This window comes from Actinomadura rupiterrae (assembly GCF_024172125.1).
In the GTDB taxonomy this organism is placed as follows: domain Bacteria; phylum Actinomycetota; class Actinomycetes; order Streptosporangiales; family Streptosporangiaceae; genus Spirillospora; species Spirillospora rupiterrae.
In genome coordinates, this window is record NZ_JAMZEA010000014.1 from 170,621 (window position 1) to 223,951 (window position 53,331).

Consider the following 53,331-nt stretch of genomic DNA (forward strand, 5'->3'; position numbering starts at 1 on the left):
CGCGTCCATGACGTCCTCGACGGTGGTGCCGACGTACTGCGCGACCGGCTCGAACCCGGCCGGGAAGTCGATCGCCACGCCGTCGCGGTCAGCGCCGAACGCGTAGAACCGCAGCACCCGCTTGGCCTGCGCGGCGGCCTCCGGGTCCTTCAGGACGAGCGTTCCGGCGGCGCCGGAGCGGGGGTTGGTCAGCGTCTTGTCGGGGTGCGCCTCGTTGTAGGCCTCCCACACCGAGCGGAGCATCACGGCCTCGCCGCGCACCTCGATACGGCCGGGCACGTCGATCTCGGTCGGCAGGCCCGGGATGACGTGCCGGACCTTCTCGGTCACCAGCTCGCCGACCGCGCCGGTGCCGCGGGTGGCCACGTAGTCGAGCCGTCCGTCCTGGTAGACGACGCTGAGCGAAAGCCCGTCGAGCTTCTCCGACACGCGGAAGACCTGGCCGGAGAACCGCTCGCAGAACGTACGGACCTGGTCCTCGCTGGTCGCCTTGGCCAGCGACAGCATCGGGCGCGCGTGCCGGACGGTCGGCCCGGCCAGCTCCTCGGGCGCGTTGACCTTGCCGAGCGGGCTGTCGGCCGGCTCCAGCTCCGGATGCTCGGCGACCAGGGCGGCCAGCTCGTCCTTCAACGCGTCGTAGTCCGCGTCGGGCAGGGGGCTGTCGCCGCTGCCGTAGTACAGGTCGTTCAGCCGCCTGACCTCGGCGGTCAGCTCCGCGATGCGCTTCTCAACGTCCACCCCTCGATTAACCGCGATGCCACCGACATCGCCGATCCCCGGACGCCCTCCCGATCAGCGGGGGGCGGGCGCGTCTCCGGCGTGGTGCTCACGGATGGCATCCAGCACCTCGGGGAGCTGGCCGCGGGCGGCGGCCGAGCGCAGGTGGTCCAGGTAGTCGCGGGACTCGACGATCTTCCCGTCCCGGACGCGCATGACGAACACGCCCGGGATGGTGAAGGGCGCGCCGGTCTCCACCACCGTGCCCTCGTACTGGAACTCCGCGACGATCACCTCGGGGTCGGTGGTCTCGTGGACGTTGATCTTCGTCGGCTGCCGCCGGAGCGTCGGGCCCTGCGCGGGACCGCCGCCGAAGTGCGCGCGCAGCGCGTCGCGCGAGCGCATCGGCTCGGCGTCCAGCGGGAAGAAGGGGTGCGAGACGTCGGTCTGCTCGGCGTACAGCTCCACCACGTCCGCCCAGCGCTCTTCGCAGACGCCGTGGACGAGCTTCAGGAAGACTTCGCGAGGGGTGTCGGTCACAAGATCACCCTAGCCGCGCCGGCCGGGCGGCCGTCATCGCTTGGGGAAGGCCGCCTTCAGCGGGCCGGTCCGGGTGAGGGCGGCGACGCCTACCAGGGCCAGCGCGGAGAGGCCCTGGAGGACGGCGTACCAGGGCGGGCACAGCCCGGGCACCAGGTCCACGCCGATGATCGCGATCGGCAGGACGGTGGACAGGGTGCGGACGCGGTCGAACGCCTTGGCCGAGCCCGCCGAGCCCGCCGAGCCCGCCGAGCCCGCCGAGCCCGCTGAGCCCGCCGAGCCGTTCGAGGCGCGGACGGCCGTCCGGTGGATCAGCGGCGCCGCCGCGAGCAGGACACCGGCCCGGATCCACATGAACAGGGTCGTCTCGTGGCCGGTGACCGCCATCGCGCCGACCGTCCCGAGGACGACGCCGCTGACCGCGCCGTAGAGCACGACGCACTTGCGCACGGTCGCGAAAGCCTCGCCGATGGCCGTCGTGTCGTCGGTGGTGGACGTGGTGGTGGCGCTGGTGTTCGTCATGGTTCTTCTCTCCGTGTCGTGGTGTGTTCACGACGCTACGGAGATGCCGGACGGGCCGGTATGCGCCTGGCCCCACGGCCGGGTGGGGCTGGCCCCACCCGGCTGGAGGTCAGGACTGGGACGGGCGGTAATAGGTATCGATCGGGATGCGGGCCTCGTCGAACAGGGCCGGGCCGTCCTGGGGGACGGTGGGCCAGGACGAGCCCGGGTTGAGCTCGATGAGCTGCTCGGTGGACAGCGCGTAGACGACGCGTCCGAGGCCCGACCGGACGATGCCGCCCGTGCACATCCCGCAGGGCTGACAGCTGGTGTACATGGTGGTGCGCGCGGCGGTCTCCGGGTCGAGTTCGCGAGCCGCCCAGCGTGCGAGCTTCAGTTCCGGGTGGGCCGTGATGTCGTCGTCGCGGCGGACGGTGTTGTGCGCCTCGGCGAGGATCTCGCCGTCCGGGCCGGCCAGTAGGGAGCCGTAGGGCGCGTCGCCGAGGGTGACGGCGCGGGCGGCGAGGGCGAGGGCGCGCCGCAGCAGCTCCTCGTCGGCGGGGGTGATCACGATGCGTCCTTCCAGCGGGTCGCGACGGCGGTGAGGGCCTGCCAGGCCGCCTCGGGACGGCGGGTCTCCTCGGGGTCGCCGTGGTACGGGTCGAGGACGACGGTCTCGGCGCCGAGGCCGCGGAGCTGGTGGAGGTCGTCGAGGATCTGGTCGAGGTCGCCCATGCCGGCGGGGCGGTCCGGGTCGTCCACCGGGGTGGTGGTCAGGCGCAGGGCGATGCGCGGGGCGAACCCGGGCAGCGTGTGCTCGGCGAGGGTCTCGCGCATCCAGGGGAGGGTGCCGCGCAGCGGGTGCCAGGCGTCGCCGTACTGGACGGACCGCCGGAGCGCCGCCGCGCTGTTGCCGCCGATCCAGATGGGCGGCGGGGATTCGTCGCCGCTCCAGGCCGTCCGCAGGGTCTCCAGGCATTCGTCGGTCAGCCTGCCGCGCTCCTCGAACGGCACGCCCAGCGCGTCGAACTCCTGGCGCGACCAGCCGACACCGACGCCGAGCACGAGCCGTCCGCCGCTGAGCTGCTGCAGGTTCGTGGCCATCCGCGCCACCAGCAGCGGGTGCCGGTAGGGCGCCACGAGGACGGTCGTGCCGAGGCGCAGCCGCGTCGTCGCGCCCGCGAGCCAGGACAGCGTGGTGAATGGCTCGTAGAACGGTTCGGGGTACCGGTCGGACATGTCCGGTGTGATGACCACGTGGTCGGAGACCATCAGCAGGTCGAAGCCGAGCCCTTCGGTGATCCGCCCCCACTCGCGGAGCACGCCCGGATCGGTTCCGGGCCCGAAGTTCGGGACGTTGACGCCTAGTCGCATAACCCGAGGCTATCCCGGAGATCATGGCCGGCTGAACCCATTCCTCCCCGTCATCGCGGCATTTTGCCGGGAATCTGCCGGTAGAATCGCCGGGTGACCGTGAATCTCGACGCCGTCGACTGGGCCATCATCGAGCAGCTCCAGCAGGACGCGCGGATCTCGCTCAGCGAGCTGGGACGGCGTGTCAAGCTCAGCGCGTCCGCCACCACCGAGCGGGTGCGCAACCTGGAGTCGCTCGGCGTCATCTCCGGTTACCGCGCCGTCGTCGATCTGGCGAAGGTCGGCTACCCGGTGCTCGCGGTCGTCCGGCTCAAGTATCCCGGCAACCGCCACCAGCCGCTGCGCCGCCTGCTGGACGAGCGCCGCGAGATCCTGGAGTGCCTGCGCACCACGGGCGACGACTGCTACACGCTGAAGGTCGCCGCCGCGTCCATGGAGCACCTGGAGACCCTCGTGGACGAGCTGGCCGGGTTCGGCAGCACGACCACCAGCGTCGTCTACAGCCAGACCCTCCCCTACCGCGGCCCGGTCCGTCCCTGACCCGCGGTCACGACTCCTGGACGGCCGGCCGGTACCAGCGCGCCTGGCAGCAGGAGAACAGCCCGAACGCGATCAGGCCGGCCGCCACGAGCACCAGCACCCAGGACCCGTGGGACGCGGCCGCCAGCTTGCGCAGGCTCCCGTCCAGGCCCTGGGCTTTCCGAGGATCGAAGGTCACCGCAGCTGCGACGAGCAGGAAGGCGACGGCTCCGAACACGGCGGTCCGGCCGATCTCGCCCACCACCCCCAGCGCCATGACGGCCCGCCGCGTGCGCGGACGCAACTGGTCGAGGTCCAGGTCACCGGTCGTGTTCCCCCGCGCCGCGCGGACGAGGTTGACGACGGCCGCCGTCCCGATCGCGATCCCGACCGCACCGACGAGGAACCGTCCGCCGGGGTGCGTCATGACCCGCGTGGTGACGTCCTGCGACTTGGCGTTGTCGTTCCCGCGGCTCCCGCCCAGCACGAACGCGACGGTCGCGACGCTCGTCGCGATGTAGATCAACGCCCCGACCAGCGCCGTGGCCCGCTCCCCCAAGGCCCGTCCGTCCGAGCGCGGCACCACGACCTGCACCAGACGCCCGATGGCCAGCGCCGCGAACCCGGCGGCCAGCAGCCACAGCACGACCGCGCCGCCGGTATGCCGCGACACCGCCCGCAGCGCTCCCGCCCGGTCGGCCTCCTGCCGCGCATCCCCCATCCCGACCTGCACCGCGAGCACCCCGACCAGCACGTAGTTGATCCCGCGAGCCACCAGCCCGGCCCGCGTCAGCTGCTCCAGCCATCGCCCGACCCGCTCGGCATCCCGCCACAAAGGCCGTCCCCTCCACGCAAAACACACCCACCCCCTCTGCCCGCCCCCCGCCCACCTATGCCGCCAAGCCCCCGACGCTGGGACGCGGTCGTTCGGGGCTGGTTACTTCAGGACGGCGTAGGAGTCGGACGTGTTGTTGTGCAGGTGCCAGAGGTGGTCGGCGACTGTGGCTGGGGCGTGTTGGAGGCCGGGGCCTACTGGGCCGACGACCACTAGGTGGGCGACGTGGAGTGGGGTGTCGGCCAGGGCTTGGGAGAGCAGGGCGGCGTAGGTCTGCTGGGCGGCTCCGACGACGGCGCTGGACGCGCGGTCGGGGTCCGGGCGTTCTACGGCCCCGCCGGTGACGAACAGGAGGGTGCCGCGTCCGGACGCCTGCATCGCCGGGACGACGGCCTGGACGGCTGCGGCGGCGCCGACCACGTTGAGGGCGAGGGCCTGGTCCAGGTCGTCCGGGCCGGTTTCGAGGACGGGTTTGATCAGCGCGACGTCCGGGAGCGGGCTGAAGCAGAGGACCTCGGCGGGGCCCTGGCGTTCGGCGAGGACGGCGAGGGCTCGTCCGATATCGGTGGGGTCGGTGGCGTCGGCGGGGCTCCACTCCGCCTGGACGCCGTCCGCCTCAAGGTTCTTGGCGAGGGCTTCGAGGCGGTCGGGGTTGCGGGAGATGAGGCCGACGGGGTGGCCGGCGCGGGCGAAGCGGCGCGCTACCGAGGCGCCCACTCCGGGGCCGGCGCCGACGATGTGGACCGGACCGGGCATCTTCGTTCTCCGTTCGGTCAGGCCTTGGTGGCGAGCGGCTTCCAGGCGTTCCAGGTGTCGAGTCGCTGCCGGTAGGCGGCCTCGACGACAGGGTAGGGATAGGCGCCGAGGAAGAGCCGGAGGGGCGGTTCGTCCGTGTCGGCCAGTTCGAGGACGACATCGGCGGTGACCTGCGGGTCCTGGGGTGCGCGGGCGGCGGCGCCGGCCCTGCGCGCCTCGCGGACCGGCTCGTAGGCGTCCAGCGGCTCGGCGTGCACGGCGGACGCGCCGGACCAGTCGGTGCCGTACGGGCCGGGCTCGATGATCGTGACGTGGATGCCGAGCGGCCCGACCTCCTGGGCGAGCGCCTCGCTCATCCCCTCCAGCCCCCACTTGGACGCGTTGTACAGGCCGAGGGTCGGGAACGCGGCGAGTCCGCCGAGGCTGGACACCTGCATGATGTGGCCGCTGCCCTGGGCGCGCAGGTACGGAAGGGCGGCCTGCGTCACCCAGAGCGGTCCGAGCAGGTTGGTGTCGATCTGGGCGCGGGCCTGCTCCTCGGTGGTCTCCTCGACCATCCCGAACAGGCCGTAGCCCGCGTTGTTGACGATCACGTCCAGGCGGCCGAAGGTCTCGGCGGCGTTCCGGACGGCCTCCATGACGGCATTCCGGTCGGTGACGTCCAGGCGCAGCGGCAGGACGGCGTCGCCGTACTCGTCGGCCAGGGGCTTCAGGTTCTCGGGGTTGCGGGCGGTGGCGGCGACGCGGTCGCCTCGGGCGAGGGCGGCTTCGGCCCAGATGCGGCCGAAACCGCGGGACGCGCCGGTGATGAACCATGGCTTCATGCCGTCCAGCCTGCGCGGACGGCCGGTGCGCAACCAGCACCCCGCCAGGGTTACCCTGCGGGTATGGCGTCCGGCAGCCCTCTCGGGGAGTTCCTGAAAGCCCGGCGGGGACGGGTCTCGCCGTCGCGCGCGGACCTGTCCGTTTCCGGGCGCCGCCGCGTCCCGGGACTGCGCCGGGACGAGCTGGCCCGACTCGCCGGGATCAGCGAGCCGTACCTGGTCCGGCTGGAGCAGGGCGTCGACCGGCATCCGTCGCCGCAGGTGCTGCGGGCGCTCGCGCAGGCCCTGGAGCTGGACGCCGACGCGTCCGCGCACCTGTTCTCGCTGGCCGCCGAGCCCGTCCGTCCCGGGGACGAGCAGGTGCCCGAGCACGAGCCCGAGGTCAGCGCGGAGGTGCACCAGCTGCTCGACGGCTGGAGCGGCAGCCCGGCGTACGTGCGCAACCGGCGGTTCGACGTGCTCGCCGCGAACAAGTGGGCCCGCGCGCTCGGCCCGATGTACGAACCCGGCCGCAACCTGGCGCGGGACGTGTTCCTGTCCCCCGAGGCGCGGCGGCTCTTCCCGGACTGGCCGGAGATCGCCGCGCAGACCGCCGCCGCCCTGCGCGCCGAGGCCGACCCGCACGATCCCCGGACCGCCGCCCTGATCGGCGACCTGGAAGCGGACGAGGACTTCCGGCGGTCGTGGGCCCGGCACGACGCGCGCCCGTCCCGCGACGAGCTCAAGCGGTTCCACCACCCGGACGTCGGGGACCTCGCGCTGCGGCGGCAGGCGCTCACCGTCGGCGGCGCGGAACACCAGGTGATCATCGTTTACCAGGCCGCGCCGGGAAGCCCTTCCGAGGCGGCCCTCGCCCGGTTGCTCTGACGACCGAATGCGCTCTCCCCGCTACCGCGCCATTACAGCGGGATACCGAAACGCTCCGCCACAGATCCGAACCCATACCACTTCCGAGAGTAATTCCGCAGGTAGTGCGATCGGAAGGCAAATAGGGTCGGCCCCTGGCGGCCCTAAATGACCAGGGCGCCATTGCCCGTTCGGAGACCTTGTGTCTAGATGAGCGCGTACGCCTCCCGCGCGGGCGGGGTGGCACGACCGAAAGGCAGGTGGGCCATGGCGAGGCTGGTCAAGCGTGCGCTCGGCATGCACAAGGCACAGATGAAGGGCCGTTACGTCATCTACCGCCTCCGCTAGCGGAGGCAGGGGCGCAGTGCCGGGCCGGCGCGCTCGCCGGGCCGGCACCGCGCCTTTTCGTGCGTGTTGCCAGCGGGCGGTGGAAGGGTGGCGTTTCAGGTGTCCCAGCGTTCGAAAGAGGCGATTCCCGGGCCGCGCGGCGGTATTCTCGCGCGCCATCTGACGGCCTACGAAGCCGATCCGGTCGGCTTTCTGGAGGACTGCCGGCGCCGTTACGGCGACGTGTTCCGGTTCGACACCGACGTGGTCGTGGTGACCGATCCCGACCTGGTCACCGAGGTCCTGGCGCGCACCAACCGCGACTCGGTCCCGAACGCCAACCCGCTGCACGGCGGCCGGTTCCCCACCCCCGAGCAGACGCGGCGCTGGATGGACGCCCGCCAGCTCGCCGCCCCGATCTTCCGCTCGGCATCGCTGCCGTCCCGGCTCCCGGTCGTCCAGGCCGCGCTCGCCTCCGACCTGGACGCCCTCGATGGCACCTGGTTCGACCCGTCCGACGCATGCTGGGCGATCTGCGTCCGCGCGCTCCTCCCGCTCTACCTCCCCTCCGAATCACCGGCCCTGGTGGATGCCGTCCTCGCCTCGTTCGACGCCGCCCGCGGCGCCGCCGAGGCCGCCGTCCGCGTCCCGTCCTGGATGCCGTCCCGCCTGCGCCGCCGCGTCCGCAACGCCGACCAGCACGTCCGCGACACCATCACCCCCATGCTCGGCTGCCCGCACGCCGACGCGTCCGCCACGATGCTCGGCCACATCCAGGCCCAGCCCGAAACCGTCCCCAGCGACATCGCGATGGGCGCGATGGGCTTCACGCTGCTCGGCGCGATCGGCACGATGGGCGCCGCCTGGTGCTGGATCCTCTACTACCTCGCCGCCCACCCCGAAGCCGCCGACCGCATCCGCGAAGAGGCGACCACCGCGACCGGCATCACCAAAGACCCGGCCCGCGCCCTCCCCTACACCTGGGCCTTCGCCCAAGAAGTCTTGCGGCTCCGTCCGCCGGCCTGGCTCCTGGGCCGCGACGCCATTACCGACGTCAACCTCGGCGACGCCGAGGTCCCGGCCGGAACCGCCATCATGTTCAGCCCCTACCTGCTGCACCACGACGAGCGCTGGTGGACGACCGACCCGCACAAGTTCTCCCCCGAACGCTGGCTCGACACCGCTCGTCCCCACACCCCCGGCGCCTACCTCCCCTTCGCGTCCGGCCCCCGAGGCTGCCTAGGCACCCACCTGGGCCTAGCAATCCTCGCCCTCACCGCCGTCCACATCACCACCCAAAAACGCCTGGACGTCCCCAACCTCGAAACCATCACCACCTACTTCGGCCCCTCCACCCTCACCCCCGCCACCATGAAAGCCCGCCTCACCCCGAAGTAGAACCAGCCAGAGTTTCGGCCCGACCGGACCCGCCTGCGCGTGCGGACCACATCGCGAGAATGCCGACGACGAGACGGGGGCTTGCTGGTGGGATGACTGGAGTTGACTCGGATCGCGGAGTTACGGCATGATCACTCGCCGACTCCCCGCGCCCGTGCGAACCCTCCATGTGAAGGTCCCCCTCAATGGGCTCTCCTGTCCCGCCGTCCAGCCCGCCTTCAACCGGTGGACCTCCCGCCACGACCGGTCCACCATCACAACCCCCGGCGACGAACCCGCCCGCCCCGCATCCGTCACCATCGGGTTCGGGCGGGCCACCCGCGACACGGCCACCGCAGACTCCTGCCACGACCGGGCCGAGCGGCCAGCCCGCTCCGTCCTCTCCTGCGAAGCCGAAGTCGCCCTACGCCGAGCCAGGACAGATCGGCGGGCACACCGGCGTGGTGGACGTCGACCCGCCGAAGGTCTACGCCGCCGCCGACGCCACGCATCGTGCGAGTGACGTGTTCGGCACGGCGATGCTGAACATCTCCCGCAACCTGCACGGCATCGACGACATGGCGGGCAAGGACTTCGGCGGCGAGTTCCTCGGGGCCCTCTACGACCCGCTCGCCCAGCAGATGGTGATCACGTGGGAAAGACTGGTCATCGCGCTCGGCGGGGTCTGCGAAGGGCTCACCACCACCGCGAACAACTTCGTCACCGCCGACTGGCACTCCAAACACGGCGCCGGCCCGGTGGCGGGGACCAAGCCCGTCCCGCAGTTCCACGACTTCACTTACAAGCGTCCGGCCTCGGCATCGGGCAGCGGCTACCTCGACGCGTCGTCGTTCGGCGGGCAGCTGATGAGCGACGCGGCCTTCGGGGCGCTCCTGAAGGACTTCCCGCGTGGCCATCCAGACCGCCTGTACCGCGCCGCGGGACAATGGAGGAATGCAGCCACCGCGGTCCAGTCGCTCTCGGCCGAGGTCAACCGGATCCTCGACACGATCACCATCGACTCCCAGGCAACAGGCAGACGCGGCATCACCGGCCAAACGGTCGACACCTGGCAGAAGCAGATGCGGACCTTCTGCAGTCGCATCTGGGGCAAGGCGCCTTGGGACGGGACGAACAGCAGCGATGCGCCATTGCACATCCTGGGCCAGGCCTCCATCGCCCTCGCCACCATGTGCGAGCACCACGCCGCAGCCACCACTCAGACCCGCAACGCACTCAGGCAGCGGGCCGGCTCGGAGGTCTACGACCTGCTGGAGAAGGTCGCGACCAGCGAGGGAGCCGTCGTCATCACGGCTGCGGTCGAGGCCATGTTCAATCCGGCCCTCCTCGCCGACTGCGCCTACATCATCGCCACGAAGTACTTCCAGCCGCTCAACTCCTTCAAGCAGTCCTGGGCCGCGGCCGGCCTGCTCAAGGCCCTTGAGGACGCGGCAAAGCGAGTCCCGACCCTCCAGGCCATGGAGGCCCAGGCCGAATCCGTCGGCGACCGCGCCATGCACGACTTCAAATACCCCGGGCTACGGGGCAGCGATCCTGGCGGAAAGGGCGCAGACGGACGCTTCAAACCACCCGATCAGATAAAATTTCCGATCGATCTCGCAGGCCAGGAAGGCGGACCCGACTCAACGCACGTCATCGACAAACATGTAGGCAAGTCGGATGACCAGCTAAAACAGCGCCTGGCCGCCCAACCCGGACTTCAAAACGCCTCCTCATTCAATTCCCTCAGCGAGGCCCAAAGATACGTCCAGGAAGCCATCAACAGCCCGGAAGGTGAGCGGAAGATCAAGAATATGATCGACAACCACCGCCAGGGCACCGAGTTCACGATCGATACCCACACTCCGGTGGGTCGAGCCGTCGATCGCAACGGGAACGTACACTACCCAACAAAAGTAAGGGTACTGATCCATGCCGCCAAACACGGAGAAGTGCCCCCATTCTATGTCAACACCGCTCATCCTGACCTGTAGCCGAATTGCATTTGCACAGAATTCCCAGGTGGCCCGCCCGGCCAGGAAAGGAGATGAACTTTGAGCGACACCGGTCTCCGATCCGAAAGCTTCGTGGCGCTTGATAACGTACTTTCCTCCTGCCGCCTGGGCATCGACGGATCCCCGTCCCCTAATTTTCAGATCACGGACCTTCCCCTGCACCTCGGCCGGATCGTCCAACATCCGGGCGGCAGTGCGATCCTTCACGATCGGGAAGAAATACGACTCGCCATTCGCGGCCTCGATTACACGGATGAGTCATGGGCCGAACTCAGCTACGGCTACGGAGATCACCCGACCTTCGATGAAAGCCTGGAGCGGGAGTTGAGAGAGCGCTTCGGCGACTCCGTCCCCGCGGCTTTCGCCGGCCTCAGAGAATTGCTGATCCAGGCGGAGACCTGCACACTGGTCGATGCTACACATCTTCCGTACGCCGGCGAGTTCGGACGCCTGTTCCCAGCCTTCAGAGACCTGGCATCCGCATGGCTCCTCCATGCACACCGCCAGAACTCCGCCGACGAGACCGAACCCTCCTCTTCGGAAATCATTCAAGCAACCGTGCTAACGGAGGACATACCCTACGGGCATCGCCGTGATCGCGACTGGCTGACCACCGCCGTCGGCACTTTTTACGAGATGCGGGCGACCTTTAAGAACGACCAGGAGCTGGGGTTGCCCATGGAAAAGGCACCCAGTATCGGCTGGCTGAGGTGGTTCGAAGTCGCAGCCGAGGGAATGACGGCCAAACTTCGTTCTGATCATGATATCGCCGGGCAGCTGGTGATGCCGGCGCATGGATCTCCCACGCTGCCCCATCAAGGGGCAGATCATCGGTTCGGCAATGTGACGGCGCTTGCAGCAGCACTCGATGGACGTCTCTTTATTGACGGTTCCGAGGGACCTACGACCGATGCCCTACGGCGCTTCAAGCGCGCTCTCGCGCACTCTCGGTTCTACTACGAACCGGAGACCGTGATCAAAGAGCTGCAAACATTGGCCGCCGATTCGGTGAGCAACCCGCGACTCATCAATGACGTTCTGGGTGATGTCGCCATACCTTCTGGTGTCGAACGATCCGACGCGCTGCTCAGTCTGGCCACTCAGCTTTCCGAGCCCTATCCGGCGCCTAGGCGACCGTCACTCACCGAACTGCCGATGAGTGGTTGGGAGCTGCGCTTCAGGTTTCCGGTGTTGGTGGAATTCGCGAAGGCACGGCCCGAGGCCCCGGACGGAATCCAGGTGCGGGAGGTGGCTGCGGCGTATGAGCCTTGTCGGGTTGGGTTGCCGCCGCTGGTCGGGGAGATCGCGGAGTTGGTGGCCTTGCTGCCTGACGATGAGGATGTGGATCGGGCTATGGCGCACCTGGGGGCCACGGGGACAGGGTGGCGGCCGATACTGGAACGGATGGTCGCTGAGCTGACCGCGCATATCTGGGCGCATGAGGAGGAGCGGAACGGATGAGGGGTGCTTCGACGTTCGTCGACACGCCGACCGCGCAGCGGTTCGTCCAGGCGGTGGTCGACGCCAACACGATCACGATCCGCGACTGGCTGGCGCACGGGCATGCCGAACGGCTGCGCCTGGACGGCTACTTCGCCGGTGAGGCGACCGGGCGGTTCCTGCTGCGCGGCATGCTGTACGCCGGACGTGGCCCGGTCGATGCCCACGGTGTCCGTGTGGTGCTCAAACGTTCTGCCCAGCAGCCCAACGGTTTCGTCGTGCTGACCGCCTATCCGACCCTGGTGTGATTCTGTGACCGAGCCTTCCCACAGCCGCGTCGACCCGCGACCGAGTGTGCAACTGGCCGAGTTCGGGGCCGTAGCCGAGTTGCTTGCCGCCTATGCCGGTCAGGCCGCCGATGACGTGCCGGGGCGTCCTGGCGCGGCGTTGTCGGGCTATCTCAGGTGGTCGGCCGCCTGGCCCGCGCAGGCTGCGAGCGCCGCCGGCCAGCTGCGCCGGTTGATGGCGCGGCTGTTGAACGAGCCCGACACCGTTCCGGCGATGCTGACTGCGGCGCTACCGGTCAGCCGCACGGGCGAGCCGGTGGACGCTCAGTGGGCGGACGCCGTCGCCGAGATCCTGGAGCATGCCGTCGACGCCGGCTTCCCGCCTCCCGGGACGCCGGTCACCTTCTGGGAGTGGAACCGCCGGTTCCTCGCTCTGGCACAGTTCCTCGGCTGCTATTTCACCCAGGACTTCGGCGACGAGTTCACCGACCACGACGCCGCCATCGCAGCCTGGGCCCGGACCGCCACCCCAGTGGACCGCGCGCGGTTGAGCGGCGAGATCGGTGAGCTTCTCGCACTCGGGCTGAGCGACAACGACCTGAACGAAGCGCTGGCCACTCTGGGCATGGACGTCGAGCCACCGCTACCCGCCCCGGCATGGTTGGCCCATCTCGACAAGACCCTCAACGGGAGCAGCGGATGACCACTCGCCCGATCCGCGTCGACCTTGGCGAGATGGGACGAGCCGTCGAGGCGTTCGAAGCCGTCCGCAAGGAGTTCGTCCACCTTCTGGACGTCCTGGACGGCGATCTCAAGGCTCACCTGAACCAGTGGGAAGGCGACGCCCGCACCGCCTACGACACCGCGCACCGCGAGTGGACCGACGCTGCCGCCGACATGGCCGACCAGATCGCGTTCCTCCGCCACTGGCTCACCACCGGCCACCGCAACTACAGCGGAGCCCTCGATGCCACCCTCAAGACCTGGCACACCGCCTGACGCCGCGCCCCCCCTGACCCGGTAGCGGGTGTGAGAGCCCCCACGAGTTGTTTGAAGATCTCGTGGGGGCGGCGCGTTGGCTAGGGGGTTGGTAGGTCTAGGTCGGTGGCGGCGCGGGTGAGGGCTTCGGGGTCGGCGTCGGCTAGGGCTCTGATCAGGCCCTCGCAGGACGATACGGAGATGAGCATCGGGCCCTCCGCGCGCCAGATGCCGTGACTGGTGACCGACAGGGTCCAGCCGGGGAAGAGACGCCGGAGCATGGCCAGGACGAGGGTCTGCGCGGGGATGGGGTGGCGTTCACCCACTCTTGAGGCCTGCCCAGACCGTCTTTCCTGAGCCTTCGCGAAGCACCCAGCCCCAGCAGGCGGCGTTCTCGGCGATGATCGCCAGGCCGCGGCCGGTGAGGGCGTCCAGGGTGATCGGACGGATCTGGGGGCGCGCGTCGCTCTCGTCGTCCACCTCGACCACGGCGAGGCCGTCCTGCGCGATGTAAGTCCTGACCAGGATCGAGGCGCTCTCGGTGTGCTTGATCGCATTCGTCACCAGCTCCGAAACGATCACTTTGGCCGTGAACGCGGTCTCCGCATCCACGCCCAAGCCGATCAGCGCGTCACCCACGAAATCCCGCGCACTTTTGACCTCCTCCATGTCGGTCGGCATGATCTTCAGTTGAGGCGTCGGGCTTCGCGGCGGGGTCTTCACGTTCATCGGCCACCCTCCCTCTCGGAACGTTTTTTCGTTGTCACCACGTTGATAGGCCCTGACGAACTAAACTGGCAATCAACAAGCACGAAGTGTCCAAAAATGCACAGGATGGAAAGATCACGGTCGTCCTTGTTAAGGTGAGTGATCATGCCCCCTCGGCGACAACGCCCCACGTCAGAGCCCGCACTCAAGGCGTTCGGCAGCCAGATGAAGCGCTACCGGAGCCGGGCGAATGTCACACAGGAGGCCATAGCGACGAAAACGCTCGTGACAGGATCGTTCGTCTCCCAGGTCGAAACCGGAAAGCGTCCCTGTAAACGGGAGTTCGCCGCGACGGTCGATCAGATGACCGGAGCGAACGGTGCGCTCCTGGAGTTGTGGGACGACCTGTACCGCAACGGAAGCCCCGTCCCGTCATGGTTCCAGGACTGGTCCGCAGTGGAGGCCGAGGCGACCTCGCTGATCGTCTGGGAGCCGATGATCTTGCCGGGCCTCCTCCAGACCGAGGCGTACATGCGCGAGTTCCTCTCGTCCGAGGAGGCAATCACGAAACGCCTCCAACGGCAGGAGATCCTCACGCGCCCCGAGAGCCCCGTCCCCTACACGTTGCTGCTGACCAGAGCAGCACTCAGTTACCCGGTAGGGACGCGGGAGACCTTGCGAGAGCAGTTGCAACATGTCGTCGCCATGGCGCAGCGTCCGAACATCGCCGTCCAGATCGTGACGCTCTTCGGCCAGCCTGCGGGTACGGGAGGGGCGTTCGGCCTCGCGACCATGGAGGACCGCAGCCAGGTAGCATATTTGGAAACTGCGATCCGAGGCATAACGACTGACGCTCGCGAAGACCTCGCAAATCTGTCGGAGGCACTGAGGAAGCTCCAGGCCAAGGCACTCCCGGAAAACCAGTCACTCGACGTAATCCAGAAAGAGATCGAGGCGCTATGAAGCCCAGCGAAGTAATGTGGCGGAAGAGCAGCCACAGCGGCGAGAACGGCGGAGCCTGCATCGAACTCGCAGACCTCGCTCCCGCGGTCGGCGTGCGTGACAGCAAGGATCCCCAAGGGCCCCACCTGACCGTCACACGCAAGAATCTCGCGACTCTCACCGAGATCATCAAGAACATCTGAACCACAGCAAGGCCAACGCCCCTCGCTCGCAGAACGAGGGGCGTTTCGCATCCTGACCATGGAGGACCCGGCCAGGTAGCATATTTGGAAGCTACGATCTGCGGCTTTCTAATCCAGAAAGAGATCGAGGTGCCATGAAGCCCAGCGAAATAATGTGGCGGAAGAGCAGCTACAGCGCGGACAACAACGGTAACTGCATCGAACTCGCAGACCTTGCGACTGCGGTCGGCGTGCGTGACAGCAAGGACCCCCACGGACCCCAGCTGACCGTGACACGCGAGAACCTCGGAGTAATCACCGGGATCATCAAGGACTTCTGAAGCACTGAGGAACGCCCCTCGCGCGCCGGCTCCTCCGGCTCTTCGGTTTTCCGGGCCTTCCCAGGTCGCCGGTATCATGGCCGGGCGTCCAGCGAGCGGGCGTCCGGCCACTCTTGGGTCGGTAGGGCGGGCTAGGGAGGCGCGGGCGTGCCCACAGGGACCGCGATCCCCGACGCACGCGAGCAGCTGTTCGGCGCGGCCGAGCGCATCCTGCTCCGGGACGGGCCGAACGCCCTGACCAGCCGGGCGCTCACCGCCGAGGCCGGCGTCGCCAAGGGCGTCCTGCACCGGCACTTCGCCAACTTCGACGCGTTCCTCGCCGCGTTCGTCCTGGACCGCGTCGAGCGGATGGACGCCCAGACCGCCGCGCTCCGCAACGCGGCCGGAACCGGCGCGATCGCCGACAACCTCACCCGGGCGCTCACAGCGCTGTACGGATCGGTCGCGGTCTCCGTGGTCGCGCTGGTCACCTTCCGCGACGAGCTGCGCGACCGGCTGCGGGACACCTGGCCTGCCGGCGTCCCCGTCCTCACCGAGGCGGCCACGATGTTCGCCGACTACCTCACCGCCGAACGCGAGCTGGGCCGCCTCGCCCCCGAGACGGACGTCGAGACCGTGGCGTTCACGCTGATCGGGGCCGGGCACCTGCTGTACGCCGACCGCAAGAGCGCCCCGCCCGAACCCGCCGCCGTCCGCCGGCTGGTCACCACGACGCTCGGCGACTCCGTCCGCGACGCCTCTCGCTGACTCGCGCCTGGGTGTCCACCTGATCCCGCACCGCTCGTCCGGCTGGACGGTGGGTCAGGCGGTGAAGTCGGTCGGGGTGATCACCGACTATCGTGCACCTCAGCGGCTCAGGCTCAGCATCCCGCCGCATCGATGTGCACGACGGCCTGGCGCGGCTGCGCGAGCCGTGGCCTCCAAAGGCGGCACAGGGATTTCCCGGACGACCCGAAGGGGCTGACGTGATGACCGCGAGCGACGGCGCGCCGCCGGAGGACTACCCCGCCGTGCTGGCCCGGCTGACCGAGGTGCCGGAAGGCTCGTTCCGGACCGTCCGGTACGGGTCCTTGCCCGAGCAGTTCGGCGAGTACTGGCCCGGCGGGGACGGGGCGGCCGTGGTCCTGATCCATGGCGGCTACTGGCGGCGGCGCTACCGGCTGGACCTGATGCGCCTGCTCTCCGCCGACCTCAACGCCCGCGGGTACGCGGTGTGGAACATCGAGTACCGGCGGATGGACATGCCCGGCGGCGGATGGCCCGGCACCTTCGACGACGTCTCCGCCGCCGTGGACGCGGTGACCGACCTCGACGACGGGGCCATCGACCCTGCGCGCGTGGCTCTGGTCGGCCACTCGGCGGGCGGGCATCTGGCGCTGTGGGCGGCACACGCGGCAGCCGCCTCGGGGCGGCGCCTGTCGCCCGCCGTCGTGGTGTCGCTCGCGGGGGTGTGCGACCTGGTGACCGGCGCGCGGCTGGACCTGAGCAACGGCGCGGTGCGGGAGCTGCTCGGGGGCGGGCCGGACGAGCTGCCCGAGGTGTACCGGCAGGCCGACCCGATGGCGCTGGTCCCGCTCGGCGTCCCGCAACTGGTCGTGCACGGCACCGCCGACGAGGACGTCCCGATCGAGCTGAGCCGCCGCTACGCCGAGGCCGCGGGCCCCGAAGCCGCGCTGCTCACCCTGCCGGACGCGGACCACATGGACATGATCTCCCCGGACTCGGCGGCCTGGCCGCAGATCGCTGCGGAGCTGACCCGGCTCCTACCGCCCGTCCGCTAGGACGAGGTGGCGCGGCGGCTGAGCCGGGATGTCCGCGCGCTCGACCGAGTTCGTCCTGGGGCGGCGGCGCTGACTTCGGGGAGCGGGCGAGCGCAAGGGTAGAGGTGGCCGTATTCGGTCAGGGGCGGTCGGTGCGGGCAATTGCTCGGCAAAAGCGCTGATGGTCGCGGCGGGGCGTGCGGGTGGCCACTTTCGCCCATGCCGCCGGGGTGTGCCCTTCTGGTAACTCTTGATCATCAGGGCCGCCGGTCGGCCGTTTCATGAACTGATCTCCGACAGAGCGCTCGCCCTCGTCATCCGACCCCCAACCCCTCGGAGAGAGCCTTCATGTCACTCACCAAGAGCCTCGCTCCCCGCACGTGCTTAACGCGTCTGGCTCGTCCCGCGCTTTTCAGCGCGCCTCTGGCGTGCGCGCTCGCGCTCGGCACTTCGGGTGCCGCTTCGGCCTCGTCCTCGTCTCTGGCCGATCGGCTCGCCGCCGGGGTCTCGGGCCGCGCGGTCACCCGGCATCTGGACGCCTTCCAGCGCATCGCCGACGCGAACGGCGGCAACCGCGCGGTCGGCACCCCGGGTGTCGCCGCGTCCGAGGACTACGTCGTGCGGAAGCTGAAGGCCGCCGGCTACCGCCCGGTCAAGCAGCCCGTCCCGTACACCCGCTTCGACGTCCAGGCCGAGCGGACGGACGTCCTCGACCCCGCGACGTCGCTGCGCACGCTCCTGATGGACGCCTCGCCGCCGCTTCCCGACGGCGGGATCACGACGCGGCTTGCACTGGGACCGTCGTCCGGTTGCAAGCCCGAGGACTACCACGGGATGGACGTCCGGGGCGCCGTCGTCCTCGTCGCGCGCGCGACCTGCAGCCACACGCTGCTGGTCGCTGCGGCCGCCAGTGCCGGAGCCCGCGCCGTCCTGGCGTACATCCCGTCCACGACGCCGCAGGCCGTCTGGCGGCTGCACTGGTTCGGGGCCTCGGCACCGGCGATCCCGTTGGCGTCCATCTCCCAGCAGCAGGCGGACTGGCTGCGCGCCCAGGCGAACCAGCGTCCGCTCACCCTGCATCTGGACTGGCGCGGACGGGCCGTCTCCGGCATCACCCACAACGTGATCGCCGAGACCAGGAACGGCGACCGGAACCACGTCGTGGTAGCGGGCGGTCACCTCGACAGCGTCGGTGAAGGACCGGGCATCAACGACAACGGCTCGGTCGCGGCGGCGGTGCTCCAGTCCGCGCTCAGGCTCGCGCCGATGCAGCACGCCCTCACCAACCGCGTCCGCTTCATCTGGTGGGGCGCCGAGGAGCTGGTGGACGTCGGGTCGGACTACTACGTCGAGCACCTCACCGCCGCGCAGAAGCAGGCCATCACGCTGTACCTGAACGGGGAGATGATCGGCTCGCCGAACTACGCGACCTTCGTCATGACCGGGCAGGGCGCGACGTCCGTCCCGTTCGCCGACTACTTCACCGCGCACCACCTGCCGTTCGAGCAGGTCCCGACGACCGCGGTCGGCTCGGACCACGAGCCGTTCATGAAGGCGGGCATCCCGGTCGGCGGCATCTTCGGAGGCGGCGTCGGGTCCAAGACCGCGGACGAGGTGCGGCTCTTCGGCGGCGTCCAGGGGCAGGCGTACGACCCCTGCTACCACCAGGCGTGCGACCGCACCGCCGACATCAACCCGATCGCGCTGGACCGCCACAGCCGGGCCTTCGCCTATGCGATCGGCTGGGCGGCGACCACTACCGACCCCGGGACGCAGGCACACTGACCCCTACGCACGGCGTCCCCGGCGGCTTCCGGGGACGCCGCCGTCAGTGTGAAGGCATTGCGCAAGTGGTGAAGCGGTCAGGGTTTTCCTCGATACCGTCGCGGCGGTTCCGGTCGGCACAATCCCAGGGAACACGATGCCACCTCTGGCACGTCGGGCCCGCAACCGACACCACGACACCGTAGGAGCCGGTATGAGACCGCCCGACCTTCACCTGACCCATGCCCGAAAAGCCCATGCCTGGCTGAGCGCCCTGGCCGCGCTGATCCTCGCCTCGTCCCTGGTGGGCGGCCCTGCCTGGGCTGAGGGGACGCGTCCGCCCGCCCTTCAGGTACCCAAGTGCTCGCCGAGCATGGAGACCCGCACAACCGGGTGCGAAACCTTCAAGGGCGCGGCGTTCGTGACCCTGCGGGGAGCATCCGTGGGGTACGTGCAGTTCGTGGGGACGATGACGTGGCGCATGTCCACCACGAGCCGCGACTTCACGGCCGAGGTGGACGCGATGCCGGTCGCCGTGGTGGACGAGGCCGCAGGAGCGGTCGTGGGCATCACGCCGGTGTGCAACGGCACCTGCTCGTCCACCGGCTCGGTCGTCGGAGTCGCGGTGCCGGGCGTGCCGCTGCGCGGGACGCTTCACTTCACCGACACCACCCGCACCCAGCACGACGTCAAGGCGCATCTGGTGCTGACGCCGGTCAAGCGGGGCCTCATCGGGATGCCCGGCATCGCCGTCGCCAAGACCAAGATCCGGTGCGACGACATGTTCAACGGGCAGCGGCCGGGATGCGTCAACCTCGACTACATCCCGACCATCACCAGCCTGAGCCGGCTGCGGTTCGTCAGCGCCGGGATCCGCGCGCTGCAGAGCAAGGGCGCGCGGAGGCTCCTGCACCGCAACACCTACCTCACCGACACGAACCGCTATGCGATCTGCGGGAAGGCGAAGCTGCCGCCGCGCTGGAAGCCGCCCGCGGGCTGGCCGAAGCCGCTGTCGAACAGGCTGAACAAGCCGAGCTGCGACGAGTACGCCTTCGCGACGACGTTCGAGGGCGGCAAAGCGCCCGGCAATGGCTACACGTGGGTTCCCCAGCGGGAGAACAGCAGCCAGGGCGGACTGCTGAAGGGCTTCTACTACGAGAACCGCGTCCTGGACGCCCCGTCGATCGTGCAACCGGGGGACGCCTTCTACGTCCGCCCCTGACGGCGAACGCCGCACGGTTCTGAGCAACCCGCACGGTTCTGAGCGGACGCCGCACGGTTCTGAGCGAACTCCTCAAGTTCTGAGGAATCCCGCGCGGTTCTTAGCAGCTCCGCATAGTTCTGAGCAGCTGCAAAGGCCGGACTCTGCGGGGCTTCCGAGATTTCTCCGGAAGTTCCCAGGGTTCGGCCAGTGCTTTCCCAGCGGGCGCTAGAAGCGTTGGGGCCTGTTCCTGCCGTCTGCGGAAGAGGCTTCTGATGAAGAGACCGATGCGTCTGCTCGCTCCGGTGGTGTGCGTGTCGCTGGCGTTGACGTCCTGCGGCGGATCGTCCGCGCCGGGGCACCGCGCCGCGGCCGCCGGGGCGGTCACGTCGGCCGTCAAGAAACCGAACGTCATCTTCGTGCTGACCGACGACCTGGCGACGAACCTGCTGCGCTACATGCCGCACGTGCAGCAGTTGCAGCAGCACGGCATGACGTTCGACAACTACTTCGTGACCGACTCGCTGTGCTGCCCGTCCCGCTCGACCACCTTCACCGGGAAGGTGCCGCACAACACCGGCGTGTTCACCAACGGCGGCAGCGACGGCGGTTACGCGACGTTCAACGCCAAGGGCAACCAGAACCAGACCTACGCGACCGCGTTGAGCAAGGCCGGATACCGCACCGCGATGATGGGCAAGTACCTCAACGGCTACCAGCCGTCCGATCCGGTGCCGCCCGGCTGGAACGAGTGGGACGTCGCCGGGAACGGCTATCCCGAGTTCAACTACGCGCTGAACGAGAACGGGACGACCGTCCAGTACGGGCACCGCCCGAAGGACTACCTGACCGACGTGCTGTCGGGTAAGGGCGACGACTTCATCACCAAGTCCACCAAGGCCGGCAAGCCGTTCGCGATGGAGATCGCGACGTTCGCGCCGCACGCGCCGTCCACCCCGGCGCCGCGCGACGCCGCGTCCTTCCCGGGGTTGAAGGCGCCGCGCGGCCCGGCGTTCAACGAGGCCGACATGTCCGACAAGCCCGCGTGGCTGAAGGACCGTCCGCCGCTCGGCGCGAAGCAGCTCAACGAGATCGACACCAAGTTCCGCAAGCGCGTGCAGTCGGTGCAGGCCGTCGACCGGATGATCGGACGGCTCCAGGACAGCCTCAAGCGCAACGGCGCCGACCGCGACACCTACCTGTTCTTCACCTCCGACAACGGCTTCCACATGGGCGAGCACCGGCTCCAGCCGGGCAAGCAGACCATCTTCGACACCGACATCCACGTTCCGCTGGTCGTGTCCGGGCCGGGCGTGCGGCCCGGGTCCACCCATCACGGGCTCGCGCAGAACACCGACCTGTGCCCGACCTTCGAGAGTCTCGGCGGCGTCCCGGTCCCGCCGTCGGTGGACGGCACGTCGCTCCTCCCGGCGCTGAGGGGCAACGACTCGTCCCCGCGGCGGGACGCGGTCCTGATCGAGCACCACGGCCCCAACAACCTGCCGGACGACCCGGACCTGCAGACCAAGGCGTCCGGAAACCCGCCGAGCTACGAGGCCATCCGCACCGCCCATGAGGTGTACGCGGAGTACGCCGACGGGGAGCGCGAGTACTACGACCTGCGGACGGACCCCAACGAGCTGAACAACACCGTCCAGCAGCTGACGCCTCAACGCCTCGCCCAGCTGCGCGCCACGCTCAACAAGCTGAAGCGCTGCAAGGGCGCGAACTGCCACGCCTGACCGTCGTCCACGAACGCCGGGGCGGCCGCCTTCGATCGTCCACGGACGCGGGGACGGCCGCCCTTGGTCGTCCGTAGACGCGGGGACGGCCGCCCTCGGCCGTCCCCGCTGCGGTCAGGTCAGGGTAGCGGCTCGTTCCCGGGCCGCCTTCAGGAGTTTCCGGCTGACGTCGAAGGCCGCGTCCAGCCTGTGGTCGAGGCTGTCACCGTCGCGGCCCTGGCGGAGCACCACGCCGAGGACCAGCCGCGTCCGGCCGCCGGATCCCACGTGCGCGGCCCACATCAGCGCGCCGCCCGCCGGGGTGCTCGAACCGGTCTTGAGGCCGACCACGTCCGGGTCGTCGAGCAGACGGTTGGTGTTCCGGACGACCCCGACCCCCGGAACGGTCACCTGCCTGGCGCCGACGATCGCGCGGAACGCCGGGTCCGCCATCGCGGCCTTCGCAAGAGCGAGCTGGTCCGCGGCGGTGCTGACGGTGCTGGGCTGGTAGCCGCTCGCGCCGGTGTACTCGGTGTCCTTCATGCCCAGCTCGGCGGCGGCCCGGTTCATCTTGCGGACGAACGCGTCCTCGGAACCGGCGTCCCAGCGGGCCAGCAGCCGCGCGACGTTGTTGGCCGAGGGCAGCAGCATGAGCTGGAGCAGCCGCCGCTCGCCGAACCGCTGCCCCTCCCCCAGGAAGGCCGTCGACTCGTCCTTGTTGCCCGACTCGCGGGAGGCCGTCCCGTCGATCGCGATGGACGGCCCGTCCTCGCCCGGCCGCAGCGGATGGTCGCGCAGCACGACCAGCGCCGTCATCACCTTCGTCAGGCTCGCGATCGGCACCGGTCCGCGCTTTCCGCTGACCCGCGCCCCGCCCGCGCCCTCGATCTCGACGGCCGCCTGGCCGCGCTCGGGCCACGGCCCGCCGTCCGGACCGTCCGCGCGGGCGCCCGGATCCGTGCCGCCCTGGCCGAGGACGAACGAGAGCCCGGCCGCCACCAGCCCGACGACGAGCAGGGCGACCAGCGCGGCCGGGGTGAGCGCGCGCAACCGACCGCGCAAGAGGGACGACTTGGCCACGGGCTTCCTCCAGGGGGACGAGTGCGCGCCTTTCGCGCACACCGGTCACCCTGGACGCGGCATTTGTCAGCCCTGTCCGAGCCATGTCGCGACCACCACTTGATCGCGTATCAACCGTGTATCAGGCCCTGCCGGGCAGGCGGCCGGTCACGCCCCACCAGGCAAGCGGACCGTCACACCCGGTCGGCAGGCGGACGGGCAAGCCCCACCAGCCAAGCGGACGGTCACACCCGGTCGGGCGGACGGACGGTCAGGGCCGGTTGGGGAGGTGGATGGTTACGGCGGCGCCGCCGTCGGGGGCGGTGGCGAACTCCAGGCGGGCGCCGATCACTCTCGCCTGGCCGGCGGCGATGGTCAGGCCGAGGCCGTGGCCCCGTCCGCGCTCGGGCGTCCCGGTGCGGAAGCGGCGCGGGCCGGTCGCGCGCAGCTCGGCGAGCAGGTCGTCCGGCAGGCCCGGGCCGTGGTCGCGGACGACCACCAGGACTCCCCCGGCGTCCCGCCGCACCCGGATCTCCACCGGCGGGCGGCCGTGCCGGTGCGCGTTGGCCACCAGGTTCGCCACGATCCGGTCGAGCCTGCGCGGGTCGGTCTCGGCGACCGGTGCGCCCTCCACCTCGATCGCGGCGTCCAGGCCGGTGCGCCGGACGGACTCGGCCACCACCTCCCCGACCGGCACCGAGGCGAGGTCGGCGTGCTCGGCGCCCGCGTCCAGCCGGGAGATCTCCAGCAGGTCCTCCACCAGCGCGCGCAGCACGCCGACCCGGTCCCGGACGAAACCGGCCGCCTCGCCCTCGGGCAGCAGCTCGGCGGAGGTCACCAGGCCCATCAGCGGTGTGCGCAGCTCGTGCGCCACGTCGGCGGTGAACGCCTGCTCGGCGCGCAGCCGCCGCTGGAGCGCGGCGGCCATGGTGTCCACGGCGGCCGCCATCTCGGTGATCTCGTCGGCGGCCCGCCCGCCCGGGCCGATGCGCGCGTCCAGGTCGCCGTCCGCGATGCGCCGGGCCGTGGACGCCGCGAACCGCACCCGGCGGCGCAGCCTCAGCGCGACCAGGACGCCCGCCGGGAGCACCACGGCGAGCGTGAGCGCGCCCGCGCCGACCAGGTTGCGGTCCAGCGCGCGCAGGTCGCGCTGGTTGGCGCTCATGTCGACCCACACGGCGGCGAGCCCGCCGCCCGGGGCCGGCTCGACCGCCCACATCCGCGGGCCGTTCCGGACGTGCGCGTCGTACCAGGTGCCCTCCCCGCCCGCGCGGCCGATCGCGGCGAGGGCGGGCGGCATCTCGCCCTCGCTGGTGATCAGCTCGGACGGCGGCGCGCCCGTCCGCCGGGCCTCGGCCACCTCCTGCGCGAGGCTCGTCAGCGCCCGGCTCCGGCCGTCGCCGAGCATCCGGTCGCGGCTGAGCCGGTGCACCAGCAGGCCGTCCGCGACCGCCACCACCAGCGCCGCGGCCGCGACCAGCGCGCCGAGCTTCCACGGCAGCGAGCGGAACGCCGACCATCGGGGCGCCACGTCAGCGCCGCAGCTTGTAGCCGAAGCCGCGGACGGTCTCGATCCGGTCCGCGCCGATCTTGGCCCGGAGGCGCTGGACGGCCAGGTCGACGACCCGGCTGTCACCGTCCCAGGCGTGGTCCCAGACGCTGCTCAGCAGCGCCCGGCGGCCGAGCACGACGCCCGGCTGCGCGGCGAACTCCAGCAGCAGGCGAAGCTCGGTCGGTGTCAGCGCGACCGGACGGCCGTCCCGCCGCACCTCCATTCCCGCCGTGTCCACGGTGAGGTCGCCGAAGGCGAGCACGGCCCCCGGCGCCTCGGAACCGGCGAGGGCGGCGGGCGCGCTGCGGCGCAGCACCGAGCGGATCCGCGCCACCAGCACCGCCGTGTCGACCGGCTTGACCACGTAGTCGTCCGCGCCCGCCTCCAGCCCGGACACCACGTCCAGGCCGTCGCCGCGCGCCGACATCATCACGATCGGGACGAGGCTGGTCTCCCGGATCCGGCGGCACAGCCCGATCCCGTCCAGGCCGGGGAGCATGACGTCCAGCAGGAGCACGTCGTGCCCGCCCGCGCGGAACGCCTCCAGCCCGGCCAGCCCGTCCGGCGCCGTCTCCACGGTGTAGCCGTAGCGCTCCAGCGCCAGCCCGACCGTCCTGCGGATCACCTCGTCGTCCTCGACGAGGAGCACATGCGTCATCCCGCCCCGTCCCGGTTGCTCGTCCCCCGAGCCATGAGGCTACCGACCCGGGACCGCGCCGTTGACCTCCAGCCACTCGGCGAACCGGAGCGGTCGGCCGAAGCGCGACCAGACGGCTTCGGAGTCGACGACCTGCGGCTGGGTGTCCAGCAGCGCGCCCATCCGCATCTGGCGCGCGAGCACCTCGTTGAACGGCCGGGTGAGCGGGGCCATCGTCCGGAGCATCCGGACCGGCATCCTGTTGTGGCCTTCGATGCTCCGGCCGAGCGCGGTCGCGATCAGCTCGTTCACGGTGGTGAGGGGCAGGGCTTCCGGGCCGCCGATGTCGGCCGTCCAGCCTTCGCCGGGTCCGGTGGCGAGGGTGGCCGCGACGCGTGCGACGTCCGCGCCGGCCACCCAGGAGACCGGGCTGGTGCCGGAGCCGAGCACGGTCGCCTTGCCCTTGCGGACGATCGACGCGGCGAGCGTCTCCGTCCAGGTGTCCATCAGGTGGGTGGGACGCAGGATCGAGAACGGCACGTCGCCGGCGCGCAGCGCGCGTTCGACCTCGAACTTGAGCCGGAAGAACTCCACCGGGCTGTCAGGACGGGCGCTCGCGCTGGAGAAGTAGACGAAATGCTCAATCCCGGCGTCGCGCGCGAGGTTGAGCAGCATCGGGATGGCCGCGCCTTCGATGCCTTTGGGGCCGTTGCGTCCCTTACCGCCGCCTCCTTGGACGGTGCAGACGACCGTCCGCGCCCCGGCCAGGGCGCTGACCATCGACCTCCTGTCATGCACGTCGCCCGCCACGACCTCGATGCCTTGCGCGGCGTCCGCCGAGGCGGCCGGGGTGCGGGTGACGACGCGGACCTTGCGGCCGTCCCGGTGGAGCTGATCCACGATCTGGCGGCCGACCGTCCCGGTGCCGCCGACGACAACGATCATGGCTCTCCTAACGATGTTCGGATATCTATCATTGTTAGGTATTAGATCGGCGTTAAGATCGCGGTGTCAACGGCGGGACGCGGCGGAAGGCAGTTCGTGACGAAGACTCCCCGGACGGCGGCGGCTTCAAAGGCGGCGGCTCCGAAGGCGGCGGCTCCGAAGGCGGCGGCTCCGAAGGCGGCGGACGCGCCGAGCGCCAGTGCGCAGCGGCGCGAGCGGGAGCGGCGGCAGATGCGCGCCCGGCTCCTGGAGGCGGCGCGGGAGATCGCGGCCGAGGACGGCTGGAACGCGGTCACGATCCGCGGCATCGCGACCCGGCTCGAATACGCGCCGCCGATCCTCTACCAGCACTTCTCCAGCAAGGAAGCGCTGCTCACCGAGCTGATGGCGGTCGGTTTCGCCGAGCTGGCCGGGCGGTTGCGCACGGCGTCGGACGGGCCCGCGGACGGACGGCTGACCGCGATGGCCGAGGCGTACTGGACGTTCGCGTTCGCCTCACCCGAGCTCTACCAGGCGATGAACGGCATGGACGGCGTCCCGTTCGGAACCGCCGACACGCCGCAGGAGGCCAAGGACACCTTCCGGACGTTCCGCACCGCGCTGGAGGGCATCGCGGAAGCCCGGGGCGCGGAACTGGCCGATCCGGTGGCGGCGGCGGACACGCTGTGGGCGCTGCTGCACGGATCGGTCTCGCTGGCGATGGCGGGCAGGATCGCCGGGGGCAGGGAGCGCGCCAGGACGCTCATGCTGGACGCCGTGGAGGCGCTGTTCACCGCGCAGCTGCGGTAGGCCGTCGCGTCAGATCTTGAGGTCGGCGACGGACCTGGGCTTGGTGCCTGCGGGGACGTCGTAGACGAGGACGACGGTCGTCCGCGCGCCCGGACTGAGGTCGTTGACCTTGCCGTGCCCGACCAGGACCGTCTGGCCGAACGTCTGGTCCCATTGAGGCACGTACTCGGTGCCGTCGGCCGTGAACAGCGACAGGTGCGCCGGAGGGTAGACCGGGCGCTGGGAGATGTTGCGCATCAGGACGCGTACCAGGAGGTAGCGGCCGTCGGGCTTGGTCGTCCCGTGCAGGGAGTCGGTCAGCGACGACGCCCACGAGGTGCCGGTGACCTCGGCCTGGAAGTCGCTGAGCGGCGACTCCAGCGTGCCGTTGTCGTTGACCAGGCCCGGTGAGGCGCCTCCGCTCCCGGACGGCGCGTGGTGCGCCGGCGCGGCGGTCGTCGAGGGGCTCGGCTGATCGGGCGAGGACGCCGGGACGGTCGCCTGCGGGAGGGCCTCGTCCGGGCTGGACGCGCAGCCCGCGGCGGCGCAGCCCGCGGCGACGAGCACGGCGGCGAGGACGCCGAGGGGTCTGATCACGGACGAAGAATGCCATACCCCCCAAGGACGGCGGTCGGTCCCCTGTCGCTATGCGCCCTGGGCCGCCGCCTGGTCGCGCAGGGCGTCGATGAGCGTGCTGACCTGCGGGTCGTCGTTCCTGCGGGCGAGCACGGCGACGCCGATATGCCGGGTCGGGACGGGTGGCCTGATCCGGACGGTCCGCAACCCCGGGACGTCCTCGGCGAGCGCGATGGACGGGGTCAGGGTGATGCCCATGCCCGCGGCGACGAGCGACCGGGCGAAGAAGTAGTCGCTGGTCGTGCCGCGCGACTCCGGGGTGAAACCGGCGCGCTCGGCATAGCGGCGCAGGTAGACCTCGGTCTTGTGGCAGCCGAAGACCCACGACTCGGCGGCCAGCTCGGCGAGGTCGAGCACGTCGCGTCCGGCGAGGGGGTGGCTTTCGGGCAGGACGACGTGCAGCGGGTCGTCCATGAGGGCGGTCCATTGCAGGTGGGTCTGCCCGTGCCGTCCGGGGAGCGGGCCGTCGAAGGAGTAGGCGAGGGCGAGATCGACCGCGCCCTGGCGGACGAGCGGCAGGCTGTCCTCCGGCTCGTCCTCCCGGACGTGCAGGACGGTGTCGGGGTGGGCCCGGGCGACGCGTTCGAGCGCGCCCGGGAGCAGCAGCCGGCCGCCGCTGGTGAAGGTGGCGACGGTGAGCTGGGTGCGCCCGGTGCCGAGCCGGTCCACCTGCCGCCGCGCGTGCTCGATCTCCGCGGCGACCGACTCGGCGGCGCCGACCATGATCTGCCCGGCCCGGGTGAGGACGACACCGCGCGTGCTGCGGGTGAAGACCGGGGCGCCGAGGCTGCGTTCCAGCGCGGCCACGTGCTGGGAGACCGCCGAGGGGGTGAGCCGCAGGTCGGCGGCCGCGCGGTTGAAGCTGCCGCGTTCCGCGACCGCCCGCAGCACGCGGAGCCGCTGCACGTCGATCAACAGTTCTCCTTAATACCCGTCCAGCAGGTCGGTACTTCTGCTGGTGACCTTAGATCCCGAGGATGGGGGCGTGCAAAAGATCTGCGTCATCGGCGGAAGCCGGTACTTCGGCAAGCTCCTCGTGCACCGCCTCCAGGCGGCGGGCCACCGCGTCACCGTGATCAACCGCGGTTCGGCCCGTCCGCCCGCCGGGGTGGAGCACCTCGTCGTGGACCGCGACGACGAGGACGCCCTGGCCGCCACGGTCAGGACCCGGACCTTCGACGCGGTCGTCGACCAGGTCTGCTACACGCCCGTGCAGGCCGCCATCGCCGCCCGCGCCTTCGCCGGACGCACCCGGCGGTACGTCATGACGTCCACGATCGAGGTGTACGACCCGGCGACCGCCGCGCTCCCGGCCGTCCCGGCGGGGACGCCCGTGCCGGAGGTGACCGTGGACCCGGCCGCGTGGCTCGTGTCGGCGGACCTGCCCTGGCAGGACGCGGCGTACCTGGAAGCGCACTACGCGGAGGGCAAGCGGCAGGCCGAAGCCGTCCTGAGCCGGGCGGGCGGGTTCGCGTTCGCGTCCGTCCGCTGCGCCCACGTGCTGGGCGGCGGCGCGCAGGAGTTCACGGGCCGCCTCGCGCACTATGTCGAGCGCGTCGTCCGGGGCGAGGAGATCGCCGTCCATGCCGAGGCGCTGCCCACGGTCTTCATCCATCACGAGGAGCTGGCGGACCTGCTGCTGTGGGCGGCCACCGCGACCGACTTCACCGGTCCGCTCAACGCCTGCTCCGACGGCCCGCTCGACGTCCGCGCCCTGACCGGCATCATCGCGGCCCAGGTCGGACGGCAGCCCGCGTACCGGACGGTACCGGTCGGCCAGGACGCGTCACCGTTCTCCTTCGACCGCCACTACGCCATGAGCAACGCCCGCGCCAAGAGCCTTGGCTTCACGTTCTCCCGGACCACCGACTGGCTGCCCGCGGCCATCACCGAGACCCTTCGAGGGACGCCATGAACCTCCGCAGCATCGGATCCACCCGCGTCAGCGCCATCGGCCTCGGCGCGATGCCGCTGTCGATCGAGAACCGCCCGGACGAGCGGCGCGCCATCGCCACCGTCCACGCCGCCCTCGACGCCGGCGTCACGCTGATCGACACCGCCGACAGCTACCACTGGCACGCCGGGGAGGAGGGCCACAACGAGCTGCTCATCGCCCGCGCGCTGGCGAGCTACGCGGGTGACGTTTCGGACGTCCTGGTCGCCACCAAGGGCGGTCGCGGACGTCCGGGCGACGGAAGCTGGACCGTCACCGGAAGCCCCGACCACCTCAAGCGCGCCGCCGAGGCGTCCGCCAAGCGCCTGGGCGTGGACGCCATCGGCCTGTACCAGCTGCACAAGCCGGACCCGGACGTCCCCTGGGCCGAGTCGGTCGGCGCGCTGCGCGACCTGCTCGACGCCGGGACGATCCGCGCCGCCGGGATCTCCAACGCGACCACCGCGCAGATCCGCGAGGCGCACGCGATCCTCGGGGACGGCCTGGTCTCGGTGCAGAACCGCTACTCCCCCGCCGTCCGCGACAGCGAGCCCGAACTGCGGCTGAGCACCGAACTGGGCCTGGCGTTCCTGCCCTGGAGCCCGCTCGGCGGCATCACCCGCAGCTCGCTGGACGGCCCGTCCGAGTCGTCCTCGGCCGGGACGGCGTTCCACGGCATCGCGCGCGAGCACGGCGTGAGCCCGCAGCAGATCGCGCTGGCCTGGCTGCTGGCCCGCTCCCCGAGGATGATCCCGGTGCCGGGCGCCAGCCGTCCGGAGTCCATCCAGAACTCGGCCGAGGCCGTCCGGATCTCGCTGAGCCCGGCAGAACTCCAGCGCCTCGAAACCCCGCTCAACGCCTGAAAAGCATGACGCCGTCGTCCTCCGCTACCCGCGCGTACCCGAGGGTGGCCAGCCGCCCGAGCGCAGCATCCTGAACGGCGATGCTCCTCGGCACGTTGGCGCGCTGCTTCATGTCAACAACGACCCAGCGCACCGGCCGGGTGCTCGCGCTGGGGAAGACGACCACATCGGCGCGATCGACAAGATGCGGCGCCAACCCGCTACTGGACGCAACCGACGCCCCATCAGGGATCAGGGCAAGCACGCGCTTGGCCGCGATCACGTGCGCAGGCGTCCGATAGAAGGACGGCTGCAGAAGCGCCCCGAACGCGAAGCTCGGCAGGAGGACGACGGCGATGAGTAGGGACGCCCAGGGCGCGGCGGTGCCGTAGAGCCGAACCGGCACGCGGGGGCTGCTGATCATGTCGGAGGCCGCCGCGATGAGGGCGACGAAGATGACCGGCATGAGGACGGCGTTGTAGTGCGTGCCGTGCGTGGCCCAGTACAGCGAGTTCGGCGGAAGGAGCCTGACCGCCAGCGACGGCCCCGAGACCCGCCGTGACAGGGCCGTCCCGAGCCGGTGGCGGCGCTGGACGATCATGTCGAGGCCGTATGCGGCCACGGTCAGCCCCATGTCCTCTTTCACCAGAAGAGGGGGCAACACCCGGGCCGCCGCAGCAAACCAGCGCTTCTCGACCAGCGCGACCATTCCAGCGGCGAAGAGAGGGACGGTGATCACCGAGGAGGTTGAAGGCGGGGCCCTTCATCTCAGCGACAGGGACGCCGTGCTCGGAATAGCCTCGGACGGCCTGCGTGAAGATCCCTAAGTCGTATGCGCTCGTGGCCAAGCGTGCGTGGCGCACTAACGCCAGCGTGCAGTAGATCACCCACAGAACGGCCGCGAGAAGCGCGATCCACAGGCGATGCGGTCGGGTGATGATCGAAATGGCGACCGGATCGTCCCTCGTCCGGGACGGCCGGGGGCTCGCCAGTGGTGGCGATATCACGCGGGCGACGCTAACGAAGGACATGCCCCGGCTTGGAGGAAACTGTCAGCAACTCATAAGGTCAGGGATGGTGATTCACGTCACATGTTGATCAACATCCGGACATGTGGCGCCAGACCGGGCGGCGGGCGGTCTCAGCGACGCGCGGGCTCCGGGAGGGCGGGGCGGGCGATCGGCGTCCGGCTGGCTGTGGCCGCGACGGCCGTCGGGGGATGGCCCTGGGGAGTTGACGAAGGCCGGTGTGGTCGGGCTTTGCGGCGGTGAATTGGGCTGCGGCGGCGCGGAATGCCGAATGGCTTGGCGTCCGAAATGCCCGTGCTTGATCTCAGGGGCGGGAGTGGGTTCGGCGGCCATCGCGGCCGCTGATTCTTCGCGTTGTGCGATATATATCGCGGTTCCGGGCTCTTGCCTATGGGGGCGGCGAAATCGTGCGGGTGATGCTCGGTTCGTTGGCGGATAAGGGAGCCGCGAGTTGGGTGGGCCTTGTGGGCTGGTGTTCAGGGCGGTTCCGGGGGGCGGGGCGCGGTGGATGGCCAAGGGCGGTTCAGGGGATTGCAAGGTTCATCCGGTAAAGCGCCGATGGGTTCGCCGATGGGGAAGGTCATTCCTGATATGCGCGGGCGGACGCCCGCGGCGGCTGAGACGGAGGGCCACCGGATGGCGATCAAGCGGATACTCGCCCAGATGACCGTGACCGATCTGGAGTCGGCGGCCGCGTGGTACACCAGGCTGTTCGGCCGGGGCCCGGACGCGCGCCCGATGGAGGGGCTGGCCGAGTGGCACCTCGGCGAGGGCTTCGGCGTGCAGGTATGGGTCGAGCCCGGCCGGGCCGGGTACTGCACGATGGTGCTGGACGAGTCGGACCTGGACGGACGCCTCGCCGAGCTGGACCGCGCCGGCATCGCGCACGCCCCGCCGCAGGACGCCACGGCGGCGCGGATCACGCCGCTGGTCGACCCCGACGGCAACCGCGTCGTCCTCACCGGGGCTCTGAAGAGCTGACCGGCAAGGCGGCGGGCCCGGCGGGCGCCCGCGGGCCGCGCTCGGCGAACGACGGCGGGCGGGGTCGCCACCGTTCGGACGGGCGCGCGGCTCACCCTCGCGGACCGGGCGGTACGGCTGCTTTCCGGGACGGGCTCGGGCCGAGGATTCGGCCGATGTTCAGTGCGCGTTCAACGCCGGTTTCAGAGCTTGAAGAGCTTCGCGTACGGAGCGAGAATCTTTACCTTCTGCGTCCCGAAATCGACCACCACGGCCGATCCGGGCTCGACGGCCACGACCTGCCCGAGGCCGTATTTGTCGTGGGTGACCCGGTCGTCGAGGGCGAACTCCTGGACGGGCGGAGGAGCGGGCGGGGGCGGGAAAGGGCTGGTCGGCAGGCGCCGCCGCCCGGCAGGTCCAGAGGATTTCATGTCTGTAGTATGCGCCCGATCCGGTGGTGCCGGGGCCGGTCGCCCCGACCTGGCGCCCAAATCACAGCCGGGTCGGACCGGATCCGGCTCCATGTGCTACTCTCTGCAGAGTTGCGGTTCCCATAGACATGTTTCATGCGCCTGTCGGATCTGACCTCGGGCGCATTTTTTGTTGTTCTGGATCTTCCGGATGGGCCATCGCGGCGTCCTCGGCCCCACACGGTGTGGGGTCGGGATCGACGAGAAGGAGATCAGTATGGCCACCGGTACCGTGAAGTGGTTCAACTCCGAAAAGGGCTTCGGCTTCATCGAGCAGGACGGCGGCGGCCCCGACGTCTTCGCCCACTACTCCAACATCGCCGCCCAGGGCTTCCGTGAGCTCCTGGAGGGCCAGAAGGTGGAGTTCGACATCACGCAGGGCCAGAAGGGCCCGCAGGCGGAGAACATCACCGTCGCCTCCTGACCCACGCGGCGGCTGCGGGCGGTCCCTCGGGGCCTCCCGCAGAGCATGCCCGCAGGCCCTGACGGGCCTGCAGTGAGCGACCAGCGCCCAGCGCTGGTCGCTTTCGGCGTTTCCGGGCCCTCTCGCAGTCTTGACGCTTCCGGCGCTTCCGGCGCTTCCGGCGGTCGCGGCGGTCGCGGCGGTTCTGGGCCAGGGTGCCGCAAAGCGCCCGGGGTGAGCGCGGCGCCGCCTGGTTAGGGCTTCCGGTAGACGAGCGGGCCCGCGGGCCGCTCGGCCTGGACGAGGTGGTGGTCCGGGGAGAGGCGGCAGGCCGGGTCGGTGCGGGCGGCGTCGCCGGTGAGGGCGAAGGCCTGGCAGCGGCAGCCGCCGAAGTCGGCCTCCTTGGCCGGGCAGCTCCGGCAGGGCTCGGGCATCCAGTCCGTTCCGCGGTAGCGGGCGAAGGCCGCCGACTCCTCCCAGATCCGGCGCAGCGGGTGGTCGCGGACGTTCGGCGCGTCCAGGCCGTCGATGACGGACGCGGACGGGCAGGGCAGCGCCGTGCCGTCCGGCGCGACGGTGATCGAGGTGCTCCCCCAGCCGCCCATGCAGGGCTTCGCCACGCCGTCGGCCCAGTCGGGCAGCACCCAGATCAGCTCCGGCGCGCCGCCGCCGAGCCGCTCCTGCCAGGCCAGGACGGTCGCGCGCGCCGCGTCGAGCTGGTCCCGGGTCGGCATCAGCGCGCCCAGGTTGCGCAGGGCCCAGCCGTGGAACTGGGTGTTGGCCAGCTCGACGCGGTCCGCGCCCCAGTCCACCGCGAGCCGGATGATCTCGTCGAGGCGGTCCAGGTTGAGCCGGTGCAGGACGACGTTGAGGCCGAACGGCAGCCCGGACGCGCGGACGGTCTCGGCGGCGCGGCGCTTGCCGTCGAAGGCGACACGCCCGGCGATGCGGTCGGAGCTGGCGGCGGTGGCGTCCTGCACCGACAGCTGGACGCTGCGCAGCCCGGCGGTGGCCAGCTCGTCCAGCCGGGCGGCGGTGAGGCCGACGCCGCTCGTGACCAGCTGGGTGTAGATCCCACTGCCGTCGGCGGCGGCGACGATCTCGGCGAGGTCGGGCCGCAGCAGCGGCTCGCCGCCGGACAGGTGCGCCTGGACGACGCCCAGCTCGCCCGCCTCGTCCAGGACGCGCGTCCAGTCGGCGGTGCCGAGCTCGGCGGGTTTCCGGACGAGCCGGAGGGGGTTGGAGCAGTACGGGCAGTGCAGCGGGCAGGCGTGCGTGAGCTCGGCCAGCAGCGCCCACGGCGGCCGGATCACCCGAGCCAGCCCTGGTCGCGGACCCGCTCCAGGAACGCCGGGACCTCCGTGCCGACCGGCGCCCCCGGGAACCGCTCGGCCAGGACTCCGGCGATCTCGGCGGCGGTCCGCTCGCCGTCGCACAGCCGAAGGATCTGCCCGGCCTGCGGGTTGAGCATCACGACGCGCTCCGGCATCAGCAGGATGTCCGATTCGCGTACCGCGTCCCAGCGCAGCATGATCCCGCGCCGCAGCCGCGGCCGCCACGCGTCCGCCCGCCCGGCGTGATCAACCGGCTCCGCGCCGCGCCCCGCCTGATCTTGCGCGGGGGCGCGCTCGTCCGCGTTCATGTGCGCCTGCCGACGGGCTCGCCCGCATGTCCGCGGCCTGCCCGGGTCTGCGCGGGGGCGCGCTCGTGGGTGGTCATTTCCGGCCGCAGGCGTGCTCGATCGCGTCCAGGAGCGACCACAGGACGTCGAACTTGAAGTCCAGCGCGGCCAGCACCCTGTCCTGGTCGGCGCGGGTGGTGGCCCAGGCGCGGACGAGGTCGAGCGCCTCGCGGCTGTCGCGGCGTCCCTGCGGGGGGCGGACCTGGAAGTAGCGCAGCCCGTCCGGCTCGATCCAGGCGTAGTGCTTCTCGAACGCGGCCGTCCGGCGTTCGAGCAGGTCAGGGGCGAAGACCTCGGTCAGCGAGGAGGCCACCGCCTCCAGCGGCGTGGCCAGCCGGACGAAGTTGACGTAGCCGTCCACGGCCAGCCGTACCCCGGCCAGGACGCCCTCGCCCGACTCCAGCGCCCGCCGCTCCAGGCCCGCCGCCTCGCCGAGCCGCAGCCAGCGCTCGATCCCGCCCTCGTCGCCGGCGGTGCCGTCGTGGTCGTGGATGCGGTGGATCCAGGCGCGGCGCAGGTCCCGGTCGTCCAGCTTGGCCAGGACCAGCGCGTCCTTGATCGGGATGTTGCGCTGGTAGTAGAAGCGGTTGGTGATCCAGACGCGCAGCTCTTCGGGGCTGAGCAGGCCGTCGTGCATCCGCTCGTTGAACGGGTGGCGGTGGTGGTAGCGCTCGGCGCCGGCGGCGCGCAGCCGCTGCTCGAACTCGGCGGCGGGCATCGGCGCGTCCGCAGGCGGGGAGGCCGCAGGCGGGGAGGCCGGAGTCGGGGCGCCGACATGGCTCGATGACGGCGTGCTGGCGGTGCTTGGTGGCGGGGTGCTCACAGGTCGAGGGTCATCCCTTCGGCGGCGACCGCGATGCCCTGGGCGGCGAGCAGCGCGTGCTGCGGCGCGTCCGGGTCGATCAGCGGGTTGGTGTTGTTCAGGTGCGTGTAGAGGCGGTGCCGGGCGGGCAGGCGCGCGAACCGTTCGGCCGTCCCGGCGGGGCCGCTGATCGGCAGGTGGCCCATCCGGGTGGCGGTGGGACGGGAGAGACCGGCAGCGCTGGGCTCCTGGTCGTCCCAGAAGGTGCCGTCGAGGATGGCGCAGTCGGCGTCCGCCAGCTCCTTGTCGAGTTCGGCCGACCAGTCGGCCATGCAGGGCGCGTAGACGAGGCTGCCGCGCTCGCCATCGATGCGCAGCGCCACCGACCACTCCCCCGCGGGCTCGTCGGCGGCGTAGCGGGGGCGCTTGGCCGATACCGGGACGGCCCGGACGCGCAATCCGCCGTCCAGCGGGACGCTCTCGTCCGCGCGAAGGTCCTGCCACGAAAGGTCGGTGTAGGGCGCGAGCACTTCGGCGAGGCGCAGGCCGTTCGACAACCCGCGCCACACCGCGTCCGTCGACAGAACGCGCACGGCCGATGCCTCCCGCAGGCGGAACAGGCCGAGCGTGTGGTCGAGTTCGGCGTCGGTGAGGATCACTCCGGCGAGAGGCGTCCGCCTGCCGCCGGGCTCGGGCTGGAGGTCGGGGCACGCCTCGATCTGGTCGGTCAGGTCCGGTGTGGCGTTGACCACGTACCAGGGCCCGGCGGACGAGCCGCTGACCGCGATGGACGCATGGGTTCGGCGCCACCCGGGATGGCGGCGGGCTCCGGCGCAACCGGCGCAACCGCAGTTCCACTGCGGCACGCCGCCGCCCGCCGCCGTCCCGAGAATGCGGACGCGCATCGGCGGACGGCTACTTCGGCCCGGACACCGGGCCCGAGAGCGTCCCCGGGTAGTAGGCGGTGACTTCGAGGGAGGTGTTGACCACCTCGAAGTCCGGGGTCTGCCACACCATCGTCTGGTCGTCCATTCGGTCGTCCTTCCTGTACTGCCGGACGTTTCTGTAGTGCCGGACGTTCAGTTTCCGGGGATCTCGCCGTGTTCGAAGCGGACGGAGGCGCCGGGGGCTGCGGCGGCCGGGGCGGTGGCGGTCGGGAAGCCGTACTTGCCGGCGGCGCCGCCGCTCTTGAGCCAGCGTTCGCGGACGGCTCCGCGCAGCGCGTGCGCGCCCGTCCCGGCGCTCCACACGACCGTGGAGACGGTCGGCGTCCCGGCCGCCGGGTGGCTGCACGTGGCCGTGGGGCCGTAGCTGACCCCGCGGTAGTGCTGCACGAGTCCCGGCACGCCGCGGGAGTTGCGGACGGACTGGACCGGCCCGTCCGGGCTGCCCAGAATCCCGGCGGCGCCGCCTTGCGACAGGTAGTACTCGTGGATGGCGTCCTGCTGCGAGGGCGACGCCTTGGGGGCGGGAGGCGCCTCGGCCTCGGCGGACGGCGTGGCGGCGCCTCCCAGCGCCACGCCGAGGCCGCCGATCGCCGAGGTGCGCAGGATGGTGCGGCGGGTGTACTCCACGGTGGTCACCTCAGTCCGTAGACGACGATGCTCGCGGGGCCGATGTAGTTGTTGTTCGCGTCGTTGGGCGCGAACGTGGCGCGGAAGACCTTGCCTTCGGCGATGGTCGGCGGGTTGAACTTGGCGAACAGGTAGCCGCTGGAGTCGCGCCACAGTTCTTGGAGCAGCTTTCCGGACGAGCCGCCCGGCGTCGCCGAGTACGCGACCAGGTAGCCGCTGACCTTCTGCCACTGGCCGTCGTTCTGCGGGTAGGACACCCAGACGATGCCGTTCGAATTGCCGTTGGCGGAGATGGAGCAGGCGCCGCCCGGCATGCCGAAGTTGGGTGTCTCGCTGCTCTCTCCGTAGGGCTGGGTGGCCTTGGTTGTGGGGTCGACGCTGTAGACGATCTGCCGGGCCGAGCTGTCATACCGGAAGGCTTTGAGGTGGTCCTTTTCGGCCATGTGGTAGATGCAGCTCGTCCCCGACCAGTAGATGGGGTTGCCGTGGATGTTGCAGCCGTAGGCCTCGCTGCTGGCGTAGTTGTCCAGGGCGCGGGGCGTGTACGGGCTGGTTCCCATGTGCTGGTTGTAGAAGGCCTGGAAGCCCTCGCCGACATGGTCGGGGTTGACGGCGGGCAGCGACCAGTCGGGCGGCGTGGTGTCCTGGCGCAGCGCCATGGTCGTGGCGTCCAGGGTGTAGATGCGGCTCTGCTTGCCGCCCATGATGAGGACGCCGTTGGGCAGCAGCGTCGGCCCGCCGGAGCCGAGGTCGGTGTCGCCGAACTGCTCGGGCGTGCCATAGCCGTCCCGCAGGAACCCGGCGTTGCGCGGGGTGAAGTGTCCCGCCAGTGACAGGCCGGGCCACGAACTGGTGGGTTGCAGGCGGACGATGCAGTCGCCCAGGTTCCCGGACGAGCCGGGCGGCGGACTGCCCGGAAGCATCCGGTCGTTGCCGGTGGCGAAGTAGATGTGCCCATCGGGACCGCCGACAAGCCCGGCACCGGACTGCCAGACGCCGGCCGCCTCGGCTCCGGTCGTGGTGCAGAACACCGCGGCCGGTGACAGGTCGGCGGCGCGGTAGCCGAGGATCCAGCCGTGGTAGGCGCCGGCGTCGCAGCTGAAGGTGCCCCAGGCGAGGTAGACGACACCGTTCTGCAGGAGCAGCGCCGGACGGTTGCGCTGGACGTGGACGTCGAAGGTGAGCGTCCCGGACTTCGGGCTGGTCGCGGCGACCGAGGCCGAGATCCGGACGGGGCTGATCCGGTCGGCCCCGGTGCCGATGTCGATGGCGTGCAGGTAGTTGGCGCCGTCGTCGGACGCGCCCTTGGTCGTCCCGGCGCGGGCGACCACGTACATGATGCCGGTGCCCTCGTCGATGACCGGCGTGCTCGTGACACCCACGGAACCGACCGTCTCGCGGCACATCTCGTCGTTGCCCAGGATCCGGTACGGCCGCAGCCGCCGCGACCAGACCGGCGGGGTGGCGGGATCGGTGGCGAGGTTGTCGGCGTTGTAGGCGTACACCATGTTGGTGCTGGTCGCGACGTAGAACAGGTTCTTCGTGCCGGACGGAGTCGCCACGCCGTGCATGTAGAGCGGTTGGGTGTAGACGTCGCCCTCGACGTTGCGCGTGTAGAGCTGCCCGAACGTGCTGGAGTTGACGTTGGCGGGGGTGAGGTGGGTTTCGACCGTGTACGCGCCGGTGCGCGCGTTGTCGTTGTGGTGGGTCGTGACGTTGGTCATGGCCGTCCCCTAGATGAGGTCAACCCCGCCGGAGTGGATGTCGATCCATGCGGTGTTCGGATCGGTGCCCAGGGTGGTGTAGATCGAGATGCCCAGGCCCCACTGCACCGACGGGCGCGGGTTCTGCGGCAGGACGTTGCGGCTGAACACGTTCGTGCCGGTGAGGTTGAGGCCGTCCAGCCCGAGCAGCTTGTTGTTGCCGTCCCAGACGTGGAAGCTCTTGATGGCGCCCTGCGCGCCGGTCGAGAACATGATCATCGCGGCGTCCACCCGCATCCGGACGTCGGTGATGATGACGGCGGTGGGGATCGCCAGGTGGTACCAGCCGGACGTCCCGGGATGCCGGATCTGACCGGCCCACCCGATCCGTCCGACGGTCAGGGCGGGGTCCTCGTTCTGCAGGGCGTGACCGTGGACCCACATCGCTTGCGAGATAGCCATCGTGATCCCTTCGGGCTGACCGGTGTCCATGGTGAGGGGCAGGTGGACGGTGCCGGCCGTTCGCGGCGTGCGCGGTGGGCCGGGGCGTGATGTCGGCTGGAATGTGGGGCGTCGGCTCGTGTCGGTCCGGGTCGGCGGCGCGGGCCGGTAGGGCATCCCGTGGTCAGCCACCCCGCGGCATGGTCGGAGTGTAAGTCGGGTGATCCCGCTCGGCCATGAACGACAATTGACGTAGATCGGCCGATGACCACCATCGGCCACGCCGTCCCCTCGGGACGCTCCGGCCATTCCCCGCGCTCGGAACGCTCCAATTCAAGACGGCCCCGCCCGTTTTCAAAGCTGCCCCGCCCGTTTTCCAAGCTGCCCCGTCCGTTGCCCCTTTTCTGTCGGAGGCCCTCGCGATAGTGCTCGCATGGAGTGGAGACCGTGGCTGTCCCGATGGAGCGAGGAATGGATCCGCGCGGCCGAGGATCCGGACGAGCTCGAACCCGACGTCGTCCGCGACCGCTGGCTCGGCTTCGCCCCCGCGAGTCCCGAGGCGGTCGAGGCGGCCGAAGAGCGCATCGGCATGCGGCTGCCGCCGTCGTACCGGGACTTCCTGCTGACGACCGACGGCTGGCGCGACGCGGGCATCTTCGTCTGGCGGATGTCCGACACGTCCGCCCTCGGCTGGGTCCGCGACCTCGTCTCCTACTGGACGGAGTGGGACGGCATCACAGAGGACGGCGAGGCCGAGACCGGCCCGGTGACGCGCGGCCTGCTCATCTCGTCCGAAGCCGACGCGGGCATCCTCTTCCTCGATCCCGGCGACATCGACGAGAACGGCGAATGGGCCGCCTACTCCCTGTTCTCCTGGCGCGCGGCACCGCCCGAACGGTTCCCGTCCTTCCGCGCACTGATGGAGGACCTGTACGCCGAGTTCCATCGCATGCGCCAACCCGAGGGCGAAACCCACGACGCGTGGGTGGCGAGAGTCGAGCAAGCCCGGGTCGAAGCGCTCGCCGGTGCGCCGGACGACGCCGAAGCCGTCTTCCGCCAGGCCGAGGAATTCGGCATCAACCGCGCGCGACTCCTGCGCGCGCAACTGCTCTTCTTCCGGGGCCGCACCGGCGAGGCCTTGGACATCATCGCCGCACTCCTCACCGAATCGGACGACGACGCCCGGGCGCTGTTCGCCGACGAGTTCCTGCCGCTGATGTTCGCCGACCACGAGAGGGGCCACCACACCTGGCGGTCGGCGCTCCAGAGCGTCGTCGCCGGGGACGACCCCGACCTCGTCCTCCTGATCGCCGAACGCAACGCCGCGCGCCACCGCGGCGGCGAGCCCCGGCCGTCCTTCGGCAACGCGGAGTTCGACACGGCCGTCCACACCGCGCTCTCCCGGCACGCCGCCGCCCCGGACGCACTGCGGCGCGCCGTCCTGGACGCGCTTCCCCTCTGGCGCCCCCGCACCCCGGACCACATCGCCCCGGTCGCGCTGCTCGCCCACCCCGTCCTCGCCGCCGCGCTCGGCGACGACCTGCTGACCCGTCCGCGAGGTGCCCGATGATGCCCTACCCGAACCGGGACGACGTCGCCGCCGAGCTGATCATCCGCGAGTGCGGCGACCGGCACGACTTCCCCGCCGGCGACCTGCTCGAACCCACCGGCACCGAGCGCGCCCCGGACGGCGGCACCGTCAACGTCCGCCGCACCGCCTGCCGCCGCTGCGGCATGGTCGAGGTCACCCGCTGGACGCCGCCCGACCCGTCCTCCACCGCGCAGACCATCATCGCCATCAGCACCCGGGAACGGCCCGAACCGGGCGACGTGCCTGGCATCCTCGAACGCTCCGCGCGCATCACCGACCAGGAGTACGCCGCCTACCTCGCCCAGCGCGGCTACCCGTCAGACCTGCCCCCCGACCGCCGCGCAACCGCGACCCGCCAGACACTCAACCTCGACCTCCGGATCCGCGCAGGCCAGCTCGCCCTGGTCGGCAAGGGCGACGACCTCTCCGGCATCCTCCCGGCTCCCGCCGGTGCCGAGTCCGCAGGCACCCTGATCCAGGCCGCGCCCGGCGCCGTCCTGTTCTGGCCCGACCTCCACGACGGCCCCCTGGACCTGGCCGTCGCCATCGACACGTCCGACCCCGGCCCCGACCCGTCCTACCGCCACGCGGCCGAACTGAGCTGCCGCTTCCACGGCGACGTCCAGCTCCGCGAAGTCCCCGGCCGCACCATCGACCTCCCGCCCCTCCCCGCCGGCTACGCCGACTACCGCCTCCGCTTCCACACCACCGGCCCCCGAGCCCTCCTCCAAGCCTGGCCCCACCCCCGAACCCGACCCCGCGTGCTCCCCCCGCCGCACCGGACCTAGCGCGTGAAGTCGTACGCGCCGTCCCGGAAGCTGACAGCGGTCGGCTTGGCATCGTCCTCCTCGCGGACGAACCCGCCATACCCGGCATCCTCCACGTGCGGCGCGATCATGCCGAGGATGGCGTCAAGCTCGCCCAGCTCGTCGTCCCACCAGTAGCTGCGGCTGAACAACCCCCCAGGACCAGTGCTCCGTCCCGTCCGGCGCGATCCCCCTGAGCTGCCGCCGCAACGTGGCGGCCTCTCCCCCGGGCAGGTAGCTCTCGGGAGTGGGCAAGAGCTGGGGGTACGCATGCTCCTCCTCATCCAGCCCTTCCGGACGCTCCCCGTCCAACCCCAGATGCCAGCGCACCCCCGCCAGAACCGCCTCGGGAGCATCGCCCCGAAGGAAACACGAAACAACAACCTCATAGTGAAAACTCACAGGCCGCATCCTGCCCTGCGGCTCTCTTCCGCGTTGCACGAACGCGCCACGGGTTCGACCGGCGCCCGAAGTCTTCACGCCGACCCGGCACGCGGCCGACGGTGGCGGCCCGTCGGCGTCAGTGGGCGATGGCGAAGTTGAAGTCGGCGGTCCCGACGGTGTTGGAGACGGAGATCCAGAGGAGGACGAGAGGTTCGGTGCCGCGCGCGGCGGACAGGGGGCCTAGGTCGAGGATCTGGTCGTCGCGCCATCCGAAGGTGCGGAGCAGGTCCGCGGTGACCTCGCGCGCGGACGGGTCGTCGCCGCAGATGAAGACGTTGTGGTGTCCGGGGACGCGGGCGGGGTCGACCATCACGGCGTTGTTCATCGACTGCAGCGCCTTGACGACCCGGGCCTCGGGGAAGGCCTGCTGGATCTCCTCGGCGCAGCTTCCGGCGGGCGGCACCACGAGCTTCGGCGGGAAGCCGCCGGAGAAGTCCAGCGGGTTGGAGACGTCGATGAGGACCTTGCCCGCGAGGTTGGCGGCGCCGGCGGCGGTCAGCGCGGCGACCGAGACCAGGCCGCCCGTCGCGTTGACGATGACCTCGCCGGCGGCGGCCGCGTCCGCGAACGTGCCGCACGCACCCCCGGTCTCGGCGGCCCATCCGGTGGCGGCGGGATTGTCGGCGGTGCGCGAGCCCAGCGTCACCTCGTGACCGAGCGACACCAGCTTCCGTCCCAGCGTCCGCCCGACCTCACCCGTCCCCAGCACAGCGATCTTCATGACGTCCCCTCGTCGGTTAACGGCGAGCCATGAATATCGCGAAGCCTCTCCGCCCGACCCCCCACCGACCTCTTTTGGCCGCTTGTGGCTTTCGGGCGGTCGTCCATAACAATGAGGACGTCGCCTTGGCGTGTGGATTTCAGGTACGCCCTCAGTTCTGGTCGCCCGGCGGGGGGTCGCTGGGGAGGCTTGCATTCCAGGTGGTGGGGAGGGGGTGGTCGCAGAGGGCGCAGGCGTAGTGGGCGTCTTTGACGATGTTGAGCTGGTGGCATTGCGGGCAGCGGCGGAAGACGACGGGGTGGGTCAGGTGGCCCGGGTGGACGAGGCCGGCGTTGTCGAGGGCCGCCTTGATGGCGGTGAAGGACGTGACGTCGGGGCAGTATCCGGTGGATTGGTTGCTGATGTCGGTGACGGCCCAGCCGGTGGGGTGTTGTTCGAAGGTGATTTCGCCGGCGCTCAGGACCGGTTCGCCGCCGGCGCATGCGACGTGTTCGCTGCGCTGGGGAGCGAGGCGGAGTTTGGCCGCCAGGTCGATGACGAAGGTGAAGGTGCGGTCCTGCTCAGCGAGGAAGTCGAGGGGGCTTTTGAACCACGGGATTGCTGCGCGGATTTTCGCGTCGTCGTGGGTCGGCCAGGCTCGTGTGGCCAGGAACTCCAGGAGGAGGGCGGGTAGGGGCAGTCCTCGGATGTAGACGTGCGAAGAAGGCATGACGCGTTCCTAGGCTGCGGCGAAGTCGCGGATCAGGGGGTTGTCGGTGCCGGCGGGCCAGGCGGGGGCGCAGATCATCGGCGGGAGGCCGGACACCGGGACCGTGATGACGTGCGGGTTGTCCGGGTGGACGGAGCTGACCGTCAGGTGGATCACGTCGCCCTGGGCGACCAGCATGATCGCCTCTTCGAGGGACGCGGTCCGGCAGCGGGCGACCCGGCGCAGCGGGACGCCGCCGGGTGTGGTCGGCGGGATCCACACGTCGGTCAGGCCCGGCTTCAGGTTGCTCGGGTAGAGGATGTCGTGCGCGGCCAGTTCCTCGGCGTCGATGGTGGCGTGCCGTCCGAGGGGGTGCCCGGTCGCCAGCAGCGCCGCGCGCTCGGCCTGGCACCACGCGTCGCCGACGTGGATGCCGTTGGCCTCCATCGGGGCGGGGTCGCTGGGGAGCCATCCGACGAAGACGTCCACCGGCCAGTCGTCGGCCCAGCGGATCGGCTCGGTGTTGGGATGTGAGGAGCGCACGACGGCGCAGTGCGGGTGCGCCGCCTCGAACGCGTGGATCTTCTCCTCGACCACGGCGGACGGCAGGCTCGTCGCGACGCCGACGCGCAGCACTTTGGTGCCGGCGATGCTGCGCGCCTCGGCGAGGGCGCGTTCCATCTGCTCGTGCGCGGGCGCGAGCTCGGCGTGAAGGCGCTCGCCCAGCGCGGTCAGCTTCACCCGCCGGGTCGTCCGCTCGAACAGCGGCGCGCCGACGCGGCGCTCCAGGGCCCGCACCGCCTGGCTCACCCGCGGCGCCGACATGCCGAGCCGCCCGGCCGCGCGGCCGAAATGCAGCTCGCGGGCGACCTCAAGGAACGCCTCGATCTCGCGCATCTCCATGCGTCCCATTGTGCCGCCCGGCTTAACGATCATGGCGGAATCGGTGATTGATCACCTTGTCCCGCCGGACCAGCCTGGAGGGACTATGGGACTCGAAGAACACCTCCCCGGCGACTTCCTGCTGACTACCGTCGAGAAGGCCGCCGGGCTCGCGCGCAAGTCGTCCATGTGGCCGATGACGTTCGGGCTGGCCTGCTGCGGCATGGAGCTGATGGCCGTCGGCGACCCGCGGCACGACTTCGCGCGCTTCGGCATGGAGCGCGCCTCGGCGACGCCCCGGCAGGCCGACCTGATGATCGTGGCCGGACGCGTGAGCCAGAAGATGGCGCCGGTGCTCCGCCGCCTCTACGACCAGATGGCAGCGCCGAAATGGGTCATCGCGATGGGCGTGTGCGCGTCGTCCGGCGGGATGTTCAACAACTACGCCGTCGTGCAGGGCGTCGACCACATCGTTCCGGTCGATATCTACCTTCCGGGGTGCCCGCCGCGTCCGGAGATGCTGTTGGACGCGATCATCAAGCTGCACGACAAGGTCCAGAACGCCAAGCTGGGGCGGCACCGCGAGGCCGAGGTGGCCGAGGAGGAGCGGGTGCGGCTGACGGGGCTTCCGCTGATCGACGTCCGCGCCGCTTCGGACTGACGGGCGCGGCATCGGTCAGGGTTTGCGGCCGACGAAAAGCAGGAATGCGGTCTGCGGGTCGGCGTCGGGCGGGGCCGGGATGCTGGGTTGGAACGCTCCGGTCGCCTGCAGGTTCGCGTAGTGCGGCTTGAGCGCCTCGTGGGTCCGGGCGACGAGGTCGGGGGCGAGGATCTCGTCGCCCCCGACGGCGCGGGCCAGGTCCCAGGTGTGGCCCAGCAGTTCGAGGCCGCCGATGATGTCGACGGCCTGCTCGACCGCCACCGGGCCGAGCGGGCCCCAGGGCAGGCGGAAGGCGGCGCGCTCGGGGTCGACGAGCATCGCGTGCATGGCGTCCCGGCACCGCTCGAACGCCTTGCCGAGGTCGGCGCCGGGCTCCACCGCGGGCGCCTCGGCCATGGACGAGGTCCCGACACCGTCCGCGGGGGCCGGTGGCGTGCCGTCGACCAGGGCGAGGATGCCGCGGTGGCCGTTGACGACGTGCGCCACGACGTCCCGGGCCGTCCAGCCTTCGCACGGGCTGGACGCGTCCCACCGGTCGTCCGCCGTCGCGCGGATCCGGGCGAGGAACCCGTCGGAGAGCAGCAGGTAGCGGTCTGCGACGTCAGACATCAGGGGATTCGCTTTCTGGTTCGGTTCGTGAGGCGTCGAGCAGCGCGGCCAAGCGGCTCATGGTGCGCGTGCGCCAGCCGCCGCTCATGATGGTGCGGGCGCGCTGCTGGAGCGGGTTGTCGGGGTCGAACCCCTCGTGGACGAGGAACAGCCGCGTGCCGCGCCCTTCCGGTTGGAGGGTCCAGGTGATCGTCCAGTCGGCTGCCGCGGGGGCGTCCGGATCGGCGTCCCGCCAGCCGACGCGCAGCATCCGCTCGGGCTCGAAGGCCAGCACTTCGGCGCTGATCGTGCCCGAGAAGCCCGTGGCCGGGATCGCGGGCGCGTGCATCGTGTACCGATGGCCGACCGCGAGCTTGAAGTCGCCCGGCATCAGCCACCGGGCGAGCAGCTCCGGTTCGGTCAGCGCCCGCCACACCTTGGCCGGCGGGTGCGCGAGGAACTGGTCCACGCGGACGGTGGTCAGGTCGTCCCCGCTCATGCGTCGTCCTTGCGCGAGGCGTCGTCCTTGCGCGAGGCGTCGTCCTTGCGCGAGGCGTCGTCGTGCGAGGCGTCGTCGTTCAACTCGTCCAGCAGGGTGCTCAGGGCGGCGAGCTTGTCGCGCCAGAACCGCTCGAACGGTCCCAGCCACTCCTGGACCTCGGCCAACGGGACGGCCTCCAGCCGGTACAGCCGCTGCCGTCCCACCTTGGTCTCGCTCGCCAGCCCGGCCTCCCGCAGCACCCTCAGATGCTCGGAGAAACTCGGCCGCGCCATGGAGAAATGCGCGGCCAGCTCGGCGACCGGCTGCGGGCCCTGCTCCCGCAGCAGCCGCAGCACCTCCCGCCGCACCGGACTCGCCAGCGCCGCGAACACCCGATCGGGCCCGGAGCCGGTCCCGGCCCCGCCCTTCACCCGCGTGCCATCCATGCCCACCACTATAGGTAGGTTTTTCCCTACCTGTCACACCGACCTCCGGCCGCGCACCACGACGCCGTGATGCGGTCGTCGTGGATGCGCGGCCGGAGGTCGAAGCCGTCGTCCCTGGCCGGGCAGGGCGGAGGGGGTCAGCCTTGGAGGCGGGACAGGACGAAGGTGAGGGCCTGGTTCGGGGTTCCGTTGGTGAAGTAGGCGAGATGGGCGTTCCAGGATCCGGTCGTCTGGCAGACCAGGTCACCGCGGTTGCAGTAGTTCTGGATGCGGGACGCGTAGGTGCTCAGCGCGCCCTGCGGACGAGCGATCTTGCCGTGCTTGCTCCGGTCGAAGGTGCCGCGGTCGTAGGGCTCCTTCGGGTTGAAGCGCGGGTCGCCGAACATGGCCACGGCGGCGATCTTGCCGGAGGCGGCGCGTCCGACCAGGCCGGCGGTCTTGCCCGACACGCGCCCGGCGGGGGCGACCAGCGCATCGCCGACGACCCAGGCGCCCTGCGAGTAGCCCAGCAGGACGAACCGCTGCTTCGGGCACTTCCGGGCGCTGTCGTTGAGCAGCTTCACCAGGTTCGTGACCCCGGCGTTCGAGCTGGTCTTGGCCCAGCTCGCCGGGTAGCGCAGCTCGGTGTAGGTCGCGCCCGGCACCCTCTTGAGGATCTTGGTGCCGATCGGCTTCAGCAGGTGGCTGCCGCTCTGCGGCTCGGTCGTGCCGCGCGCCGAGATCACGCTGACCGGGGCGCAGGCGGACGCGGCGGCGCGTCCGTCCTGGGCGACCCGGCCGGCCTGCGCGGCGGGGGCGCCGCAGGCGGCGGTGCCGAGCAGCGCCACTCCGGCTCCGGCGATGCTCCAGCGCACAGAATTCATGTCCAGGACCTTTCGGGGGGAGTCGGTTGCCCGCCGTGCCGCGGCCGGACCTCTCGGTGACCGCCGCACGGGCCCACCAGGATGGCGAGCCCGCCTCCCGCCGCGCCATCGGTGAATTTACGTAACCGCGCGGCGCGGGGCCGGTCCGGACGGACGCCGGACCGGCCCCGGGGTGGCCGCCTCTGTCAGAAGGGGATGCCGCTGTCGCAGGTCACGGGCTGGGCGTGCGCCGGGTCGAGGGCGTTGGTGACCATGGTGACCACGCCCTTGTCATAGGCGAGGCCGGTGTGGCCTACCGGGTCGTCCGGGCAGGTGTCCTGGACGACCAGGTCGTGCGTGCCGGGCTCGTGCAGCGCCGCCGAGGTGTACGGGGTGATCGCCTCGTCGTGCTTGCTGATGAGGGTGGTGTAGTCGATGCCGGGCTGCGCGATCGGGGTGGCGGTGAAGTCCTTCATCACGTCCGAGCCGGCGAGGATGTCGGCGCATCCGGCGCAGGCCGTCCCGACGACCGGGCGCAGGTGCAGCACGTCCAGGATGGTGACCGCGCCGAACAGGTCGGTGCCGTGCGACGGCGGCGCGAGCGCGACGACGCGGCTCACCTTCGCGGCCATCCCCGGCACCTTCTTAGGGACGTACAGCGCCATGAAGCCGCCCTCGGAGTGCCCGACGAGCCGGACCTTGGCGGCTCCTGTCTCGCTGCGGACCTTGTCGATGAACGCGGCGATCTGCGTGGCGGACTCGGCGACGTGCCTGGTCCCGCCGTCGAACGCGCCGGTCCCGCCGTAGTTGAGGGAGTAGACGCAGTAGCCGGCGTTGGCGAGGGTCGGGCCGATCATCGCCCAGCCGTTGTACTGGTTGCCGTCGAGGCCGTGCAGCAGCACCACGGGCTCGGGGTGCGCGGGCGACGGCACGCAGCCGGGGACGTTCACACCGGGCGCGGACTGGCCCGGGTCCTGGCCGGTCAGGATGAACCGGGCCTCGTTCGCGCCCATCTGGGTGAGCGACAGGACGGGGTAGCGGCCCGTGTCGGCGGCGGCGGTTCCGGACGGGGCGGCGGCCGTCAGGACGGCGGTCGCGGCGGCGGCTCCTGCGGCGAGCAGGACCGAACGCAGAGTGAAGCCCATGGGGGTTCCTCTCTCGGGGGGTGGGCGGACGCCGGGCCGGGCCCGGCAGGTGGGCGGCGTGAGGCCGGGCAGGGGCCCGGCAGGTGGGCGACGTGATGCCGGGCAGGACCCGGCAGGTGGGCGGCGTCAGGCCGGGGCGTCGCCCGCGGCGCGGATGATCGGGAGGTAGAGGGCGTACAGCGGCGCGGGCTTGGGCGAGCCCCACGTCTGCTGGGCCATGACGCGGAGCCGGCCGTGGATCGCGCCGGCGAGTTCGGGTTCGGTCTTGTCGGACGGGTCGTTCATCCAGAGGCTCAGCATCGAGCCGAGGTTCCTGGACGGGTCGTCCAGGCGGGTTCCGTCCACGAACAGGTCGGCGTCCCACGTGTCGTACATGGCGGCGGTCGGGGCGGTGACCAGGGCTCCGAGCACGCCGGTCGTGTAGTAGGTGGGGGTGAACGCGGCGTTCAGGACGCGGTGGCCCTGGTCGACGAGCTGCTGGGCGGTGTAGGCGGGCCCGGTCCAGGGGTTCTGGACGAGGCCGCTGCGGGACCAGTGCTCGACGACGATGTCCGGGTTGACGGTGAGGGTGGCGTCGCCGGGCTTCAGGCCGTCGTTCCAGGCGCGGGCGGTCTTGCCGGCTGCGCGCACCAGGCCGTCCGCCCAGTCGAGGTAGCCGTAGAAGGCGTCCTTGCCGGTGGCGTCCGGGCCGTAGCGCTGCCGGGCGTAGGCCTGGAGCTGCGGGTAGGGCGAGTAGTCGCGCAGGTACTCGTCGCCGCCGATGTGCCAGTACGGGCCGGGGAACTGCGGCAGGAACTCCTGGATGAGGTCTTTCATCAGGGCGTACGCGGCGGGGTTGGACAGGTCGATCAGACCGTCCGCCGCCTTCCCGGCGCCGTCGAGCAGCCGCAGTTCGGGATGCGCGGCGAGGATGGGCTGCGCGTGGCCGGGCAGGTCGATCTCCGGGACGACCTGGACGCCGTACCGGGCCGCGTAGGCGATCAGGTCGGCCATCTCCTGCCGCGTGTAGTGCTGCGCCGCGACGATCTCGGGGTGGGTGCGGCTCTCCAGCCGGAACCCGTACACATCCGACAGGTGCAGGTGGAGGACGTCGAGCTTCAGGTACGCCATGTCGCGGATGCGGGCGCGGATCCAGTCGGGTGTCAGGTAGCGGCGCCCGAGGCCCAGCAGGAGCCCGCGCTCGGGATGGGACGGCCAGTCCACGGCGTGTCCGGCGCCGAGCGTCCGGCCCTGGTGCAGCAGCTGCAGGACGGTCCGGGTGGCGTCGAACACGCCGCGGACGGTCGCCGACCGGACGGCGATCGACGCGCCGACGTCCAGCCGGTACGCCTCGTCGCCCGCATGCCCGGACGGGCCGAGACCGAGCGCGATGTCACCGGGCCGCGCTGCGCCGACCGCGGTCGTGACCGGTGCCCCGGTGAGGGAGCGCAGGTCGGCGGCGAAGGTGTCGGCGGTCGCGGTCAGGGACGCGGCGTCCGCCGGCGAGACCACCACGTGCGCGTCGTCGCGGAAGGTGAAGGAGCCCGTGTCGGCGGTCCACTGCCGCAGCGCGGGAACGGTCGGCGCGCTCGTCCCGTCCGCCAGCGGCCCCGCCGGAGCCACCGGCCCCGCCGGAGCCAGCGGCCTCGCCGCTGCCGCCGGAGCCAGCGGCCTCGCCGCCCCGGCCGGAGCCGCGGCCGTCCGGGGGGTCAGTGCTTGCGCCGGGGTCGGTGCGAGTAGCGGCAGCGTGGCCGCCGCGAGGAACAGCCAAGCGGCGCGGGCCGGCTTCGCATCGGTCGCCTTCATGCCACCTCCAGGGGTCCGCGGCGTACCGCCCGCGGCCGCCGTGCCGTCCCCCGGCCGGGCTTCTGAGCGGGGAAGCTACCAGCGCCCGTCCGGCCCGTCCAGACCTAAGTTAACGATGATTAGGTCCGATCTACAGGTTTCACCAGCATGCCGACGTGAAGTTAATTTTCCCTAGGCCACATGCGGTTACGCGAGAATGGGGGGCGTGACGAGCACGAAGCGGCCCCGCGACCGCAGGGCGCAGATCCTGCGCGCGAGCGCGGAGCTGTTCCACCGGGACGGCTTCCACGGCGTCGGCATGGACCAGATCGCTTCGGAGGTCGGCATCTCGGGGCCCGCGATCTACCGGCACTTCCGCGGCAAGCGGGACCTCCTGCTGCACCTCGCCCTGGACTCCCTCGACCGCCTCGACGAAGCCGTCCGCCCCGGCACGCCGCTGGACGCGGCCCTGCGCGATCTCGCCGAGCTCGGCGCCGACCGCCGGGACCTCGGTTCGCTCTGGCAGCGCGAGATCCGGCACCTCGCCCCGGACGACCAGGTCACCGTCCGGAACCGGATGCGCTCGGTCGCGCTCGGCCTGCGCGCCCTGCTGGCCGAGGCCCGGCCGGGTCTCCCCCACGCCGACATCGACCTGCTGTGCTGGACGGTCCTGTCGGCCAACTTCAGCCTGACCAACCACGACGAGACCCTCCCGCCGGACGAGCTGGCCGCGCTGCTCCACGGGATGACCAGCGCGGTCGCCGAGGCCGTCCTCCTGCCGGCGGCGGCATCGGCCGCCGCCGCGCCCGCCGACGCCGTACCGCCCGAGGGCATCGCGTCCCGCCGCGAGACCCTGGTCGACACCGCCACCCGGCTGTTCGGGCAGCGCGGCTACCACGCGGTGAGCGTGTCCGACATCGGGGACGCCGCCGGGATCGCGGGGCCGAGCCTCTACCACCACTTCACCAGCAAGGGCGAGCTGCTGTTCGAGGCGCTGCACCGCGGCGCGGCGGCGATCCAGCTCAACCTGTCGGCGGCGCTGAGCACGGGCCCGACCGACGCCGAGCGCCTCGCCGCCGCCGTGCACTCCTACACCGACTTCGCGACCCGGCACGACTCGCTGGTCTCCGCGCTGATCTCCGAGGTCACGCACCTTCCCCCGGACCAGCTCCAGACCATCCTGCGCTACCAGCGGGAGCTGGCCGGGACGTGGACCCGCCTGCTGCTGGCCGTCCGCCCGGGGCTCCCGGAGATCCCCGCCCGCATCCGCGTCCACGGCGCGATCACCCTGATCAACGACCTCCCCCGCGTGCACGCCCTGCGCGCCCGTCCTGCCCTCGCCGACGACCTGACCGCGCTGGCGCTGACCGTCCTGAACTCCTGACGACCAGGCACCGCGTCAGGAAGCAGGGACGTCCGGAGGGGTGAGTCCGGCCCACGGGCGCGCTTGTTCGAGCTGGTGCGCCACTCGCAGGAGGACGTCCTCGCGCCCGTAGGCGGCGACGAGCTGGACGCCGATCGGGAGACCGTCCGCGGTCCGGTGGAGCGGCAGGCTGATCGCGGGCTGGCCGCTGATGTTGAACGGCTGGGTGAACGCCACCGCGCGCCGCGAGCGCATCCCCACGGCGCGCAGGTCGCTTCCGCTGAACGCCCCGAGCGGCGACGGCGGCTCTCCCGTCGTCGGGGTCAGCAGCAGGTCGAAGCCGTCGGCCCACCACCGGTGGATCGCGCGGCGCAGCAGCGTCCGGCCCTCCAGGGCCCGCGCGTAGTCGACCGCGGTGACCTCGCGCGCCTGCCTCGCGAGCGCCCAGTTGATCGGTTCCATGTCGTCCGCGGTGACCGGACGTCTGAGGGATTCGGCGAGCCGCGCCGCGACGGCGCCCATGCTGACGGTGCGCAGCAGGCCCGCGGCGCTGCCGGGCGCGCGATCGGCGAGCGCGGCGGGGAAGCCGTGCTCGACGCGGTGTCCGAGCGATTCGAGCAGCCGTCCGGTGTCGCGCGCCGCCGTCGCGCATGCGTCGTGGACGGCCTCGCCCCAGGGGTAGTGGTCGAGGAGCCCGATGCGCAGCGGGCCGGGCTCCGCGCCGAGTTCGCGCGCGTACGGACGGGCCGGCGGCGGCGCGATCACCGTGTCGCCCACGCCGGGTCCGGACACCGCGTCGAGCATCGCGGCGGCGTCGCGGACCGAACGCGTGTGGCAGAAGTGCACGCCGGGGCCGCTCTCGTCGCCGTCCGGTGCCAGCGTCACCCGTCCCTGCGACGGTTTCAGGCCGACCAGCCCGCAGCAGGACGCCGGGACGCGGATCGAGCCGCCGCCGTCGCTGGCGTGCGCGACCGGGACCATGCCGGACGCGACGGCCGCCGCCGACCCGCCGCTCGATCCGCCGGCCGACCGTCCGGGATCCCACGGGTTGCGGGTCGGGCCCCAGGCCGCCGGTTCGGTCGTGGGCAGGCTGCCGAACTCGGCGCTGTTCGTCCGGCCCGCGGTGACCAGGCCCGCGGCGCGGAAGCGCGCGACGATCGCGGAGTCGGCGGTGGCCGGAACCGCCGCCTTTTTCAGCCGCACGTTCCCGTCGCTGCGGGGCTGCCCCGCATAGGCGACCAGGAAGTCCTTGAGCAGGAACGGCACGCCCCGGAACGGACCATCGGGCAGCGGCCCGGACGCCGTGGTGCGCGCCTCGTCGAACCAGCGCATCACCACCGCGTTCACCCCCGGATCGAGATCGGTGATCCGCTCGATCGCGGCTTCGAGTAATTCGGCGGGCGTCACCTGCCCTGCGCTCACGAGAGCGGCCTGCTCCGTCGCGTCCATCCATCGCGTTTCGTCCGCGAGCGAAGCCATGCACGCCTCCTGCCACCGCCGTTCCCGTCGGCTCAGCGTAA

Annotated in this window: 62 protein-coding genes (1 of these 62 running past the window's edge); 25 read left to right on the forward strand and 37 right to left on the reverse strand. The window is 71.2% G+C overall.

What is annotated here, in order from left to right:
* The 5 genes from ligA to FHU30_RS38930 form a co-directional block, all read right to left on the reverse strand.
* On the reverse strand, window positions 1–738 hold the beginning of the coding sequence (gene ligA / locus FHU30_RS38910; RefSeq protein WP_253882634.1) for an NAD-dependent DNA ligase LigA. 1,254 nt of this gene lie to the left of the window's left edge; only the first 738 of its 1,992 coding nucleotides appear in the window; its start codon is at window positions 736–738; its stop codon lies beyond the left edge, outside the window.
* Window positions 739–792: 54 nt separating this feature from the next.
* On the reverse strand, window positions 793–1,257 hold the full coding sequence (locus tag FHU30_RS38915; protein ID WP_253882636.1) for a nuclear transport factor 2 family protein: 465 nt from the start codon (window positions 1,255–1,257) through the stop codon (window positions 793–795).
* A 33-nt stretch (window positions 1,258–1,290) separates the two neighbouring features.
* Window positions 1,291–1,779 carry a hypothetical protein gene (locus FHU30_RS38920; RefSeq protein WP_253882637.1) on the reverse strand — a complete coding sequence of 163 codons (489 nt, stop codon included), beginning with the start codon at window positions 1,777–1,779 and terminating at the stop codon, window positions 1,291–1,293.
* Between the two features lie 109 nt (window positions 1,780–1,888).
* Window positions 1,889–2,329 carry a nucleoside deaminase gene (locus tag FHU30_RS38925; RefSeq protein ID WP_253882638.1) on the reverse strand — a complete coding sequence of 147 codons (441 nt, stop codon included), beginning with the start codon at window positions 2,327–2,329 and terminating at the stop codon, window positions 1,889–1,891.
* Complete coding sequence (locus FHU30_RS38930; protein ID WP_253882639.1) at window positions 2,326–3,132, reverse strand: LLM class flavin-dependent oxidoreductase; 807 nt, start codon at window positions 3,130–3,132, stop codon at window positions 2,326–2,328. Before FHU30_RS38930 ends, FHU30_RS38925 begins: the two co-directional genes overlap by 4 nt.
* Window positions 3,133–3,225: 93 nt before the next feature.
* Here FHU30_RS38930 and FHU30_RS38935 point away from each other — a divergent pair, with 93 nt between their 5' ends.
* Entirely contained in the window at window positions 3,226–3,672 is a 447-nt protein-coding gene (locus FHU30_RS38935) for an Lrp/AsnC family transcriptional regulator (RefSeq protein ID WP_253882641.1), read from the forward strand.
* 7 nt (window positions 3,673–3,679) lie between these two features.
* Here FHU30_RS38935 and FHU30_RS38940 read toward each other — a convergent pair whose 3' ends face one another.
* The 3 genes from FHU30_RS38940 to FHU30_RS38950 form a co-directional block, all read right to left on the reverse strand.
* On the reverse strand, window positions 3,680–4,486 hold the full coding sequence (locus FHU30_RS38940) for a DUF1206 domain-containing protein (RefSeq protein WP_253882642.1): 807 nt from the start codon (window positions 4,484–4,486) through the stop codon (window positions 3,680–3,682).
* A gap of 102 nt (window positions 4,487–4,588) precedes the next feature.
* Entirely contained in the window at window positions 4,589–5,242 is a 654-nt protein-coding gene (locus FHU30_RS38945; protein ID WP_253882645.1) for an SDR family NAD(P)-dependent oxidoreductase, read from the reverse strand.
* A 17-nt stretch (window positions 5,243–5,259) separates the two neighbouring features.
* On the reverse strand, window positions 5,260–6,066 hold the full coding sequence (locus tag FHU30_RS38950; RefSeq protein ID WP_253882646.1) for an SDR family oxidoreductase: 807 nt from the start codon (window positions 6,064–6,066) through the stop codon (window positions 5,260–5,262).
* Between the two features lie 63 nt (window positions 6,067–6,129).
* On the opposite strand from FHU30_RS38950, the gene FHU30_RS38955 reads away from it, so the two are divergent.
* The 7 genes from FHU30_RS38955 to FHU30_RS38985 all read left to right on the forward strand — a co-directional run bounded on the left by FHU30_RS38955 (window position 6,130) and on the right by FHU30_RS38985 (window position 13,357).
* Window positions 6,130–6,933, forward strand: coding sequence for a helix-turn-helix domain-containing protein (locus FHU30_RS38955; protein WP_253882647.1), 804 nt, complete (start codon window positions 6,130–6,132; stop codon window positions 6,931–6,933).
* A 426-nt stretch (window positions 6,934–7,359) separates the two neighbouring features.
* On the forward strand, window positions 7,360–8,637 hold the full coding sequence (locus tag FHU30_RS38960; protein WP_253882648.1) for a cytochrome P450: 1,278 nt from the start codon (window positions 7,360–7,362) through the stop codon (window positions 8,635–8,637).
* Between the two features lie 443 nt (window positions 8,638–9,080).
* Window positions 9,081–10,610, forward strand: coding sequence for an RNase A-like domain-containing protein (locus tag FHU30_RS47435; RefSeq protein ID WP_253882650.1), 1,530 nt, complete (start codon window positions 9,081–9,083; stop codon window positions 10,608–10,610).
* 60 nt (window positions 10,611–10,670) lie between these two features.
* On the forward strand, window positions 10,671–12,092 hold the full coding sequence (locus FHU30_RS38970; RefSeq protein ID WP_253882652.1) for a hypothetical protein: 1,422 nt from the start codon (window positions 10,671–10,673) through the stop codon (window positions 12,090–12,092).
* Complete coding sequence (locus tag FHU30_RS38975; protein ID WP_253882653.1) at window positions 12,089–12,379, forward strand: RNase A-like domain-containing protein; 291 nt, start codon at window positions 12,089–12,091, stop codon at window positions 12,377–12,379. Before FHU30_RS38970 ends, FHU30_RS38975 begins: the two co-directional genes overlap by 4 nt.
* A 4-nt stretch (window positions 12,380–12,383) precedes the next feature.
* Window positions 12,384–13,061, forward strand: a complete 678-nt coding sequence (locus FHU30_RS47440; RefSeq protein ID WP_253882654.1) for a contact-dependent growth inhibition system immunity protein — start codon at window positions 12,384–12,386, stop codon at window positions 13,059–13,061.
* Window positions 13,058–13,357: a WXG100 family type VII secretion target gene (locus FHU30_RS38985; protein WP_253882656.1), complete on the forward strand. Its 300-nt coding sequence runs from the start codon at window positions 13,058–13,060 to the stop codon at window positions 13,355–13,357. The genes FHU30_RS47440 and FHU30_RS38985 overlap by 4 nt, the downstream gene beginning before the upstream one ends.
* A gap of 80 nt (window positions 13,358–13,437) precedes the next feature.
* Here the strand turns inward: FHU30_RS38985 and FHU30_RS38990 are convergent, their stop codons facing one another.
* Together FHU30_RS38990 and FHU30_RS38995 are read right to left on the reverse strand one after the other, a co-directional pair.
* Complete coding sequence (locus FHU30_RS38990; protein WP_253882658.1) at window positions 13,438–13,617, reverse strand: hypothetical protein; 180 nt, start codon at window positions 13,615–13,617, stop codon at window positions 13,438–13,440.
* Window positions 13,618–13,654: 37 nt separating this feature from the next.
* Window positions 13,655–14,065, reverse strand: a complete 411-nt coding sequence (locus FHU30_RS38995) for an ATP-binding protein (RefSeq protein ID WP_253882659.1) — start codon at window positions 14,063–14,065, stop codon at window positions 13,655–13,657.
* 144 nt (window positions 14,066–14,209) lie between these two features.
* On the opposite strand from FHU30_RS38995, the gene FHU30_RS39000 reads away from it, so the two are divergent.
* The 8 genes from FHU30_RS39000 to FHU30_RS39035 all read left to right on the forward strand — a co-directional run bounded on the left by FHU30_RS39000 (window position 14,210) and on the right by FHU30_RS39035 (window position 21,976).
* Window positions 14,210–15,007: a helix-turn-helix domain-containing protein gene (locus tag FHU30_RS39000; protein ID WP_301324283.1), complete on the forward strand. Its 798-nt coding sequence runs from the start codon at window positions 14,210–14,212 to the stop codon at window positions 15,005–15,007.
* Window positions 15,004–15,189, forward strand: coding sequence for a DUF397 domain-containing protein (locus FHU30_RS39005; protein WP_253882662.1), 186 nt, complete (start codon window positions 15,004–15,006; stop codon window positions 15,187–15,189). Before FHU30_RS39000 ends, FHU30_RS39005 begins: the two co-directional genes overlap by 4 nt.
* Before the next feature lie 134 nt (window positions 15,190–15,323).
* Entirely contained in the window at window positions 15,324–15,509 is a 186-nt protein-coding gene (locus tag FHU30_RS39010) for a DUF397 domain-containing protein (protein WP_253882668.1), read from the forward strand.
* Window positions 15,510–15,656: 147 nt separating this feature from the next.
* Complete coding sequence (locus tag FHU30_RS39015; protein WP_253882670.1) at window positions 15,657–16,256, forward strand: TetR/AcrR family transcriptional regulator; 600 nt, start codon at window positions 15,657–15,659, stop codon at window positions 16,254–16,256.
* Between the two features lie 221 nt (window positions 16,257–16,477).
* Window positions 16,478–17,290: an alpha/beta hydrolase family protein gene (locus FHU30_RS39020; RefSeq protein WP_253882672.1), complete on the forward strand. Its 813-nt coding sequence runs from the start codon at window positions 16,478–16,480 to the stop codon at window positions 17,288–17,290.
* Between the two features lie 327 nt (window positions 17,291–17,617).
* Complete coding sequence (locus FHU30_RS39025) at window positions 17,618–19,054, forward strand: M28 family peptidase (RefSeq protein WP_253882673.1); 1,437 nt, start codon at window positions 17,618–17,620, stop codon at window positions 19,052–19,054.
* Window positions 19,055–19,247: 193 nt separating this feature from the next.
* The gene (locus tag FHU30_RS39030) at window positions 19,248–20,255 is read left to right on the forward strand and encodes a NucA/NucB deoxyribonuclease domain-containing protein (RefSeq protein WP_253882674.1); all 1,008 of its coding nucleotides are present in this window, start codon (window positions 19,248–19,250) and stop codon (window positions 20,253–20,255) included.
* A 266-nt stretch (window positions 20,256–20,521) separates the two neighbouring features.
* Entirely contained in the window at window positions 20,522–21,976 is a 1,455-nt protein-coding gene (locus FHU30_RS39035; protein ID WP_253882676.1) for a sulfatase family protein, read from the forward strand.
* Window positions 21,977–22,090: 114 nt separating this feature from the next.
* Here the strand turns inward: FHU30_RS39035 and FHU30_RS39040 are convergent, their stop codons facing one another.
* From FHU30_RS39040 to FHU30_RS39055, 4 genes are all read right to left on the reverse strand, one after another.
* On the reverse strand, window positions 22,091–23,035 hold the full coding sequence (locus FHU30_RS39040) for a D-alanyl-D-alanine carboxypeptidase family protein (protein WP_253882677.1): 945 nt from the start codon (window positions 23,033–23,035) through the stop codon (window positions 22,091–22,093).
* Between the two features lie 250 nt (window positions 23,036–23,285).
* Complete coding sequence (locus FHU30_RS39045; RefSeq protein ID WP_253882679.1) at window positions 23,286–24,545, reverse strand: sensor histidine kinase; 1,260 nt, start codon at window positions 24,543–24,545, stop codon at window positions 23,286–23,288.
* Window position 24,546: 1 nt separating this feature from the next.
* Complete coding sequence (cseB, locus tag FHU30_RS39050) at window positions 24,547–25,224, reverse strand: two-component system response regulator CseB (protein WP_253882681.1); 678 nt, start codon at window positions 25,222–25,224, stop codon at window positions 24,547–24,549.
* 39 nt (window positions 25,225–25,263) lie between these two features.
* Window positions 25,264–26,148, reverse strand: a complete 885-nt coding sequence (locus FHU30_RS39055; RefSeq protein WP_253882683.1) for an SDR family oxidoreductase — start codon at window positions 26,146–26,148, stop codon at window positions 25,264–25,266.
* A gap of 96 nt (window positions 26,149–26,244) precedes the next feature.
* On the opposite strand from FHU30_RS39055, the gene FHU30_RS39060 reads away from it, so the two are divergent.
* Window positions 26,245–26,937, forward strand: a complete 693-nt coding sequence (locus FHU30_RS39060) for a TetR/AcrR family transcriptional regulator (RefSeq protein WP_253882684.1) — start codon at window positions 26,245–26,247, stop codon at window positions 26,935–26,937.
* Window positions 26,938–26,946: 9 nt separating this feature from the next.
* On the opposite strand, the gene FHU30_RS47445 is transcribed toward FHU30_RS39060, so the two are convergent.
* Both FHU30_RS47445 and FHU30_RS39070 read right to left on the reverse strand, forming a co-directional pair.
* Window positions 26,947–27,513, reverse strand: coding sequence for a DUF4352 domain-containing protein (locus tag FHU30_RS47445; protein WP_253882686.1), 567 nt, complete (start codon window positions 27,511–27,513; stop codon window positions 26,947–26,949).
* Window positions 27,514–27,561: 48 nt separating this feature from the next.
* Window positions 27,562–28,458 (reverse strand): LysR family transcriptional regulator, encoded by an 897-nt coding sequence (locus tag FHU30_RS39070; RefSeq protein WP_253882825.1) that lies wholly within the window; start codon window positions 28,456–28,458, stop codon window positions 27,562–27,564.
* Window positions 28,459–28,537: 79 nt separating this feature from the next.
* On the opposite strand from FHU30_RS39070, the gene FHU30_RS39075 reads away from it, so the two are divergent.
* Together FHU30_RS39075 and FHU30_RS39080 are read left to right on the forward strand one after the other, a co-directional pair.
* Window positions 28,538–29,467 carry an NAD-dependent epimerase/dehydratase family protein gene (locus FHU30_RS39075; RefSeq protein ID WP_253882688.1) on the forward strand — a complete coding sequence of 310 codons (930 nt, stop codon included), beginning with the start codon at window positions 28,538–28,540 and terminating at the stop codon, window positions 29,465–29,467.
* On the forward strand, window positions 29,464–30,348 hold the full coding sequence (locus FHU30_RS39080) for an aldo/keto reductase (RefSeq protein ID WP_253882690.1): 885 nt from the start codon (window positions 29,464–29,466) through the stop codon (window positions 30,346–30,348). The genes FHU30_RS39075 and FHU30_RS39080 overlap by 4 nt, the downstream gene beginning before the upstream one ends.
* Here the strand turns inward: FHU30_RS39080 and FHU30_RS39085 are convergent.
* The gene (locus FHU30_RS39085; RefSeq protein ID WP_253882692.1) at window positions 30,338–31,066 is read right to left on the reverse strand and encodes a DUF2079 domain-containing protein; all 729 of its coding nucleotides are present in this window, start codon (window positions 31,064–31,066) and stop codon (window positions 30,338–30,340) included. The genes FHU30_RS39080 and FHU30_RS39085 overlap by 11 nt on opposite strands.
* 952 nt (window positions 31,067–32,018) lie before the next feature.
* Here FHU30_RS39085 and FHU30_RS39090 point away from each other — a divergent pair.
* On the forward strand, window positions 32,019–32,336 hold the full coding sequence (locus FHU30_RS39090) for a VOC family protein (RefSeq protein WP_253882693.1): 318 nt from the start codon (window positions 32,019–32,021) through the stop codon (window positions 32,334–32,336).
* Window positions 32,337–32,518: 182 nt separating this feature from the next.
* Here the strand turns inward: FHU30_RS39090 and FHU30_RS39095 are convergent, their stop codons facing one another.
* Window positions 32,519–32,746, reverse strand: a complete 228-nt coding sequence (locus tag FHU30_RS39095) for a hypothetical protein (protein WP_253882694.1) — start codon at window positions 32,744–32,746, stop codon at window positions 32,519–32,521.
* 256 nt (window positions 32,747–33,002) lie between these two features.
* On the opposite strand from FHU30_RS39095, the gene FHU30_RS39100 reads away from it, so the two are divergent.
* Window positions 33,003–33,209 carry a cold-shock protein gene (locus FHU30_RS39100; RefSeq protein WP_253882696.1) on the forward strand — a complete coding sequence of 69 codons (207 nt, stop codon included), beginning with the start codon at window positions 33,003–33,005 and terminating at the stop codon, window positions 33,207–33,209.
* Between the two features lie 233 nt (window positions 33,210–33,442).
* Here FHU30_RS39100 and pqqE read toward each other — a convergent pair whose 3' ends face one another.
* The 8 genes from pqqE to FHU30_RS39140 form a co-directional block, all read right to left on the reverse strand.
* Window positions 33,443–34,501: a pyrroloquinoline quinone biosynthesis protein PqqE gene (pqqE, locus tag FHU30_RS39105; protein WP_253882697.1), complete on the reverse strand. Its 1,059-nt coding sequence runs from the start codon at window positions 34,499–34,501 to the stop codon at window positions 33,443–33,445.
* Window positions 34,498–34,830 carry a pyrroloquinoline quinone biosynthesis peptide chaperone PqqD gene (pqqD, locus tag FHU30_RS39110; protein WP_253882698.1) on the reverse strand — a complete coding sequence of 111 codons (333 nt, stop codon included), beginning with the start codon at window positions 34,828–34,830 and terminating at the stop codon, window positions 34,498–34,500. The genes pqqE and pqqD overlap by 4 nt, the downstream gene beginning before the upstream one ends.
* 73 nt (window positions 34,831–34,903) lie before the next feature.
* The gene (pqqC, locus tag FHU30_RS39115; protein WP_253882700.1) at window positions 34,904–35,587 is read right to left on the reverse strand and encodes a pyrroloquinoline-quinone synthase PqqC; all 684 of its coding nucleotides are present in this window, start codon (window positions 35,585–35,587) and stop codon (window positions 34,904–34,906) included.
* A 101-nt stretch (window positions 35,588–35,688) separates the two neighbouring features.
* Window positions 35,689–36,576, reverse strand: coding sequence for a pyrroloquinoline quinone biosynthesis protein PqqB (gene pqqB / locus FHU30_RS39120; RefSeq protein WP_253882702.1), 888 nt, complete (start codon window positions 36,574–36,576; stop codon window positions 35,689–35,691).
* A 10-nt stretch (window positions 36,577–36,586) separates the two neighbouring features.
* Window positions 36,587–36,703, reverse strand: coding sequence for a pyrroloquinoline quinone precursor peptide PqqA (gene pqqA / locus FHU30_RS39125; protein WP_253882704.1), 117 nt, complete (start codon window positions 36,701–36,703; stop codon window positions 36,587–36,589).
* Window positions 36,704–36,750: 47 nt separating this feature from the next.
* Complete coding sequence (locus FHU30_RS47450; RefSeq protein WP_253882706.1) at window positions 36,751–37,254, reverse strand: hypothetical protein; 504 nt, start codon at window positions 37,252–37,254, stop codon at window positions 36,751–36,753.
* Window positions 37,251–38,969, reverse strand: coding sequence for a hypothetical protein (locus tag FHU30_RS39135; RefSeq protein ID WP_253882708.1), 1,719 nt, complete (start codon window positions 38,967–38,969; stop codon window positions 37,251–37,253). Before FHU30_RS39135 ends, FHU30_RS47450 begins: the two co-directional genes overlap by 4 nt.
* 9 nt (window positions 38,970–38,978) lie before the next feature.
* Window positions 38,979–39,410, reverse strand: a complete 432-nt coding sequence (locus tag FHU30_RS39140; RefSeq protein WP_253882709.1) for a DUF6623 family protein — start codon at window positions 39,408–39,410, stop codon at window positions 38,979–38,981.
* Window positions 39,411–39,822: 412 nt separating this feature from the next.
* Between FHU30_RS39140 and FHU30_RS39145 the strand changes: the two genes are divergently transcribed.
* Together FHU30_RS39145 and FHU30_RS39150 are read left to right on the forward strand one after the other, a co-directional pair.
* A complete protein-coding gene (locus FHU30_RS39145) occupies window positions 39,823–40,959 on the forward strand; it encodes an SMI1/KNR4 family protein (RefSeq protein ID WP_253882711.1) in 1,137 nt (378 codons plus the stop codon).
* Entirely contained in the window at window positions 40,956–41,768 is an 813-nt protein-coding gene (locus FHU30_RS39150; RefSeq protein ID WP_253882712.1) for a hypothetical protein, read from the forward strand. The genes FHU30_RS39145 and FHU30_RS39150 overlap by 4 nt, the downstream gene beginning before the upstream one ends.
* Here the strand turns inward: FHU30_RS39150 and FHU30_RS39155 are convergent.
* The 4 genes from FHU30_RS39155 to FHU30_RS39170 all read right to left on the reverse strand — a co-directional run bounded on the left by FHU30_RS39155 (window position 41,765) and on the right by FHU30_RS39170 (window position 44,542).
* Entirely contained in the window at window positions 41,765–41,938 is a 174-nt protein-coding gene (locus FHU30_RS39155) for a hypothetical protein (RefSeq protein ID WP_253882714.1), read from the reverse strand. The genes FHU30_RS39150 and FHU30_RS39155 overlap by 4 nt on opposite strands.
* 368 nt (window positions 41,939–42,306) lie before the next feature.
* On the reverse strand, window positions 42,307–42,951 hold the full coding sequence (locus tag FHU30_RS39160; RefSeq protein ID WP_253882721.1) for an NADPH-dependent F420 reductase: 645 nt from the start codon (window positions 42,949–42,951) through the stop codon (window positions 42,307–42,309).
* A gap of 151 nt (window positions 42,952–43,102) precedes the next feature.
* A complete protein-coding gene (locus FHU30_RS39165; RefSeq protein ID WP_253882722.1) occupies window positions 43,103–43,660 on the reverse strand; it encodes a hypothetical protein in 558 nt (185 codons plus the stop codon).
* A 9-nt stretch (window positions 43,661–43,669) separates the two neighbouring features.
* Window positions 43,670–44,542 carry a LysR family transcriptional regulator gene (locus FHU30_RS39170; protein WP_253882724.1) on the reverse strand — a complete coding sequence of 291 codons (873 nt, stop codon included), beginning with the start codon at window positions 44,540–44,542 and terminating at the stop codon, window positions 43,670–43,672.
* Window positions 44,543–44,627: 85 nt separating this feature from the next.
* On the opposite strand from FHU30_RS39170, the gene FHU30_RS39175 reads away from it, so the two are divergent.
* Window positions 44,628–45,182: a NuoB/complex I 20 kDa subunit family protein gene (locus FHU30_RS39175; protein WP_253882726.1), complete on the forward strand. Its 555-nt coding sequence runs from the start codon at window positions 44,628–44,630 to the stop codon at window positions 45,180–45,182.
* A 15-nt stretch (window positions 45,183–45,197) separates the two neighbouring features.
* Here FHU30_RS39175 and FHU30_RS39180 read toward each other — a convergent pair whose 3' ends face one another.
* The 6 genes from FHU30_RS39180 to FHU30_RS39205 all read right to left on the reverse strand — a co-directional run bounded on the left by FHU30_RS39180 (window position 45,198) and on the right by FHU30_RS39205 (window position 50,469).
* Window positions 45,198–45,791, reverse strand: a complete 594-nt coding sequence (locus FHU30_RS39180; protein ID WP_253882728.1) for a maleylpyruvate isomerase family mycothiol-dependent enzyme — start codon at window positions 45,789–45,791, stop codon at window positions 45,198–45,200.
* Complete coding sequence (locus tag FHU30_RS39185; protein ID WP_253882730.1) at window positions 45,784–46,269, reverse strand: SRPBCC family protein; 486 nt, start codon at window positions 46,267–46,269, stop codon at window positions 45,784–45,786. Before FHU30_RS39185 ends, FHU30_RS39180 begins: the two co-directional genes overlap by 8 nt.
* Window positions 46,266–46,697 carry an ArsR/SmtB family transcription factor gene (locus FHU30_RS39190; protein ID WP_253882736.1) on the reverse strand — a complete coding sequence of 144 codons (432 nt, stop codon included), beginning with the start codon at window positions 46,695–46,697 and terminating at the stop codon, window positions 46,266–46,268. The genes FHU30_RS39185 and FHU30_RS39190 overlap by 4 nt, the downstream gene beginning before the upstream one ends.
* A gap of 137 nt (window positions 46,698–46,834) precedes the next feature.
* Window positions 46,835–47,560: a cutinase family protein gene (locus FHU30_RS39195; protein WP_253882738.1), complete on the reverse strand. Its 726-nt coding sequence runs from the start codon at window positions 47,558–47,560 to the stop codon at window positions 46,835–46,837.
* Between the two features lie 185 nt (window positions 47,561–47,745).
* Window positions 47,746–48,684 carry an esterase/lipase family protein gene (locus FHU30_RS39200; RefSeq protein WP_253882740.1) on the reverse strand — a complete coding sequence of 313 codons (939 nt, stop codon included), beginning with the start codon at window positions 48,682–48,684 and terminating at the stop codon, window positions 47,746–47,748.
* Window positions 48,685–48,810: 126 nt separating this feature from the next.
* Window positions 48,811–50,469, reverse strand: a complete 1,659-nt coding sequence (locus FHU30_RS39205) for a beta-N-acetylhexosaminidase (RefSeq protein WP_253882742.1) — start codon at window positions 50,467–50,469, stop codon at window positions 48,811–48,813.
* 205 nt (window positions 50,470–50,674) lie between these two features.
* Between FHU30_RS39205 and FHU30_RS39210 the strand changes: the two genes are divergently transcribed.
* Entirely contained in the window at window positions 50,675–51,832 is a 1,158-nt protein-coding gene (locus FHU30_RS39210) for a TetR/AcrR family transcriptional regulator (RefSeq protein WP_253882743.1), read from the forward strand.
* Between the two features lie 15 nt (window positions 51,833–51,847).
* Here the strand turns inward: FHU30_RS39210 and FHU30_RS39215 are convergent, their stop codons facing one another.
* On the reverse strand, window positions 51,848–53,290 hold the full coding sequence (locus tag FHU30_RS39215) for an amidase (protein WP_253882745.1): 1,443 nt from the start codon (window positions 53,288–53,290) through the stop codon (window positions 51,848–51,850).
* Between the last annotated feature and the right edge of the window lie 41 nt (window positions 53,291–53,331).

What these genes read in the sequence shown, in the direction of transcription:
- FHU30_RS39215 (WP_253882745.1), bottom strand. Translation starts at nt 53,290, where the DNA reads ATGGCTTCGCTCGCGGACGAAACGCGATGGATGGACGCGACGGAGCAG.
- cseB (WP_253882681.1), bottom strand. Translation starts at nt 25,224, where the DNA reads ATGACGCATGTGCTCCTCGTCGAGGACGACGAGGTGATCCGCAGGACG.
- FHU30_RS39145 (WP_253882711.1), top strand. Translation starts at nt 39,823, where the DNA reads ATGGAGTGGAGACCGTGGCTGTCCCGATGGAGCGAGGAATGGATCCGC.
- FHU30_RS38955 (WP_253882647.1), top strand. Translation starts at nt 6,130, where the DNA reads ATGGCGTCCGGCAGCCCTCTCGGGGAGTTCCTGAAAGCCCGGCGGGGA.
- FHU30_RS38930 (WP_253882639.1), bottom strand. Translation starts at nt 3,132, where the DNA reads ATGCGACTAGGCGTCAACGTCCCGAACTTCGGGCCCGGAACCGATCCG.
- FHU30_RS39080 (WP_253882690.1), top strand. Translation starts at nt 29,464, where the DNA reads ATGAACCTCCGCAGCATCGGATCCACCCGCGTCAGCGCCATCGGCCTC.
- FHU30_RS39030 (WP_253882674.1), top strand. Translation starts at nt 19,248, where the DNA reads ATGAGACCGCCCGACCTTCACCTGACCCATGCCCGAAAAGCCCATGCC.
- FHU30_RS39055 (WP_253882683.1), bottom strand. Translation starts at nt 26,148, where the DNA reads ATGATCGTTGTCGTCGGCGGCACCGGGACGGTCGGCCGCCAGATCGTG.
- pqqA (WP_253882704.1), bottom strand. Translation starts at nt 36,703, where the DNA reads ATGGACGACCAGACGATGGTGTGGCAGACCCCGGACTTCGAGGTGGTC.
- FHU30_RS38945 (WP_253882645.1), bottom strand. Translation starts at nt 5,242, where the DNA reads ATGCCCGGTCCGGTCCACATCGTCGGCGCCGGCCCCGGAGTGGGCGCC.
- FHU30_RS38920 (WP_253882637.1), bottom strand. Translation starts at nt 1,779, where the DNA reads ATGACGAACACCAGCGCCACCACCACGTCCACCACCGACGACACGACG.
- FHU30_RS39010 (WP_253882668.1), top strand. Translation starts at nt 15,324, where the DNA reads ATGAAGCCCAGCGAAATAATGTGGCGGAAGAGCAGCTACAGCGCGGAC.
- FHU30_RS39185 (WP_253882730.1), bottom strand. Translation starts at nt 46,269, where the DNA reads ATGAGCGGGGACGACCTGACCACCGTCCGCGTGGACCAGTTCCTCGCG.
- FHU30_RS39170 (WP_253882724.1), bottom strand. Translation starts at nt 44,542, where the DNA reads ATGGAGATGCGCGAGATCGAGGCGTTCCTTGAGGTCGCCCGCGAGCTG.
- pqqD (WP_253882698.1), bottom strand. Translation starts at nt 34,830, where the DNA reads ATGAACGCGGACGAGCGCGCCCCCGCGCAAGATCAGGCGGGGCGCGGC.
- FHU30_RS38995 (WP_253882659.1), bottom strand. Translation starts at nt 14,065, where the DNA reads ATGAACGTGAAGACCCCGCCGCGAAGCCCGACGCCTCAACTGAAGATC.
- FHU30_RS39035 (WP_253882676.1), top strand. Translation starts at nt 20,522, where the DNA reads ATGCGTCTGCTCGCTCCGGTGGTGTGCGTGTCGCTGGCGTTGACGTCC.
- FHU30_RS38950 (WP_253882646.1), bottom strand. Translation starts at nt 6,066, where the DNA reads ATGAAGCCATGGTTCATCACCGGCGCGTCCCGCGGTTTCGGCCGCATC.
- FHU30_RS39180 (WP_253882728.1), bottom strand. Translation starts at nt 45,791, where the DNA reads ATGTCTGACGTCGCAGACCGCTACCTGCTGCTCTCCGACGGGTTCCTC.
- FHU30_RS39090 (WP_253882693.1), top strand. Translation starts at nt 32,019, where the DNA reads ATGACCGTGACCGATCTGGAGTCGGCGGCCGCGTGGTACACCAGGCTG.
- FHU30_RS38975 (WP_253882653.1), top strand. Translation starts at nt 12,089, where the DNA reads ATGAGGGGTGCTTCGACGTTCGTCGACACGCCGACCGCGCAGCGGTTC.
- FHU30_RS39195 (WP_253882738.1), bottom strand. Translation starts at nt 47,560, where the DNA reads ATGAATTCTGTGCGCTGGAGCATCGCCGGAGCCGGAGTGGCGCTGCTC.
- pqqC (WP_253882700.1), bottom strand. Translation starts at nt 35,587, where the DNA reads ATGCCCGCCGCCGAGTTCGAGCAGCGGCTGCGCGCCGCCGGCGCCGAG.
- FHU30_RS39095 (WP_253882694.1), bottom strand. Translation starts at nt 32,746, where the DNA reads ATGAAATCCTCTGGACCTGCCGGGCGGCGGCGCCTGCCGACCAGCCCT.
- FHU30_RS39175 (WP_253882726.1), top strand. Translation starts at nt 44,628, where the DNA reads ATGGGACTCGAAGAACACCTCCCCGGCGACTTCCTGCTGACTACCGTC.
- FHU30_RS39005 (WP_253882662.1), top strand. Translation starts at nt 15,004, where the DNA reads ATGAAGCCCAGCGAAGTAATGTGGCGGAAGAGCAGCCACAGCGGCGAG.
- FHU30_RS39190 (WP_253882736.1), bottom strand. Translation starts at nt 46,697, where the DNA reads ATGGATGGCACGCGGGTGAAGGGCGGGGCCGGGACCGGCTCCGGGCCC.
- FHU30_RS39205 (WP_253882742.1), bottom strand. Translation starts at nt 50,469, where the DNA reads ATGAAGGCGACCGATGCGAAGCCGGCCCGCGCCGCTTGGCTGTTCCTC.
- FHU30_RS39140 (WP_253882709.1), bottom strand. Translation starts at nt 39,410, where the DNA reads ATGGCTATCTCGCAAGCGATGTGGGTCCACGGTCACGCCCTGCAGAAC.
- FHU30_RS39160 (WP_253882721.1), bottom strand. Translation starts at nt 42,951, where the DNA reads ATGAAGATCGCTGTGCTGGGGACGGGTGAGGTCGGGCGGACGCTGGGA.
- pqqB (WP_253882702.1), bottom strand. Translation starts at nt 36,576, where the DNA reads ATGCGCGTCCGCATTCTCGGGACGGCGGCGGGCGGCGGCGTGCCGCAG.
- FHU30_RS39020 (WP_253882672.1), top strand. Translation starts at nt 16,478, where the DNA reads ATGACCGCGAGCGACGGCGCGCCGCCGGAGGACTACCCCGCCGTGCTG.
- FHU30_RS39100 (WP_253882696.1), top strand. Translation starts at nt 33,003, where the DNA reads ATGGCCACCGGTACCGTGAAGTGGTTCAACTCCGAAAAGGGCTTCGGC.
- FHU30_RS39200 (WP_253882740.1), bottom strand. Translation starts at nt 48,684, where the DNA reads ATGGGCTTCACTCTGCGTTCGGTCCTGCTCGCCGCAGGAGCCGCCGCC.
- FHU30_RS39165 (WP_253882722.1), bottom strand. Translation starts at nt 43,660, where the DNA reads ATGCCTTCTTCGCACGTCTACATCCGAGGACTGCCCCTACCCGCCCTC.
- FHU30_RS39150 (WP_253882712.1), top strand. Translation starts at nt 40,956, where the DNA reads ATGATGCCCTACCCGAACCGGGACGACGTCGCCGCCGAGCTGATCATC.
- FHU30_RS39025 (WP_253882673.1), top strand. Translation starts at nt 17,618, where the DNA reads ATGTCACTCACCAAGAGCCTCGCTCCCCGCACGTGCTTAACGCGTCTG.
- FHU30_RS39000 (WP_301324283.1), top strand. Translation starts at nt 14,210, where the DNA reads ATGCCCCCTCGGCGACAACGCCCCACGTCAGAGCCCGCACTCAAGGCG.
- FHU30_RS39135 (WP_253882708.1), bottom strand. Translation starts at nt 38,969, where the DNA reads ATGACCAACGTCACGACCCACCACAACGACAACGCGCGCACCGGCGCG.
- FHU30_RS38990 (WP_253882658.1), bottom strand. Translation starts at nt 13,617, where the DNA reads ATGCTCCGGCGTCTCTTCCCCGGCTGGACCCTGTCGGTCACCAGTCAC.
- FHU30_RS38985 (WP_253882656.1), top strand. Translation starts at nt 13,058, where the DNA reads ATGACCACTCGCCCGATCCGCGTCGACCTTGGCGAGATGGGACGAGCC.